Origin of the sequence: Haloarcula sp. Atlit-7R, assembly GCF_003666065.1 — an archaeon.
Lineage (GTDB): Archaea > Halobacteriota > Halobacteria > Halobacteriales > Haloarculaceae > Haloarcula > Haloarcula taiwanensis.
Genome location: NZ_QXIK01000009.1, coordinates 1 through 57,671 on the forward strand (window position 1 = coordinate 1; position 57,671 = coordinate 57,671).

Here is a 57,671-nt window from a genome sequence, read left to right on the forward strand (position 1 = left end):
ACATCCGTCAGCTACTGGCCTCGGCAGGCTCGTTCGTTGGAGTGAGAAAGTCCCATTCGCGGATGGCGAAGCCGACGATGTCGATGCGCCGCTGGAGGTGTTCCCACTCGCGGGCGATCTCACGGCGGCGGTCTTCGTCGTCGGCGTCGAGACCCTCCTCGGCGAGCGTTCCGCGAAGGTGGTTCGGTGACTCGACGTCGAATTCGTCCTCCCAGTCGCGGATCTGCGCTTTCATGTCGGCGAGACGGTCCGTGAGTTCCTCGACAGTGTGCCCGCTGTCGCGAAGCCGCATCGCTTCCTGCATCGCTTGGCGGCGGTAATCAGGGTAGTACGTCGTGTGAGTACCGCTCTCGTCACGGTGGAGGATCCCGTCGTCGACGAGTCGTTCGAGGACGCGCTTGGTCGGCTCGTGTGACCAGCCCGCTTCGGAGGCGATCCAGTTTGCCGTCCGCGGCTCCGACAACTGTCGGGCGGCCATCCTCACCCGGTCTTCGCCCGTGGTCTGGCGCTCCATCAGACCCTTGGAATTCGATTCGTCGTCGGTCATACCCTTCCGTTCGCGCTCTATCTTCATATAAGTTGAGTCCCTTCGTTCTATATCGAACTTGGGTATTCCGCCAAGTCTTCGACGTAGCTGAGTGGAGCTACAGCAAACTCACAGCCCGGTCTCGGGGGCTCTAACCTGGGGGAAGCGCCGTTCTGAGCCGATTGCAGCATTCGTGGTTCACCGACGGCGTCGGGGTACTTCAAAGTGGTCGTGATTACCGGCGTAATCATGACCAACTGGCTTAATTCTCATTCTCTTCTAATCACGCGTTTAGAAGCCCACAGCCGGAGAAATTCGGTAAGTAGCTATTCCGTAAATCATATACTGCTATACTATTTTTCGGCTGCTCCCGAGGCCAGTCTTAGAGACTAGCTGAGAGTCAGCCCTTGTGCAGTACAATCTGTAGTATCTGGTATGCAAACATTCATTCTCTCTAATAACCACTAGATATGCGGTAATCATACTATGAATCCCGAGAAATTCCTCCAATCTCTTCTAGACTCCCGGGTACAAGCCAATGCTAGCACATCACATCGGAGCCAGCATCCAACGCGTATCCGCGTCTTGCAAGCCCTCCAACGTGGAAGCCTCTGTATTCCCGATCTTGCAGAGATGACAGATGTTACTCGCCAGACGACGTATCGAGCGGTTGCCCCACTCGAAGAAGCCGGTCTCGTTCGAGAGCGGAACGAGCGGTACACGTTGACCTGCTCTGGAGCGAGACTGCTGCAGGCCTACTCCAATATCGATGCGAAGGTAACAATCGAATCGCTTGCCCGCCTCGCACGTTCATCACACCAACAGTGGCTACTCCGTGCTCTCAGTGAAGAGCCCATGAGAAAGAGCAATGTCATCGAGCGTGCCCGAGATGAGAGAGCAATCTCTCGAACGACGGTCCATCGGATCATCACCTGTCTGCAGAAAGATGGCTACGTCGAGCTCCGAGCAGGTGTCTATGAACTATCAGAGACAGGTGAGCTACTTCAGCAGGCATTCGAACAACTTCAGACCATAGCAGCAGGAGCTATTGAATACAAGAAGTTCATTCGGTGGCTACCCGCTGAGCTCGATTCATTCCCGCTCGAAGCCCTTGAAGAATCCACGCTTATACATAACACTCCTGACCAGCCCCACAACGTATTGAACGCGTTCGTGAGCGGTGCTAAAGTAGATTTAGAGCGACTACAGGGTATGAGTGCCATCCGGAGCCCTGCACTCGATCAGGCATATCGTCCCGTCATCGAACATACCCCCAATGTCACCGTTATATTCACTGACCAGGTTCTCTTCCAATTCCACGCCGCCGACCGATTTGTGGACTATGCCGCACAGGAAGATTATTCGCTCTACCTCGAAGAGGGCTCCATCAGGCCAGGAGTACGACTGCTGTTCGTCCCCGGACCGATACCGCTTCATCTCGCGATATACGACGATTCGCGGGTAATCATGGCACCTGCTCCCTCAACTGGAGTTACGGAAGCAGAGTCAACAGCTCTCGACTCATCCGACTCCTGTGTTATAGAATGGGTACAGGGCCTCTTCAACCAATACCTCGAAGGCGCTCGTCCGCCTATACGTGTATTTCAGGAGCATGTAGCAAGTGCCCTCAGAGATGAACAAAGTCGCGAACGTTCGGTTCAATCGTCAGTACCACAGACGGAGGTAACATGATTTGTTGGAAAGAAATGTTCCACAACTCGTTACACTGTCCTTGGAGTTGCCCTATTGACCGTTGCTCGCTTCTGAATCGTCATGGCCGAAAGACAAACTCAATCTAGTATGGCCACTAACCATGGTTCCCCGGTGGTTGAGAGTGAATCCCATCCAGAACCGACACCCCAGGATGAGAGTCACAGCGCTGCCACCGGTAATGAGTGGCAGAGCGTGACGTTCTCCGTGCCGTGGGTCGTCCGTGGAGCTGACACGGGACAAGATGCCATCAATATCGCGGTTAGCGAAGTCGGCAAGCGGATTAGTGCTGCCAGCGATCGCACAAGGAACCGTAATATCGAGGTTCAAAGCCTGGGTTGCAACGACTGTAACAGTAGGACAGAAGCCCTGCTGTTGGTTTCAAAGACTGCGCTCGTCGGTCTCTTTGTGACCCTTGATGTCCAGGCTAAGTCAGCAGAGGAGGCAGAGCGAAGGGCTCGAAGAGAGATTGGGCCACATCTGGAAGATACACCACTCACGTCGGTCGACGTATCGCGTGAGTAGTCAACACCGTACATTTCTAATGTTAATAGCGTTAGAAACACTGCCAATGTTAAAAACATAGAGAGTGTTTCTAACAGCATGGGGGGGGGAGTCGAAATCTCGCTCTTGCTAAAGTACCCGTCTTAGACCGATTAATGACGTTCTCAGCGTCAATGGTCTCTGATACGTAATCAGCGTTAGAAACATTATTAATATTAGAACCGTCAGACAAGTGGCTGACTAACGTTTTTAGCGTTAGAAACAGTCGAAATGAATAGAGCATTAGAAATGTCGGAAACCACCCAACCAGAGGTAATCGCAGTATCGTTCCAGAAAGGCGGAACAGGAAAGACCTTCACCGCACTCAACCTCGCGGGTGGACTCGCAGCACGCGGGTTCGATGTCCTCCTTATCGACCTCGATCCACAGGGGTCGCTAACGGCAAACCTCGGTAAGAGAGAAGTCTACGAGGACATCGACCAGCTGTCACTGGACAACGTTCTCCTGGATGTGAACAAGTGGTCGGAGATCAACGAGATCATCCTCAAGGATCACGAGGAGTTCGATCTGATTCCTTCGAACACGACGTTCAACGGGAACAAGACGCCACTCGATTCGGCTGATGCCGGTGAGAACCGACTCGGCAAGGTCATCGAACAAATCGACCAAGACTACCATTTCATCGTCTGTGACTGTCCGCCTGATCTTTCAGCGTATTCGAAGAATGCTGTCACGGCCGGCGAGAACGTCATCGTACCGATGCAGCCGCGCTCGGAGATGATACACTCGGCGAACCTGCTGTTTGACCACTACGAGACGCTGGCGATGATGCACAGCCTCGAAATCGAGTATCTTGCGTTCACTATGACCTACGATTCGACGAAGCTCACCAAAGAAAAGCGAAAGGTCATCGACTGGTTCGAGGACACATTCGACGAGAAAGGAGTCCTCGTCGACGACAGAGCTGCCTTCGACCGAGCAAAATGGAATCAGGCGTCGATCTACACACACAGTGAGGCTGTCGAGAACGACCAATTCCCTGTATTTGACCAAGTCGTGCAGCATGTCCTCGAGCAGACATCACCTCCAGATCACGATGTCGACCTCAAACACGCACGGAACATGAGTACCGAAGAACTCCGAGAGCGTATCAAGGAGGCCCCTGAAGCATGAGCGATCTCGAACAAGAAATGGAAGAGACGGCCGAGCGAGCAAAGGCACTGGGTGTGAGCGGTGATCAGCCGACAGACCCATCTGAGTTAGTTAAAGAGGACGAGGAGACAGTAGATGATGAGCACGACGGCGGTGAAACTGCGAGCGAAGAAGAGGAAACAACAGAAACGTCAGCAACATCAGAAACGTTAGAAACGCAAGAAACTGAAGAGAAAGGAGACGAAGGGGACCCTGAACCAGGCGGTCTTGACGATCACGTCTACCCGAACCCAGACAAGGACTTGGGGGCGCTGATCGATACATACGAAAATTTCAACGTGTACGTTCCTCCCGAAGTGAAAAAGGAGGTCAACGCGTTCTATAAGCAGGTAGACTACGAGTTCTCCCAAGAGTTCGGAGGTGAACTCGACAAGCACTGGGACTTCTACACGGCTCTCTTCAGAGCAGTGCTACAGAATCGAGAGATTGTCCGAGAAGAGTTGGGGATGTCTGAATCAGAATAAAACATTGTGGCTCAACAAATCCTGATGAACCGTAACGATCCATCTGTCATCTCGTACCAGAGCTGACTGACCACCGTGGTCTTTTTATCGAAAAATGGTGGAAGAATACACGTTGAGAGTTCTGTGATAGGCGGTATTACGCTTATTGGAGTAAACGTAAGCACTTGAGCTCAAGTCTGTGTTGTCCATATTCGGGGGTTTAAAGGCTCATACACACGGTTTTAGGACTAGTCGACACACCATATACTGTATGCCGCTATACTATTTTTAGCTCGTTGGAAGTTGATTACTTCGGAGTTCGGGAGTACAGAGCCAACGCTGTGGATCATCCCTGGATCTGCTTTCCGTGCAGAGAAAGTACCGCCTCAGCCGGTCGCAGACCCTTTGGTAACAATCGTGAGCTGCTCGCTAGTGATATCTGCAAGACTGAGACGGTTCATAAAATCGCTGCAGTTGAGCGATTAGAGGAGACATCGGAGACAATCGATAATACCGCTGGCGAACTCTCGGAAGAAACGACAGTGCTAGAGTTCGAAATTACACGAGAAACCGGACTGGTGTATCTTGAGTACCAGCCGTCGCCGTCAATGACGAGCATGTTCGACATCCTTGCCGCATACTCACTCATCGTCGTGCCACCGATAGAGTACACAGACGACTATGGCAAGCGTGGCATTCGACTCACAGTGGCTGGCACCGAGTCCGCGATTACTGCTATCTCTGCAGAGGTGCCCCACGGAATCGAATTGCATCCCGAACAAGTCGGGGAATACGTCCCTGAACGGCCTGGGCTATCGGGCCTGTTGACTGATCGGCAACAGACCGTGTTCGAGGTTGCCGTCGAGGTCGGGTATTACGAAGTCCCACGGGAAACGACGCACGAACAGATCGCTACCGAAGTCTATCGGTCCCCGGCGACGATCTCTGAACAGCTCCAGCGCATCGAATCAAAATTCCTGCTCCAGTATCTCGGTGACTAAGTAGATTTTATATATACTCCAAGAATACTCGGGATTAAAGCTACTAGCAACCATCCTAAATTGGGAGTATGACTGCTACCGGTGACGCGATTCTCGTTGTCGGCGGATACGGGACCATCGGCCGCACGGTCTGTAATGAATTGGCCAATAGCGTGTCAGAAGGGGTTATTGCGGCTGGCCGTTCCCCCGAAAAGGCACATCGCTTCGCCGACACTATTGCAGGAGTGAATGCTCGTACGCTCGACGTGAACGAGGAGTCATTCGATGAGTCCCTCGCTGGCGTCGGAACGGTCGTCATGTGTCTCGATGCAGCGGACGCCACGTTCGCCAGATCTTGTTTCGAGCGCGGTATCGACTACGTCGACATCTCACCGGACGATTCACTTCTCCGAGACATCGAAACAGCCGATGGCATCGCCCGTAAGAACGGATCTACAGCTGTCCTCAGCGTGGGTCTGTCCCCAGGAATGACAAACCTGTTTGTTTCCGATGCGGCTGCCGAACTCGATACCGTCGACAGGGCCGACATCACGTTGCTCCTCGGTCTCGGCGAAGCATTCGGCCCGGATACGATCAAATGGACCGTCGAAGACGCGTTCGGGCGCTTTTCAGTGCAGAATTCCGAGCAATCAATTTCTGTGACTGGTCTCACGGAGCCGCGAATGGTCAGGATTCCGGAGTGGGGGCGACGGCGGGCGTATCGAGCGAATCTCGCGGATCAACAGGTGCTCGCCCGGACTACGGACATCCCCACGGTGGAAAGCCGACTCTGTTACGACTCTCGTGTTGTCACCCGCTACCTGGCAGCGTTACGTCGGACTGGGCTGTTCCAGCCGGTCGTGTCGATGCTCGGCGTCAACATTATCGTGAAACTGGCCGACACCCTTCCGGTTGGTTCCGACGAATCGGTCATCAAGACGGCGGTTCGCGGCTCGAAGAACGGTCGCCTCAGCCGCATCGAACAATGGGTTCGTGGGCCAGACCAGGCCCGCGCGACGGCACTCGTTGCAGTTCAAGTTACATCGGAACTGGTGGGATCGTCACAACCAGCGGGCGTCTTGCACATTCAGGAACTGTTCGACAGTTCGCCGTTCGTCGAGACGCTACTGGAGGGAAATTACGAAGTTGGCCGTACACAGCAGCAGGGTCGAGTATCCTGAGGTCACGGTTGAGGTAGCCCCACCAGAACAGGTCCTCGACCTGATAATCGAATTCGGTGGCGAGCTTCAGGGCTAGTTCAAAACTCGGGTCTACCGGTCACGCTCTCACTGGGGCTTCAAACCAAACATATTGAGGCCCATCAGACCGAGTTTTAGTTTAGACTCATTCTAACTTTAGATGGGTCTAATTTATATGTTGGGCGAGGAATAAGCGCACATGGCTATGCTAAGGCTTGACCAGCGGAGGAGATCATGCCATCGATAGATTACAACAGCGCAGCGAAGGTCACAGAACGCCTCGAAGAGCGACTAGTCGAATCACTCACCGGTGAAACGAACGTCAGTCGCCGCACCGTCCTCGGCGGTCTCGGTGTTGCCGGGAGTGCAGCAGTTGGACTGGGGAGTTCCCGAGCAAGTGCCTCGTCCGGTCACGACGATGAAGACGAACACGGTAACTTCGGTGCGGTGGGCGAATATCGAGATTTGAATTTCGATCCGCATGAGTTTCTCACCGCGTTCAATACAGGAGAGAGTGGGCAGGATAACATTCCTCAACAGGTTTACGAAGAGGACAGCCGAACCGTACGGGAATTCGAGTTCACTGCCGTCGACACGAGGATAACTATCGCGCCGGGCGTCGAGTTTCAAGCGTGGGCGTACAACGGCCAAGTGCCGGGTCCGACGATCCGCGCCGTCGAGGGCGACCTGATTCGCGTGGAGTTTACGAATCTCGGACGACACGCGCACACGATTCATCCACACCTGAAGAACCTCAACCCGCGAATGGACGGGATTCCCCAGAACGGCCCCGGCGTCCTTGATACGGGTGAATCCTTCACCTATGAGTGGATCGCCCAGCCCGCCGGTACGCACTTCTATCACTGCCACTCGCTCCCCCTGAAAGAGCACATCCATCGCGGACTCTACGGCACGATCATCGTTGATCCGGACCCCGACCGCGTCAGGGAGAACCCACGCGATTACGTCAATTACCCCGGTCCGATTACCGACGACTTCCGGGCGCAGCTCGTCGAAGAGGCAAAGAGCCGGAATCACGAGTACGCCGAAAACGACGCCGTGAACGAGATGGTGATGGTGATGAACTCGTTCGATACCAACTTCGACGGCGGAAACGAGGTCTACGCGGCGAACACACGGGCGTTTGGATATGGAGTCGGTGACACCGACGGACAGGGCAACTGGACGGCGGGTGAGACGAAACGCCCCATCCAAATCGACAAGAACGAACGCCAGCGCGTGTACCTCTCCAATGCGACGGAGTTCGATCTCATCAATTCGTTCCACACGCACTCGCAGTTCTTCGACTACTACGACCACGGGACAACGCTGACGCCGACGAGCAAAACCGTGGACACGATTATGCAGTGCCAAGCACAGCGCGGCATCATCGAGATGGACTACTCCAACCACGAGCCAGGACTGTACATGTTCCACGCCCACCAGTCCGAGTTCGCCGAACTCGGCTGGATGAGTTTCTTCGAGGTGGTCTAATATGACGGACAAGACACGAGATTCGACGACGGACGGTGGTGTACCAGCCGAGAACGAGAGCATACAACCGCTCGGGCTTCCGCGATGGGTCAGCGCGTTACTCCCGATCGTGTTGCTCGTGCTCGTCCTGGGCTTATTCGCGTTCACATCACCGCTCGCCGGTGTTCAGAGCGGCACCCCGCTCCCAGACGTGACGGTCACGCATACGACGCTTCCGAGCGACGAAACGGTCGTACTGCACGTGACGAACAACGGGCCCGAATCCGTGACGATATCACAGGTCCTCGTCGACGAAGCCTACTGGGATTTCCGGGTTGAAGGAGCTGGTGGTGACCAAACGCTCGCCCCGATGGAAAGCGCACAGATCGTGATCCCCTATCACTGGAATCCGGGATGGGATCTCGAAGTCGCTCTCGTACTGTCTGACGGGGCGACGTTCCATAACACGATCGTCGCTCCGAGTCAGTCACCCGGGTTTAGTCTCAGTCTGCTCGGAACGCTGGCAGTCATCGGGCTGTTCGTCGGCGTAATCCCGGTCGCCTTGGGGATGCTCTGGTTCCCCTACATCAAGACGATGAGCGATCGGTGGCTGCACGCCGTGCTCATATTTGCGGCCGGCGTACTGGGCTTCTTGGCGTTTGACGCCGGGTTCGAGGCGTTCGAACTCGCCGAGCGGGTTCCAGGCGCGTACGAGGGTAACCTCCTGGTCGTCTTCGGAATCTTCGGCGCACTCCTCCTCGTCCAGGCGATCAGTGCGTGGCGTGAGGGCCGTGTCGCCGCTGGTGATAGTCGTGCTAGCAGCGGTCTCTGGATTGCGTATCTGGTCGCCGTAGGAATCGGCCTGCACAACCTCGCGGAAGGACTTGCTATCGGGAGTTCGTTCGCACTCGGTCGCGTGTCGCTCGGTGCATTCCTCGTGATCGGGTTTATGCTCCACAACGTGACGGAGGGGCCGGCTGTCATTGCGCCGGTCGCCCGCGGAAAACGTCCGTCGCTGAAGCACTTCGCCGCGCTGGGCGTCATCGCCGGCGCGCCCGTCATCCTCGGTGGCTGGATCGGCAGCCTCGCCTACTCACCGACGATCGGCGCCTTCTTCCTCGCTATCGGCGTTGGCGCTATCCTGCAGGTCAACTGGGAGATTGCGAGCATGGTTCGTGATGCAGGGGGTCGCGTGGCCAGTGCCACGAATCTGCTTGCATTTCTGCTCGGACTCGGCATTATGTACGTGACTGACCTCTTCGTGGCGCTCTAATAGGCACACCCCATCTCTGTTACAATGTCATTCGAAATCTACGATCGACGGACGGTGTTACGACTCGGCACTGCCACCATGGCGACGCTCAGCACGGCTGGGTGTTTGGGTGGACAATCCTCGTCGGCACAGACCGTCACGATGCCCGGTGATCTCACATTTGACCCGAAGACCGCGACGAGCAAACCTGGTGAGTCGGTTACGTGGACGAACGAGAGTGACATCGAGCACACGGTTACGGCGTATGAAGACGAGATTCCAGACGCGGCGGCGTACTTCGCAAGTGGTGGCTTCGAGTCAGAGCGTGCCGCGAGGAACCGGATCACCGAAGGGCTCATAGCTCCGGGAGAGAGCTACGAGCACACGTTCGATCAGCCGGGAACGTACGGGTACTTCTGTATCCCACATGAGGGGTCTGAGATGGTCGGGACAGTGCGAGTGAGGTAAGCGGACAACCGACATTCAATTCTCCAAGCCGTCGCCGTCCCTATTACACATATGGTTGAGGCTCTCACTCATGCTATACTTATCTTCCGTGACGACGTATAAATTGTATGTTCATCGGACATTTTCTGGCTGCGTTCGCCATAGCGGCGAGTGTCGCCGTATGGCGGGGGTGGCCAGAAGAGCGCGCGCTTGCGGTCGGGGCGGTGGCTGGCTCGTTCGCGACGCTCCCAGATATTGATATGCTGTACGCCGTAGTTGGGCTTGTCGGAAGCCTGGAAGGCGCCTTCGTAACCTTTGACGCGTTCTGGGCTATCGCAAACGAGATTCATCGCGGGGCCACCCACTCGCTGATCGTCGGTGTCTTCGCAGCAATCGGGTTTGCCGCTTGGCGCGCTCGCGATGGCTACAATTCTGGGGCCGGCACACTCGGTGGCCTCATCCTCGGCGGCCTGGTCCTCATCGTGACGGTCGTCGGTGGGATAGCTCCGGGCGCTGTGGTCGCCGCGTTCGTTCTTGCTGGAGTCGGGTTGGTTACATTTGCCGAGCGCGTCGGTCTCGGCCCGAGAGCCGTTCTCGGTGCTGGAGCCCTCGGGCTCTTATCGCACCCGTTCGGAGATGTATTAGCCGGCCCGTCGCCGGCGTTATTCTATCCACTTCTTACCGAATCCGGGTTATTGAACGGTCAGATTCTCCTCAACCCCGATCCGACACTACATCTTCTCAGCGCCTTCTTCATTGAGCTCACGATTATTTGGATGGGACTACTCGTCGTCGCACGGCTGCGAGGATGGCGCCTCAAGCGACACATCAATCGGCGTGCAGCGCTCGGGGTTACTTACGCAGGTGCGGTTTTCGCAATCCCCCTACCGACTGTTGAGACCGCGTCACCGTTCGTATTCACCGTCCTCACAGTCGGTTTTATTGGCACTCCGAGTCGTTCGGATTGGCGAGAAGATAGATCGATTCAGCTGATCGATGCTGTTGCGACTGCGCTTGCTGCCATTACGCTCGCGGCCGCCGCGTACACCGTGACATATCTAGTGCTCCTCGGGTAGTCATACAGTCCCTTGAGAGATGGTCAATCCTGGTCATGAGAAAATCAACGTGTTCTATTCATCTTCTAGTTCTGACAGTCGAAACCGTGCTATCCGGAGATCAATCAGAGCCGGAAATTGGAATTGTTAAGATTGTCGTCGCCAGACTATCTCTATCCCAGCCCACAGCAGGCAACTAGTGAGGAGGACCACGAGTTCGAGGACCTCCAGAAATCCCATCCAGACCGGTGTGATGTACATAAGACCATTCAAGTACTTCCCGGGGATGAGCTGTTTAGCAATGATAAGTAAACTATCACGCAAACTGCCTGTTCGTGAGTCAAGATTCGCTTGCGTCGCACTCGGCCCACCGGCACTCTCGTCTCCAGTCCCGAGACGTTCCGCCTCGTATGGGAAAGCGATATTGACGCTCCAAACCACCTCACCTTGTTTGTCAACTTCGAATACACGATTCCCGTTCGAATCTGTTATCAAAGTGTGACCGTTCGGGAGCCGGTCGGCGTCCCGTGGCCACTGCATCCGCGTGTCTCGCCACACCCACGACTGTTCCCAGCTGTCTCCCGTTCGTTGGTACTCAACGACACGGTTGTTCTCCGAATCTCCGACGAGGACTGCGGGACCGCCACGCTCAGTGGGGATGTAATCCGGATTGTGCTGTTCGTAGAGGATACTGTAGTTGTCCTCCTCGCCGAGCGTCCATCCTTCGATGAGACCACTCCGGTTGAGGAACACGACCCGGTCCTGGTTCCGGGCACTCACCATGAGCTGGCCATCCTCGAGCACTTCGATGTCATTGATATGTGTCCAATCCTCAGGGTATGGACCACCCGTTTCTCTGGGGAATGCGCTACTGGCGTTCCACGTCCACTCGGTCTGGTCGGAGGTGGAATTCACAACGAATACCCGGTCGAGGTAGATATCTGCGACGGCCAAGTGTGTCTCGTTGAGCCGGTCGGCATCGTGGTAGCGTGTTGCTTCCTTCCCGGGGGTGGTTTCGCTCCAGACGCGCGTTACCTCGCCGGTCGTCAAGTTGACGCGTTCGTATCCGTTGCGCGTGCAGGCGTCGGTCGAGCGAGCAGCCTCATATTCGTTCCAGACTTCCTCGTCAACCCGGCGCTGGGCAAAATTAGTTGTATTTGGACAGGCCGACGGCTCGAGGTGGTCTGCGAACATATACTCTACAGTGGTTCTCGTTTCAGGTACCGGATCGACGTCCCAGTACCGCGTATGTGAGTCATTGTAGTAGAGGATACTTCCGTCCGGGTTGAATGCGACAAGTTCTGCTCGGGCACGAGGCCCGCTACTCGCCTCACCTCGCCACGAATTTGAATCAGTCGCGACGACAGTAATATTGTCGCGAGGTTCGACGGCCTGTTGCTGTGGGTTCGCAACCCCCTGGTTCGTGAGATGGCTCTCGAAGGTATCGTTGGTTGCGCCAAGCGTATATCCGTAGGCTAAACCAATACTGGATAAACCGATTATGATGATGAAGAATATACGGAGAAAAGACTTGGATGCCACAATAGATTCTCTGACCAGGGACTAGTTGGTTATACGTGGGTTAAGATAGGTCTTAACTTTAGAGAATCGCACCGTAGAGCACTGCAAAGGCTGTGATTCCCTTTCTGGTCGATTCTCGGATACTGGAGTGGGGAAACCGGTGTCTGAATAGCACGGGTCGAAATTTCAGCACACCGAGCCATGTTCGATGAGTCAGCGTTCTCCCCACGTTTCACGCTCCAGTTCGCACACAAGTATATCGAGTGGCCAGTCTCAAATACAGGCCAAACCTCGTTTTGCGCCCCAGTGAATCGCCTCGGGATCTAGCCTCGGGGCATTCGCTTAACCGCTTGTAAATGTGCCTAGCGTGTCGATCCACGTCATTGTGAATCGGTTCGCTGCACGCCGCGACCTATTTGATAGGTGAAGGTGGACGTCAGGTGTCGTAGGACCGGTCGGGCTCGATCCGTGACAACCGCATCGCGTTCCCGGTGACGCCGAGGCTCATTCCCATGTCGCCGACGATGACCGCGACCGCGACGCTCACCAGTCCCAGTGGGACGCCGAGTGCAAGCAGGGCCTTCACGCCGAGGCTCGACCAGATGTTCTGACGGATCACGCCGTTCGCCGTGTGCGACAGCCCGTAGAGATACGGCAGCTTGCCGATGTCGTCGCCCATCAGCGCGATGTCGGCGGTCTCGATTGCGGTGTCCGTTCCGGCCGCGCCCATCGCGATGCCGACCTCAGCGGTCGCCAGCGCAGGCGCGTCGTTGATGCCGTCGCCGACCATCGCCACGTCGCCGTACTCCGCCTGTAACGCCTCCACGGCATCGACCTTCTCGTCGGGCAATAGTTCTGCGCGATACTCGTCGACGCCGACCTGTTCGGCGATCGCACGGGCCGTCCCCTCGTTGTCGCCGGTCAGCATCACGACATGCGCGACGCCGAGTTCGTGCAGCCGTGCGACCGCCCGTTCGGCGGCCGGCCGCACCTCGTCGGCAATGGCGATAATGCCGATCAATTCGGTATCCGTGCCGACGAGGACTACCGTCTTCCCCTCATTCTCGAACCGCGAGATCGCGCCGTCCTCGAGGTCGGTGCAGTCCTCGCGTTCGCACTGCTCGTGGGCCACTTCGGCGACTGCGCCGCCGTCGGCACGGAGGTGGGCGTGCGACAGGTCGAAACCCAACTCCTCGAAGAGGGCGGGCTTGCCTGCATAGTACGTCTCACCGTCGATGTCTGCGCTGATCCCCTTCCCGGTGATGCTCTCGAATTTCTCGATACTCGGCACGTCATCGCCGGCATCCTTCTCGGCGCGTTCGAGTATCGCCTCGGCGATTGGGTGTTCGCTTCGCTGCTCGAGTGCAGCCGCGTGCCGGAGTACCGTCTCGTCGTTCGTACCGCCAAGCGCTACGATGTCCGTGACCGCGAGTTCGCCCTTGGTGAGGGTACCAGTCTTGTCGAGGGCGATGGCGTCGACATCGCCCATCGCTTCGAGGTGGTTTCCGCCTTTGATGAGGACACCGTTCTTCGCGGCACTGGTGATCCCCGACACCACGGAGACTGGCGTCGAGATGACAAACGCACACGGGCAGGCGATCACCAGCAGAGTAAGCCCCCGAATGAACCACGCCTGCCAGTCGCCCGCGAAGGTGAACCCGTAACCGGCTAGGTCCACCGACACCGGGTCAGCGATAACCAGCGGCGGGATAGCGGCGGTCAGGATTGCCAGCACGACGACGAGGGGTGTGTAGTAGCCGGCGAACTGGTCGACGAACTGCTCGGACTCGGTCTTCTTCGCCTGTGCGCCCTGCACCATCTCGATGATCTGCGAGAGCGTCGAATCCGAGGCGGCCGAAGTGGCCTCGAACTCGAGGTATCCTTCCTCGTTGATGCTGCCCGCGTACACTTCGTCGCCGGCAGCCTTGTCGACGGGGACGCTCTCGCCCGTGATCGGCGACTGGTCGACTGCACTCTCGCCTTCGATGACCGTCCCGTCGAGCGGAATCTTGTCACCGGGGCGAACAACCACGGTCTCGCCCACCTCCACTTCGTCGGCGGGCACCGTGACTTCCTCACCATCGCGAAGGACGGTCGCCTCCTCTGGCGAAAGTTCCATCAACTCACGCAGGGAGTCTCGCGCCCTGTCCATCGCGTAGTCTTCGAGCAGTTCGGCGATACTGAACAAGACAGCCAGCGTCGCGGCCTCGACGAAATAGCCGATGCCGGTCGCTGCGATGATGGCCGTCCCCATTAGCAGGTCGATGTCCAGACTCCGGTTCTTCGCGGAGTAGTACCCGCTACGGACGACCGGGATGCCACTGGCCGCGACGGCGCCGAGGAACAGGACATCTGCGATGTGGAGCGGGTACTCGAGGACACTTGCGATGGCGATATTCTGTCCTGCGAGGAGGAACTCGAAGAGGAGCCCGGCGGTGAGGAACGCCGCGCCGAGCCACGTCTTATTCGCGCGAGGACTCGTCCAGACCTCCGATGGTGGTGCGATGTCGACGCCATCGGCCGCCTGGTTGTCCTCATCATCGCCCTCGGCGTCCGAGCCCCCGACGACCTCGTAGCCGGCGGACTCAATCGCGTTGACCACGTCGGCCTCACTGGTGCGATCTGGATTGTACGTGATGTTGGCCGTGCCGGTCGTTGGCTGGAGCGTGGCGTCGACGATGCCGTCGACGCGCTGGAGGCTCTTGTCGACCTTCTGGGCGCAGGACGGACAGTCCATCTCGGGAACGACGAGGCGAGCGGTCAGCTCCCGTCGATGGCCGTCCCCGCTCGCGTCCCCCGCTGTGTTCGGATTCTCTGTCATTACCTCACTGTAGGGGCGTCAGTTCGATAAGCCTTAGTTGGAATATTCCAAACCGAGAATCAGCGTGTTGCCGGGGTCTCTTCGGGCGACTGGTCGCCGGCGACGTGCTGCTTCGCCAAGTGTTCTTCCGCCCGACGGAGTCGGTAGGTGAGCGTCGACCGCGGCAGGTCGAGATGCTCGGCCAACGTGCCGACATCGACCTCTCGGGGCGACTCGTAGTACCCGTGTTCGACGGCTGCTTGGAGTGCAGCTTCCTGCTCCGGCGACAGGACGCCATGCTTCTCGTCGGCTCCCCCCATCGACGCCGTCGTCTCCGTGGTTCGGAGCATCTCCATCTGGGCGCAGTCTCCGACAGCGACTTCGAGCGCGTCGAAGAACGCGGCCATGTCGCCCTCTCCGGAGTGGATGAGCCGCCACGTGTAGTGGCGGCCCTCGTGACGAGTCTCGAACAGCACGCCGTCGCCGAGGTGATCGCGGGCGATGTGGGGGACGGACGCGCAGGTGGGGGTTCGCTCCCAGTCGGAGTAGAGAACGAGCGTGTCGTCCGTGCTATCGAGGACGCGGGTGGTCTGAGTTGCACTGCAATCCTCGGTAGCCAAACAGTCGGCGTAGTAGTCGCTAGTGAGAAAGGCATCCTCGATGGCGTCGAGTGCGTCCGGGCTGCCGCTGGCGTGGTCGACTCGCCAGAGCTGCTCGGCAGTGGCGTGCAGCGAGAGCGAGCGGACGCGGGCGTCGGGGTGGTCGGCGAGGGCGTCCGCTACCCTGTTACACCCCGGCTCGTATTCGAGGGCGAAGACGAGTTCGCGCATACTCACACGTAAAGGGTGGCTGGATATAACACGTCGGCTCGGAGTTGCCATCGTACTGGTTAGAGTCAGATCACGTCGTCGGGGTCGTGTACCTCCTGCATTCGTTGGGCCTCGGCGGCGTACTGCTCCTGCAGATCGGCATCGTTGACCGAACCGAGATTGTCCGGCTCGGTATCGACGGCAGCCGTCGTGTCGCGGACGTCGGTGAAGGAAGTGAGGGCCCGCTCCTTGCGGTAGTACTGTTCGCCGTCTGGGGTCGCATAGGTGAGGATGATAAGGTTCTGCTCGTCGTCGGAATACGTCCGCTCGACGAGCCAGACGCGGACACTGTTCGAATGGGAATCGTCGGGCATAGCTGCTTGTTCACTCTCGGGTCGGAAATGGGTAGTGTTAGAAGTGTAGCTAGAGTTGACTCGTTTACGGTGAATTCTATGATATCTGTCGAATCTGTGACTCATTCCTCCTGTTTCGAATACGAACCATTGGTCTATACTGACAGTTGTGAGGTGGCTATCAATGGAAACTTACGCCTGTCTTATTAATATTTCAGCACATGAGTGAGCTCTAGGACGTCTTCACCGGTGCTAGTCCGATCTTTGCACTTCGTCGGGTATCAGTGTTCGATATCCGGACTGGTCTGTCGGAGGCAAACGATTCGTTCGATCCGTCTCCGTACCGGTCTTGGTTGTCCTCGGGGTAGTGACCGCTCTGGGAATCACGATTCGCTAATGATTCAAATCAATCTATGACACGACTCTCGAAACAGTGGGTTCAGCACAATCAAGTCGGTATCTACGCCGTCGGTGTCATCCTCGCAATTGGTGTCGGCCTCGGACTTTCAAGCGCGAGCTCTCTCTTGGAACCGCTTATCAATCCCGTGTTGGCTGTCCTGTTGTACGTCACGTTCCTCGAGATACCGTTTGTCCAAATCCGGCAGGCCTTCCGGAACGCCCAGTTCATGACGGCTGCGCTCGGGATGAACTTCGTGGTCGTGCCGGTCGTCGTATTTGGTCTCACGCGGTTCCTGCCACAGGAGCCGGTGATTCTCGTTGGCGCGTTTATGGTGTTGTTGACGCCGTGTATCGACTACGTCATTACGTTCACCGAACTTGCCGGCGGTGACGCCGAACAGATTACTGCCGCGACGCCGGCGCTGATGCTCATCCAGCTGTTGTTGCTCCCGCTGTATCTCTGGCTGTTCATGGGCCAGCAGGTGGCCGAATTCATCGAGGCAGGGCCGTTCATCGAGGCGTTCGTCGTCATTATCGCGCTGCCGCTGACGCTCGCGTGGGCGACTGAATACTGGGCTGGCCGGTCCGAGCGCGGCGCTCAGTGGCAGAACACGATGGGCTGGTTTCCGGTTCCGATGATGGGGGCGACGCTGTTCGTCGTGATCGCCTCCCAACTGCCGCGCGTCCAGGATTCAATCGGACAGATCGTGTCGGTCGTCCCGATCTACGTTGCGTTTCTGGTCATTATGCCGTTGCTCGGTCGGTTAGTGGCTGGAGTGCTCGAGATGGGAGCTGGCGAGAGCCGGGCCCTCGTGTTCACCGCTGTCACACGGAACTCGCTTGTCATTCTTCCGCTGGCGCTCGCGCTGCCATCGGGCTATGGGCTCGCACCAGCGGTGGTCGTTACTCAGACGCTCGTCGAGCTGACGGGGATGGTGGTCCTCACGCGAGTCGTCCCGGCGTGGTTGGTACCGGAAACCCCCCAATCAGCCCCTTTAGTGTGATGTTGGATAATCGGTAGTGGTTGATGTATCAACTGCGAGGTCACTCGGGACGAACCACTTCCCTCGGCGTACTCATACATCCAGCCTCTGCTTGATCTCGCTGTCCCATTAGGTGGGAATCCGCCTGAGAGTTTTATTTGGTACCACTATATCTCCCGAGCATGTCCAAAGTCGGATGTAGCCAAGACAAATCCAACAGTACACAGGGAACTATCTAACGCGACACATGACGACCAAACTGTTGGGCCAAAGTACCGCTGTAAAAAATAATAGACTGCGTGAAACACTCGATCCTTTTTGCTGTGAGATATGCACGTTTCGATTGATGAGTCCCAGTAGAATATATCAACACCAATGATGAGAGAAAACCAGCAACGGATTACGCAACTAATTGTGAGCGTCCTGCTCTTAATTCTTGCAGCTGGGACCGTCTCTGCTCACGGAGCAAGTCTCTCAAGTGGCTCACGTGAACCCATTCGCGTTCCGACATGGCTGTTTCTGAGTACGGGCGGAGCAGCAGTCGGGGCATCTTTTCTGTTAGCCTCCTTTGTGACAGATAGACAATTTATCAGACAGCTCCATCAGTGGGGCTTCCCGATTCATGCTGAGAACAGTCATGTGGCTGTTACTGCGGGTCGTGTAATCGGGTTGGTGGGCTATGTTACTGTTCTGGTCATCGGATTCATCGGTCCCTCCACGCCACAAACCAATGTGGCGATACTTCTTGTGTGGGTTGGCTGGTGGGCGGGACTAGCGATGACAAGCTATCTGCTTGGGAACACTTGGCAGACTCTCAACCCACTTTCTACCATCGCACTGGTGCTGCCCTCACTAAATCGACGCTATCCCGACTCGTACGGGGCATGGCCTAGCGTAATTGGACTCTTGGCGTTAATCTGGATCGAGGTCATAAGTCCATTAGCTGCTGACCCACAATTACTCGCTACCGCTGTGGTCGCGTACAGCGTAGTGACCCTGTTTGGTGTCGTTATCTTTGGACGGGACACGTGGTTTGACAAGGCGGATCCCGTAGAGAGAGTATTCCGCTACTACGGTCGTGTGGCACCCATCGGAAATACTGGACGGAAAATTAAATTCCGATTGTTCGGTATGGACCTTTCCGTTCCCCGTTTGGTAGACGATTTCGATGAAGTCGCATTTATTATAGCGTTGCTCTGGGGGACAACCTTCGACGGGTTCGTTACGACACCTGGGTGGCGTGGCCTGACGGAACCACTTGTCGCAGCGGGGGTCCCTCCACAATTACTGTATCCGGTAGCGCTCCTCGCTGGCTTTGGCCTCTTCTTTGGAATCTACCTCATCGCGGTCGAGCTAAGTCGACGAACTGCAGAGACCTATCTCCAGTCACGCATGGTGGCAATTCAGTTTGCTCCACCATTGCTCGCAATTGCTGCTGGGTATCACTTCGCTCACTATCTAGGGTATTTTCTTGAACTCGCACCAGCTCTCTGGTTGGCATTCCTCTCACCGTTTTCAGATCCCGGCACAGTCCCAGTATATCAACCGCCAAGTTGGTTCGGTGGAGTTGGTATTGCGGCCGTGGTTATTGGCCATCTAGTTGCTATCTGGGTCGCACATGCGGCGGCCTATGACCTGTTCCCCAGTCGGATTCAGGCGATCAGGTCACAGTATCCGTTTATCGCGGTGATGGTGTTCTACACGATGACCAGTCTGTGGGTCATCACTCGCCCCGAGGTGGCACTTCCATACATATGAGCAATCACGAATATACAATCGGAGATGACCAATCGCCCCATCTGTGTGAGTACTGCGGTCGTCCTTTCAGCCAGCAGGAGTGGCTAGACTTACACCGGGGGCTAGAGCATCCTAACGAATTATCTGATGAGCATATTTCAGCGTTTCAGACAGCGTACGAGGCAGAGGAAGGAGAACTCGGACGATTCCGCCTCCGAGCTCTTGGTGTGCTTATACTGCTGTATTTTTGCTTGCTCATGATTTACGCGCTTGTCTGACCTGATACATACGACAAAATCCCTCTAAAACGGCAATACAATGAAACTGACTCGACGACGACTGATACAGACGGCCAGCGCCTCAATTACAGGACTGATCGCTGGATGTGCAAGTCGAACAACCGATACGCAACGCTCATTTAGTATCTCGAGTCCCGCCATGGAAAACGGGGGGACACTCCCAGCCCGGTACACGTGCGATGGGGCTGGAGAGTCACCCCCGTTCGAGATACAGAATCACCCGGATCCGACAGCGGCACTGGCGATTACCGGAGAGTACGACCGTGGGCCGATAAATGAGCCAGTGTTCTGGTCGATATGGAATATTCCTCCTGAGCGGACCACGATCCCCGCCGGTATACCGCGGACACCGACTGTAGAGACACTGGGTGGTGCTCCTCAGGGTCGACAGCGTGGCGGTGAAGTAGGATACAAAGCACCGTGTCCACCGCCCGGCCAACCGTACGAGCACCGATTCCAACTCTATGCACTCGGTGAGATATTGGATATCGAGGCGGGCACGAAACATGACGACGCCGTCGAAGCGATCGGTAGTTCTGTCCTTGCCAGTGCTCGACTAACTGTAACTTTGCAGCGGTCCGAGAGGACGTCTGAACGAACGACCCAACCGATGGAATAGCGACGGAGAACACGGAATCTCGAAAACAAGATCTTATCGATGGCCGTATTATTAACTTAGGCGCATATTGTTAATAGTATCTATTGTCATATGCGGCTTTTATAACAGCTAGTTTAATAAAATACGATTGTCTAGAATTCGCTAATGACCTCATCAGACGAGAACAGTGACGAGTCAGATGAGACAGACGACTCGCATGAACACGATCATTCACATGACCATTTTGATCGTGAACATTCAGAGAGAGATGAAGTATCGGATCCTTCGATAGCCCATGATGGAAGTGTGGCACAGCTCTCAGTACCCGATATGGACTGCCCGTCGTGTGCGGGGAAAGTTGAAAACAGTGTTAGCAAGGTCGAGGGAATCAAAGAAATCGAGCCACAGGTGACGACAGGAACTCTCACAGTCACATACGAGGCCGACATCACGTCGACGGAGGCAATCACCGAGCGCGTCGAGAAAGCTGGCTACACTGTCAAAAACAGCGACGAGGTCACGGAGAAGTTTTCTGTCCCAGAAATGGATTGTCCGTCCTGTGCGGAGAAGGTCACGAAGGCACTGGACAATCTCGACGGCATTGCAACGGCGGAACCCCACCCGACGACTGGGAAAATCACAGTCACATACGATTCTGCAACCGTGACGGGTTCAGACATCAGTGCCGCCATCGAGGGCGCAGGATACGAAGTTACAGATACGACCGCACAGCAGGGTAACAAAGATAATAGCGAATCTGGTGACAGTATCTGGCGAAGCCGCCGGGCTATCAAGACGTGGATTAGTGGTGTGTTCCTCGCCGGTGGACTCCTGCTGGAATTCTTCCTACCCGGGGAGAATATACAGGTCGCGAGCCTCCTCGGAAGCGACCTGGTGTTAGCTGACGCCCTCTTTCTTGTCGCGATTGCGCTCGGTGGCCACGAAATTCTCCGCAACGGGTATTACTCGTTGCGAAATAGGAACCTCGACATTGATCTGTTGATGTCCATTGCGATCTTGGGTGCCCTGGTGGCAAGTGTTGCATTCGGGGAGGGTCTCTATTTTGAAGCAGCGACGCTTGCGTTCCTCTTTAGCGTGGCCGAACTTCTCGAGCGCTACTCGATGGACCGTGCCCGCAACTCGCTGCAAGAGCTGATGGATCTGTCTCCGGATGAAGCGGTCGTCAAACGCAATGGGGGCGAAGAGACTGTCCCTGTTGCGGAAATAACGGTCGGTGACATCGTCGTCGTTCGGCCAGGAGAGAAGATTCCCATGGATGGCACGGTCGTAGACGGGGAGAGTGCGGTGAATCAGGCACCAATCACTGGCGAGAGTGTTCCAGTGGATAAGAGCGAGGGTGGAGAGGTGTACGCAGGGACAATCAACGAAGAAGGATATCTCGAAGTGGAAGTCACCGCTACGGCGAGCGATAATACCCTCTCGCGTATCGTCGAGATGGTTGAGGACGCCCAGTCGAACAAAACCGAGCGCGAACAGTTCGTCGAGCGATTCTCCGCGTACTACACACCTGCTGTCGTCGCTTTTGCTATCCTCGTCACGATTGGGAGCCCCTACCTTCTCGGCACGACGTGGCCAACAGCTATCGTCTACGGGCTTACATTGCTCGTACTCGCCTGCCCCTGTGCGTTCGTCATCTCGACGCCAGTCTCGGTCGTCTCGGGCATTACGAGCGCGGCGAAGAACGGCGTGCTGATTAAAGGCGGAAACCATCTCGAGGCAATGGGCGAAGTCGACGCCGTTGCATTCGATAAGACGGGGACACTTACGAAGGGGGAACTCACGGTAACTGATGTCATCCCCCTCAATGGAAACTCCGAGGACGACGTCCTTCGGTGTGCCCGTGGCCTTGAACAACGTAGCGAACACCCTATCGGAGAAGCAATAGTCGCGGAAGCAGACGGTGCAAGCGTCGCAGAGCGCGAAATCTCGGATTTCGAGAGTATCACCGGTAAGGGGGTTCGGGCAGAGCTTGACGGGACCGATCACTTTGCCGGGAAGCCCGGGCTGTTTGAAGAACTTGAGTTCGATCTGTCACACGTTCACGCGACCACCGAGGGAGGCGTGGTTACCGACACAGCCCAGTCACTATGTGACCGTCACAATTGCCTCGATTTGCTGGAAGAGACGGTCCCAGAACTCCAGAGTGAAGGGAAGACTGTGGTGCTTGTCGGGACAGACGAAGAACTAGAAGGGCTCATCGCCGTCGCCGACGAAGTCAGGCCAGCAGCGAAACAGACGATAGCCCGACTCCAAGACCTCGGCGTCAAACGAACAGTGATGCTAACGGGAGATAATGAGCGGACTGCACAGGCTATCGCCGAGCAGGTGGGTATCGATGAGTTTCACGCAGAACTCCTTCCGGAAGATAAGGTCACTGCGATCGAGAAACTCACCGATGAGCACGACGGTGTCGCGATGGTTGGAGATGGTGTAAACGATGCCCCTGCCCTTGCCACCGCTACCGTAGGCGTCGCTATGGGCGCCGCTGGGACGGACACGGCACTGGAGACGGCCGATATCGCACTAATGGGTGATGATCTGGGCAAGCTGCCGTATCTCTACGAACTGGCCAATGACGCTAACGGCGTTATCCAGCAGAACATCTGGGCCAGTCTCGGAGTCAAGGCCGCACTGGCATTGGCAGTACCGTTTGGTTACGCCCCAATTTGGTTGGCAGTGCTCGCCGGCGATGCAGGAATGACGACTGCCGTCACCGGGAATGCAATGCGCCTCTCCAGAATTCGTCCACCAGAAGACAGCGGGGCTGAAACGATTTCCAGCGGAGGTTCACACCGATGAGTAGCACATCCGAAGACACCGAACAGAGTCCCACTGCCGATGAACAATCTGGACTCCCCTACGGACCATTTCTTGTCCTGCTTAGTGCCACAGTCGTCGCTGGTTCGGGACTGCTAGTCTACACCATGGAGCAGGCGAATCTCCCTTTAGTGGCCGATTTTGTGTGGATACTCGGCTATGGTGTCGCAGTTTGCATTATATGGGTTGTCTGGCTCCGACCGGTAGAACTCGTTGGGCCGGCAGGTCGAGAGACGGGCGATAGTTCTAAAAACGAAGATACAACTGCCGACTCATCAGCTAAAGACGGCCCAGAATGGGAAATATCAGGATGGGGCGAGTTAGCAAAAGTACCGAGCGAAAAAGGAGGAGACACTCAAAATAACACCCCGGAAAGTGTAGATACTTCATCTTCAAAGGACATCGAATAATCCTGAACTACCACTCCTTGATTGTGTGTTCTCATCAAGTAGACCTCGCTAAGTAAGAGATGTAAAGAGTGTTATAGAACAGTTCCACACACTGTAGTGTTCGCATTGCGAATCGTTCGATACAGGGCGTTTACTCAACGCAACAACTCATCGTAGACGTATCCCGGCGGAATGCCTGACAGGCGTGTTTGAACGCTTCACTAAACGTCGGAAACGGGTGAATCGTATCGATGATATCGTCAATTGTAATGCCGAACTTCACCGCGAGTGTTGCTTCCGGGATCATATCAGCAGCACGTGGCCCGACCATATGCACACCGACAATCTCATCGGTCTCGTGGTGCTTGACGACCTGAAGCAGCCCCCGCGTGTCCTTCACGGCTTTGGCTTTCGGCACATCGGACATCTGTACTGTCCGGCACGTGCATGTCCCGTACTTGTCCATATATTCGAGTTCAGTCGTGCCTACCGAGGCAACCTCTGGACTCGTGAATACGACCGCAGGAACGGCGTTGTAATCGATTGTCTTTCCGTCGTTGCCGAAGGCATTTTTTACTGCGTGATTGCCTTCCTTGGCAGCGACTGTTTCCAGTTCGGGTTCCCCGATCACATCACCTGCTGCGTACACATCCGGATTCGCCGTCTGGAAGTGTTCATCAACGATTACTGCGCCACGGTCGTTCGTTTCGATGCCAACCGTATCGAGGCCGATGTTCCCGGTATTAGGTTTGACGCCGGTTGCAACGAACAGCTCTTCTGCGGCGAATTGCCGAGCGTCACCATCAACCGTAGTTTCGACAATGATCTTCGTTCGACGGGGTGTGCCATCGTCGTCCGCGTGTACAGACCGAACATGATCGAAGTCAGTTCCGGTGATAACCTCGATACCTTCATCACGGAAACATTGCTGAATTTCCCGACCGAGCTGGCCTTCCATTCGAGACAGGACGCGGTCTGACCGTTGCAGTATCGTAGTATCGACGCCAACACGGTGGAGAATCTGTCCCCATTCTAAAGCGATGTATCCCCCACCGATGATGACGATACTCTCGGGGAGTTCACGGCGTTCGAGGATCGTTTCACTCGTCTCGGAATCGATGTCTGCAAGTCCATCGATCGGTGCGGCCTGCGGGGAACTCCCGGTTGCTACGAGTACTTTCTTACCGGTGATACGAACGCCTTCGTCCGTGCCTTCGACGACTTCGATCGTCGTGTCATCGACGAGTCGGCCGTATCCCTCGTAGATGTCGGTCTCGAAGTGGTCAGCGACGGCGACGTAGTTCTCGTGACGGAGTTGTTCGACGAGCCGATCCTTCTCGTCGAGCGCTGCTGCCCAATCTATCGATGGTTCGTTGTCGCTGTACTCGACACCATCAAAGGGATTGTGTGCGGGTTCGGAAGCAGTCTCCGCCACCGCAAGCAAGTGTTTGCTCGGGACGCAGCCGACGTTGACACACGTTCCCCCAAGCGGCAGTCTTGTGTTGACAAGTGCGGTCGTGAGCCCCCGGGAACTGGCCTCAGTGATGGCGGCGAAAGCTGCGGCACCCCCACCGAGAATGACGAGATCGTACGATTGGTGTTGAGACATGAGATAACTTTGGTGAGTGAAGTGTTTATACTGTGGAGTCCGAAGCACTGGAGCAAGTTCGAGGCCACAAAGTAATGGCAGATTCAACTTCACAGCCCTCGCCAACGTGTGACGTTGACGGGACGTGTTATTGTCCGCTCACGGGGATCATCAATACGTTGAGCCAAAAGTACGCAATGCAACTCATCAGCATCATCGGTGCCCATGAGTCGCTGCGATTCGTCGAGATCGAAGCACACCTTTCAAAAGCTAGTACCTCAACGATCTCGAAGCGACTCAGCGAATTTGACGACGCCGGACTCGTGACACGGACACAGTACGACGAAATCCCGCCCCGGGTCGAATATGCACTTACTGAGGATGGGTATGCGGTTCGAAAGCGGCTTGAACCGCTATTGAAATGGGCGACCACTCAATCTGACTCAACCGTTCAATAAGCATGCTCGTTCTAATAGCTAGTTCACCTAATTGCGGATGCAAACAACACCTTGGGAATCGTTCTATAACATCATCGGGGATGAAACCTATTAAGCTCAATCCAGTCGCCGAGAAAATTCACTGCTGGATGTAGAGTGAATACATGATTACAGCAAGACCAGCAGCGACGAAGACACTATTTGCGAGCACGCCGACTGCAAGTGAGACGGCAAAGAACTGATTGGCGATACCCGAGAGAAACGCTCCGAAGGTAATAATTCCGAATCCGACACCGAGCACTCGTAACGAGGGGGAATTAGTATGCCGATAAGCCCTAAACGCAATATAGGTAATTGCGCCACCAAGGAGCAAAATCACCAACTTCACGGCCGCAATTGCGGTCAAAACAGCGTTCACAGCTCGTCACCCATCTTGGACCAGATATCTGCAAGCCGTTCGTCCGTCGTCCGCTGGTCTCTGTCAACAGCGACGGAGAACTCACCAGACTTGGTCATGGAAATGGTGATATCTTCGAAGTCCCGTTCATACTGCGTGACACGCCCACCACCAGGATTTATTTGATCCCGTTCTCGAACGAGAGATGCCGTGCTCAATAGGTCCAGTTTTCGGTACAACGTTGATTTAGGGATGTCACACGCTTCGGTAAGTTCTGTTGCAGTCATAGGGTCAACTGTTTCACGGAGGATAGCTTGACAATCTGGGTCATCTAACGCGTCAACAACAGCCTGAAAAGGGGGTGTGTCGACGGTAGAACCCGGATTGTCACCCATTTGCTGTCTGCCTCGTTTTTTTGCGAGAGAAGATGTGAGTTTTGTTATGGCGGTATTGAATGCTAATCGACCATCGGTGTATTCGATACAACTCGGTGTGTTCAGCCGCTGAAAGGATCTCGAACATGCAGGCACTGTTATTGATGTTCCGCGTATACTTCGAGGAGTTCTTGATAGCGACTCCGGATAGTCGTCTGGCAGATGTGACAGACGTTACTCACAGTCTCTTGTGTTAACTGCTCGTTCGTAAGGTGAGTAGAAGCATACAATGCCGCGGCCGCTAATCCGGCTGGACTCTTCCCACTTTGAATCGCGTTTTGAGTCGCTACTTCTAGAATGTCGCGAGCCACTCGCTGTGCTTCCTCACTCACATCGAGTGCAGAAGCGAACTGAGGCAAGTATTCCGTAGGATCCTCGGGTTCGAGTGTCAGTCCTAGCTCACGGGAGAGATATCGATAGGCCCGTTGGATCCGAATCTCTTCGACTCGACTGACATCAGCAAACGCTGAAAGGGGACGGGGCATTCCCTGTTGCCGCGCGGCTGCATACAACGCTGCTGTTGACATGCCCTCTATTGACCGCCCCGGGAGTAGATCCTCTTCGGCTGCCCGCCGGTATAGTACACCAGCAGTTTCACGAACAGATTCCGGGATACCTAGTGCGGATGCCATCCGGTCAATTTCTCCGAACGCCTGTTTGAGGTTCCGTTCAGTGGCGTCCTTGGCCCGAAATCGTTCGTCCCACGTTCGAAGACGCTGTAAGCGTGCCCGCTTCCGAGCAGCTATGGCTGCCCCATTGGCATCTTTGTCCTGCCAGCTGATTTTTGTACTCAGTCCCTTATCGTGCATCAACTCAGTTGTCGGAGCGCCTACACGACTCTTTTTGCTGTTGTCGCCAGCTTCGAAGGTTCGCCACTCTGGTCCTCGATCGACGAGAGCTTCCTCGAAAACTAACCCACAGCTCTCACAGGTCTGTTCACCGTGAGCCTCGTCTTCAATTATACCACCACCACACTCTGGGCAGGCTTCGATGGCAGAGCCATCGCGCTCTGGTTCCTGCTTCTGGGACTCATGTTCACGGTCACCGCTGGTCCGTGTAGTGATATCATCAGACATCGTTACGTCCCTCCAGAAGTCATGGTGGTCCTTATCACACAGAAGGTGCCCGTATCGTATGAACATGCGGCGGTGTCCCAGTTGGTAGGAATCCGAGGTGCCACTATACTACTGAACTGTGAATTCTTGACTGAATTTGTTGGCCCAAAAATCGTGCTATCGGCGCATTACAATGTCTCAGAAACAGGCTGACAGCAGAGTCACTGATGATTCTCGCCAGATGTATAACCATGGTAAAAATAAGCAGTTGCTAGATGGTGGGGTAGCATATTGAATAACACATCCGGGTTCGATACAGGAATCCGTTCTGTCGCAACTGCAATCGGACTAACCTTTGTCCCAATCGTTATCGGGTCCGTGGTAGTCCTTGGAGCCTCGTCAGTGCTGCTTGTGGTCGGAATCGATGTCTCATCACGGCCATCGCTACGGCTACTCCTGAGTACAGTTCTACTGCAGGGACTCACCTTTGGCGGCCTTGCACTCGTATATCTCAAAATTCGAGGGCTCGGATGCGGATTCGTCCCCGTTTCGGTACCTAATAAACGTGATATCGCAGTCACAGTCGTTGGGACAATCGCTCTTATCCTTCTTCTGTTGTCAGTCTCAGGAATAATCTCAATACTGGATATCGAATCAGCGCAGAACACCGTTGTTACCATCGGTCAACAGAACCCAGTCGTGTTTCTCATTCTCATCCCGCTCTCGTTTCTGTTAGTGGGCCCAGGTGAGGAACTGCTGTTCAGAGGACTCGTTCAGGGGACACTCGCAGAGTCACTCCACCCCACAAGAGCAGTGATATTGGCAAGCGCGCTGTTCGCATCAATCCACCTCTTCTCGTTGTCGGGTGAGGGGAAACTGGTCTACATTGCCATTGCCTTTATTTTGGCACTGGTCTTGGGCGGCGCATACGAGTACACCGGCAATCTCACGGTCCCAGCCCTGATGCACGGCGCGTACAACGCATTACAGTTCGCAGGTGCATATATTTCTTCGACTGGTGGATTCTGATACCACGTATGTGTCCCTTCTTCTACACGGCGAATCGACACAAGCTATCGGTCATACCGTACATCATCCGGTGAAGTCTTCATAAGATACCGAGCCCTGATTAACGATTGTTTGACTCTCTGGGACAGAACCGTCCGGTGGCATACTCCCCTGAGCCGGTCCACCAGGTTCACCGACCACAATGCGGCCAACCATTCCAATGGTTTTGTGTGGGATACAGAAATAATCGTATGTCCCTGCTGTTTCAAACGTATGCTCAAACGTGGCCCCTTGCGCGTTGAGAGTGCCACTATTGAAAGAGTCAGCACCCACAGGAATGCGCGTTACCGACGCCGAAGTAGCCTCCTCAGTGTACGCTGTCGCTGAATGACGGCCACCCCGGATTTCAAATGTGACAGTCTCACCAGGCTCGACGAATAATCCGATTGGGTCAAAATAGTACTCACCGCCCTCAGTAATCATCAGGACAGTGTTCGGCTCTCTAGTATTGGTCCGGTTGCTACCGTTATCTTCCGCTGAGCTGCATCCAGCGAGGCCAATGACTCCACCGGTCGTCAACAAGCCGGTAGTTTTGAGAAGTTGTCTGCGCTCCATACTGGTCAATATACAGTACCTGATTATGAGACAGGTGCGGCTTCCCACATCATAGGACATCGCCATGCGTTGATATACCCGAACCGCGAAAACCGATATAGAGAATAGTGCCCGAATGTTGGCAGTTTCAGTGCTGCTAGCCCCGATTTCGAGACATGAAGTGAATAGGACTTACCCAACTTTCAATGGATGAGCGCCTATTATGATTGAGCAGAGTGGCACAGACTATTCTGTGTTTAGAGAGTTCACTGCCATCGAAATCGTCGGAACGGTACTTCCGGTCCTTTTGCTGATTATCGTCAGTACGATTCTCTTCTCGTGGCCACCAACCGTACTGGCATGGTTCTCCTGTGGGGTTGGAGGACTCATACTGGTGATATGGACGGGCCGGGCACCCACAATTTCAGTCACTGTACTCGACTGGCCTCGTCCTGAGTCAGGAGCGGATATCGTCATAAACGCCATCGCATACAACGGTGTACTAGTTCTTGGAACAGTCATCGCAGAGATTGTGTGGCAAGTGTCAACGGCGGTGCTACTCGCTGCACTGGTCGGTGTATTCCTCCCGTTTTGGTTCCTCAAACACATTCAGTTCATCGCCTTCATGGATTCCGGATGAACATGAAACGCAAATACAAGCGTCTAGCATACAAGCATCGCAAGCAAAAGAGCGAATCGACAGAGTGGTTTCATAAATCCCGACGACGACAACGGAATTCGAAGGGTGTACCAGTGGATGCAAAACGATGGACCCAAATTCTATAGTACTATGAGTACGGGAACCCGGTCTCAGTGGCAGATACAACCTGGGTCAGCAAATACTCGCTCGACTGGCGTCGGGGTTCGGACAGGAACGGTGCTTGTCTCCTGTATTATTGCATTGACACAGGTCCCAACCGCGTCAGCACATAGCGTGACCGGAGCCGCTGGTCTCACAGAGATACACGGGGCCATGCTCACCCTCGTTGGGATTGCTATTGTCGGTGGAGCTGTCGGATTCAAACGACATAGTCGACTCACTCCCGAACAGGCCCTCACCGGTGTCTTTATCGGTATCGTAACAGCAGCGACGGGAGCTGTTCTGTTCGATGCACTCTCGATTGATGTCCAGTACTCGGCTGCGACTATGCCGTTTTCGCGGTCGTTGTACCCCTTGATAGCGTTCGCTGTCGGGCTTACTATCATGATTGGGAGTCTCTCAATCGGTTGGTTTAGATGGCGGACGCGCCCTCGATACACCGGACTTGGGTTCATTTTGGGGCTGTGGGTGACCTACCCATATCTCATCCCAGGACCAGCGAGTAACTCCCATCCCCTCGGATACTTGCTGGTATTGAGTCTCCCCATCGCTGTTGGGTATATCCTCAAAAAAGATGCAGCCCACGTTATTCGAGACGTCTTCCGTGACCCAGTGGCCCGACGTTTCGGCATTGGTGTGGCGGTCGTCGTTGGGCTGTTTTTCCTCTTCATTACAGGATATCTCTCCGTATTTCCCGAAGAAGGGCTACCACACGAGCCGAAACTGGTCGTCTTACCGGTCATTTATCAACTGGTTTCTTGGCCGACACTCGAAGTCGTCCGGCCGCACATTCCGTTCTTCCTCGCAATCTCTCCAGGGCTGGTGATAGTTGTTGGTCTCCTGAGTTCGCTCATCGGATTCAACGCAGGGATTATCGCTCGGTACTGGCGAATCGAGGAGAGTGCTGGACTTACAGAGGGGACTGCAGGCACAGCGACAGTTGTTGGCTCGTGTACCTGTGGGTGCTGTGGCCCGCTGGTAGCGAAAATTGCGATTCTCGCAGCGGGGCCATCGATTGCGGCGCCACTGTACTGGGTCTTCGTTGACCCAGCATCACCGCTAGGTGTACTCTTTATCGCCGGGAGTATTGCTTTGTTCACTGGGAGTCTAGTCTACTCGATAGAATCAGCAACACGCTCCAGCGAAATTGCCGATTTCAGCCCAGCAGACTGAGAATGTAGTGAAACCGAGAGAGTCCTACGACACGCCCAAAGGTTTGGTCAGCAAATCCCACCCGACAAACCGAGGGGTCCGCTCACGGAATGCTTCATACTCTTCGCCATAGTGTTCCCGCAGCCATGGCTCTTCAGCAAATGGGAAGAGGGCAGAGACGACAATCGTCAACGTTCCGTGTATCGCTACTTTCTGGGAATTCGTCGCGATGATAGCGCCGACGAGAAACGAATGAACCCCACACTCTGGGGATTACGCGTAACCTGAGAGGTTCTCATACTATCTCACCGTATTTGACCCAGCGAAGTGCTTCGTCGCGGTCATCGACATCGAAATACCGCATTTCCGTCGGTGCAACGGGCCAGAGAGGACGAATCACCTTCCACAATTCATAGAGAAGCCTCGCCCACACGTTGTCACCGACTGCGGCGTATCGCTTGATGGCGAACTCCGATCCATATCGTACGTCAGGGATCAGGCCAGTCAGGTGGGTTAGGAACGTCCACACAGTCCAGTCAGTGGTCTCCTCGTAGACATGGATCGCCCCGTATTTGCTGGTTTTCTCACTTAACAACTCGTAGAACTCCTGGTACCCTGATCGTGTTCCATTGTGCATCTGGAGCGCGATGACATTATTTTCGGTTGCCTCCAAGAGTTCATACATCGGGGTGCCAGTGTGGTCCTGGTGCGTGTCGTCGTGAGTCGTAGTTGGAATCATCGTCAGTGAGTGTGGGCGTCGAGGCGGTCGTCGTGCTCACTGTGCAGGAATTCGATTGTGGCGTGATTCACGCCAATATCGGCTAATGCCTCGTGGACCTCCCGGCGAATTCGGTCCGCAGCGGCGAGTGTCTCAACTGCCGTCCGCAGGTGTAACGTCGCGATTGTCAGTTCACTACAGATCTGCCACGTGTGGAGGTCTTCGATAGCTTCGACGCCGTCAATACGGAGGACAGCTGTCTCCACTTCCTCACCGGAGATGGGGCCTTTATGAAGGAAGATGATACCGCTGCCTCGCAAGAGTTTCCCAGCCGACCAGAGAACGATACCGGCGATGAGGATAGCGACAACGGGGTCGATGACTCGAAGGCCGGTGAGGTCAATCGCCACCACTGAAACAATAACAGCGACCGATCCGCCGGCATCACCGAGCAGATGATAAAACGCGCCGCGTTCGTTGAGATTCATCTCACCACCCTGGACGACATAGACCGACACGAGATTGATTACGAGGCCAGCCACTGCGATTGCGAGTGTTGGGCCTGTTCCAATATCAATCGGGTTCAGAAACCGCTGATACGACTCGTAGACGATGTAGATTACCATTGGAATCAACAGCGCACCGTTCAGAAACGCGGCGAGCGGTTCGAGTCGGTGCAGCCCATAGGACCACTCCGGCGACCTATCGTACCGGTCAGCGACGGCCGCAGCTGCAAAGGCCATCACGTACGCCAGCGCGTCAAACAGCATATGCAGCGCGTCACTCAGTAATGCGACGGAACCAAACAAGAGCCCACCAGCTAATTCAGCGACGAATCCGACCAGATTGATACCTGCTACGGCACCGAGTTTACGGATGCTATCGCCGCCGCTAACACTGTGCTCGTGACCATTCTCAGTAGCATGATCATGTTCCATTGCAATCGTCTCGTCTCTCATCCTGGACAGCCCAGAATTATTAAACTGGCTGTTAATATATGCCCATTTAGACACTATTTCTAATAATTATTCAAAGATAAGTTAATAACAATATTATTATTGTTTCTGGAATGCGGAGAGTCATGGCCACTACGAGCCCATCATAGAAGCTTTCTCATAGCTTAAGCTTTTCACAACCAGGGTTGCTGTCCGCTTAAGATTGGTAAACTGGATCTTGTGGAAGGGTATCAGCTGGGCTGTCTGTTTCTCTACAGGCGTAGCAGGGCGAGCGCCCTGGGGTCGTACGGAAGACTTCGTCTTCCGGATGACGAGATGCTTCGCGTCTCGAACCACTTGACTTAGAGGCGGTTCACCGGCAATCAGGGCGATTCGACAAGAGCAAGGATATCTGGCGCTTTGTATACTCTGTTGCGCTTTTTGTCAGTCACTTCTACTATGATTCCTTCGGCGCAAGGTTTCTCGATCGCGTCGTAGACTGCCTGTCGTGAGCGCCCGGTCACGTCGATGGCCCGTGGAGCCTTCAGATACGGCTCTTCGAACAGGTGCTCAAGGACATCTCGGACTGCTGGACTGTTCGGAAAACGCCTCGGTAGTCCGCACGGAGCGCCACAAGTTCGATACCACATTGGTAGGCATCGATAGCCTGTTCGGCAATCGCGTTGAGGACGAACGTGATCCACGACTCCCAGTCACCGTGCTGGCTCACGGCGAAAAGGCGGTCGAAGTACTCCGTCCGATAGTGGTTGAAGTACGCCGACAAGGTCACAAAGAAGTTCTCGATCAATCTGTCTGCCATCATCCAGGGCATTGAAGCCTGTCCGGATCGCCTCGGCGTAATTATACGCTTCTCGGATGTCCCGAAGGTTGGTTGCTGAGTGCTCTGGATCGTCGTCGAGATTGTGAAGAACGATATCTGAGACAGTGACGTCAGTCCCTTCGATTTGCGAGCTCATCGCCGCTTCTCGGACGACAAACGACACGATAAGAAGGTTCTCGTTCTCGATATCGTCGTAGAGTGTCGAGAGCTGTTCGAGGGCATAGCGCGCATCCCCGTAGGCACGGAGGATATCATCGCTGTGTGTGAGCTCTGGCGGGAGTCCGGCAGGCTGGTAGCACGGAATGTTCTCGTAAGGATCGATTCATCCCGCCCCTCCTTGAAATCGGCATGATCCATTTGAGTAAGAAACTATGTCTGACGCAGCTTAATCTGTGGAAAAGCATTAAATCAGACTAGTGAGTGGAAAACATTTATTTTTTCAACCAAATGCATTAGATATTAACTAAAACTGCACAGGTCACGGTCAGTAGTCAATCCCGATGTGACGATTCTTGCAAGCTAGCGTACCAGCCGAGAAGACGATTGTCGCTACTGCTGATGGCGGCAGATTTCATCGCGAACGATAGTCCTGATTTCTTGTTCGGGGAAACTTCTATCAGCGGGAGCATCTGGTATGTCTAGTGGTTCAAGTTCTTCTGCGGCCGCTTGGAGTCGCTCGTCTCCAGCTTCGGCGTAAAAATAGAGATCACGACGTTCCTCGTAGAACGTGCCCAGCACTGATTTGCCGACAGGCGTTCCTCAGCCGCTTCAGCGTAGGTGTAACCTTGCACGACGCGTTCGAGCGTGCGTTGAATAGTCAATAATTCGTCAACGTTGACCTACAGATCCGTCCTCGACCCGATCCAACAGATGGGCGAGCAGTCCATCACCTGCTCTCATTAGCAACGCCAATACCGAACTGAATCCGGCGAATCTTCTACTTGTGCTCTACACGGAGATGCCGCCCATCACACCGGACCACGGTCGTTCGCTACTCGCTGACTTCGGTTTTTACGACCGTTGCGGGCCGTGTCGTCAATCGGAGAACGCGGTCAGTGACACTCCCAAGTAGAGCACGATATTCTTCGGGCCGCCGTTTGGTGCCAAGTACGAGCAAGTCCGCGTCGTGATCATCGGCGTACGCAACGATGGTCTCTGCGGGGCGACCGTGGTGAATTGCCGTTTCGATGTCGATGCCGGCTTCCGACGCTCGAGTACGGAGCTCTGAAAGCGTATCTTCGCCGTGTTCTTCGAGGCCGTGTTCTGGGCCTTCAGCTTCGTCGACGTACTCGTCGCCGCTGTACGCAGTCACGACATCCTCGTCAACGACGTAGAGCACATGGAGGGTCGCGTCGTGCGTGGCTGCGAGGTCGAGTGCATGCGCTGCAGCCTGTTCAGACGCGACGGTACCGTCGGTCGAGAGGAGAATTCGGTTGTACATTCATTCGGATTTCAAACGCGGCTATAATAAATTCCGGTTCTGATTCCCAGCGCTCTTGAGGGATACCGCGGTGAAAGCGGTGGTTGACGGCAGCAGCACCTGTTGTGTCAGCTGTAATCCGACTAACGCCAGTGTCTCCATTGACCAGCTGTTGGTTATTCGAATGGGGAACCCAAGGCCCAGCTATCGCAGTATCAGTTGAGGTTGCGGCCCGTTACCTTTTGTCGATAGGACTACCTAACAAAATGACAACTGAGTTATTTAGATTCAGAAGAAGGATCAAGACTCTGGGCGAGGTTACGGTGCGACCTTCACCATCTGAAGTCTATAGGTTGTATTCTGGTAGGCCACGTACCCTGTGGTCTCTCGTGCAACACGCCAAGCTTCCGATGGAATTCGACTCTCTGGGCTAGGAGGGAGGCGATCAGTAGCCGCGACGAGCAGTCGAAGGTTTCTGGGAGGTGTTTCGTTGCTCAGCCCGCTCCAGGGTTCAGTTTGACCAGCTTCGATTACCATACTAACTTGCTCCCGTTGGTAATTTGTGAGGTTGGCCGTGGACAGTGAAAGAATCTCTGCACTCATGTCCGGTTCCTCGTTAACTGGGTTTGCACTCACGTAGAGCGTCACAGAATACGGATCACTGTGGATGTTCTGCGCCTCTGTGGGGGTTTCTGTGGACGATATGGGTGTTTCCGTAGACGATGTGGGGGTTGAATCGGCTGGGGCTGTAGGTGGCGAACCAGGATTTGCTGGCGGCGATGCGGGCGGTGAGGCGGGAGTTCCTCCACAGCCTGCAAGCAGGACAGTGAGACAAACCACCAGTGCACAACAGGGGAATGATCCACGGACACTGGACATAGATTACGGTGATTACTAACTGACAAGTGTCTTGTGCTATCCGAGTTATTTCGTAGATAGCGATATTGCGCCTCTGAAAAATCAGTAGCTATCACAGCAACTCCACCTAACATAACAAAGATCGATAGAAGACTGAGGTAATACGCTTGAAATTCTGTTATTAGACTAGTTTGACTCCTGGCGACTAAGTTTCGTACGGCGCTCTTCGAATTCCTCTTCGGAGAGGTCACCGCGAGCATATGCCATCCGGAGTTCCCGGAGTGCAGGGTCAGTGGTCCCGGACGTTCCAGCGCGACCGGCGAAACCACGATACAAGAGGTACCCAATCCCACCGAGAACAAGTACCCAGACGAGCATCATCCCGACGCCCCACAGTGGCGAGAGACCACCGGCCATCCCCCCGTTCCACCACCAGCCCATCATCCCCATCATCGGCATCGCAAGCACCATCATCAACACTGGCAACAAGACGATGACCGCGAGGACGAGCAAGACGGCCCGGAGCAGACCATCGGACGTCTGGTCGATGGACATGCGACTATCGAGTTCCGTTGCCGACTGTCGATAACATCCGTTCGAATCGGTCGGTAACGTCTGTTGCAATCGAGTCGAGTGCATCGTTGTCCGCGATGCCGACAAGTCGTTGCGGGTCGACAGCGCTCACGGTGACATCGCCATCGTCAGTCTCGTAGACGATGACGTTACACGGGAGGAGTGCGCCGAGGTCGCGCTCCGCAGTCAGCCCCTCATGTGCGAGCGCTGGGGTGCAGGCGCCGAGGATGCGATACTGTCGGAACTCCTCCCCGAGTTTCTCCTCAAACGTGCTCCGAACGTCGATGTCACAGAGGACACCGAACCCCTCGTCTTCGAGCGCGTCGACGGTACGTTCGACCACTTTGTCGAAGGCACCAGTCGCTGACGTTTCCATCGTGTAGCTCATACGCCATGGTACAATTGTTGCATATTTAACATTAGTGTCCAGATGAAGCACGCGCGGGTACTGTGTCTGCCATATCGGTCCGAGACCCGTTTCAGAGGGACCGCTCCAGCTGTTCTCGCCGGCGTTCGAACTCTTCATCCGAGAGATCACCACGCGCGTAACGTTCTCGGAGGACCGCCATCGAGCGCTCGCCCCGCTCGTCGTCTCGACGACCCCAGACCCTCCAGACGAGGTACAGCGGGAGCGCGACCAGCAGCCCCATCCAGAGGAGCCCCCAAAGTCCCATCGCTCCGCCGAGAAGTCCCCAGCCGCCCCCCATCGTTGATCCCCCCATCATGCCACCTCCGTAACCCCCGCCCCCGTGGGCAGCAGCGGTGCCAGTCATCACGACCAGCCCGAAGGCGACGGATAACGTGAGTCGATAAGCGGTGCGTCCAATCTGCGTAGTGTGTTGGGTCATGATTCTGTATTGGCGGGTCGCGGTGGTCGGTCGGTGCATTCGAATTGGGCAGGGTCCTCAGCAGTGGCCCTGTCCGTGCGTTCCGCGGTGGTCGTCAGTCTGACCCTGTCCGTAGGGTCTGTGATAGTCGCTAGCGTGGTCCTGTCCGTTCGTCCCCTGGTGGTTGTCGTGGTCCTGGGCCATTTCGCCGACGGTCACACCCATGTGGTCTTCCATCCACTCGACGGCGCCGGGACCCATGTGATCGGTCACGTGGTCTTCCATCCACGTCGGCCAGTCGTCAGCGGTTTCATCATACGGATGGGCGTCATCTGCCGTCGTATCGTTGCCGTGTGCGCTCCCCAGCCCCGGGGCCAGCGCGAGGCCGACGATTGCGAGCGCTACGAGCAGCCAGCGGCCAATAGTGAAATTGGTCATTGTCTTTCTCCTCAGGTAGTCGTAGGCCCGCTTTGGAGTTATCACGATAGGTGTGAACTGGCATAGGAGAGCGTTCGAGAACGTATATAGAGCGTTCTAATCGTTTTTCAGAAACAGGACCGTTCATAGCAGCCGAATTCGACAGGGTGGAGAACTCCGTTGTCTCAGAAGCATGCAGAAGCGTGCGTCCGAATGTGAATCTTCAGTGAATCACGATTCGCGTCCGATAGCCAAGAGAGTCGATTAGCTAAGTACTGGTGAGGTAGCCGTCATACTCAGAAGAACCGTTTTCAGTAGCGCGCCACTTCGCAAACGTATGTCAACGACTGTCGAGACACCTGACGCAGACGAAACATGTGCGTACTGTGGGTCACGTATCTTCGATCACGAGCCAATCTGTGTCCGAGACTGCACCGATGACTGTGGGTCACCCAACTACTTCTGTAACCACGCCTGCCTATCAGCCTATATCGACGACAACGATCTCGTGACGGGCGATGCGTGTGAGTGGAACCCCGACGAAAGCAACTGCAGCTAACTCCGACCGTCAGGAGAGATAGGACCTACCCGAGGCATCTCAGTTCGAGAGGCTATCGTTTCGACGACGGGAACGGAAGCCATACCAGATGGCTGGCACGCCCAGTGGTAGCGAAAGGACGCCGAATAGGACCGCGAACAGCCAATGCGACTGCCACTCTCGGCGGGACGCGGCCCATGCAATCAGTCCCATCCCAGCCGTGCCGAGAGCGAGGTTACTCCAGAGACCAATACCGGTCGCACAGTATGCCCAACACAGAGCGGTTGCGGCGGGACCCAGCGGCGTCGGCGTGACATTCGGAACGTATATAACTCGGCAGTACAGCGACAGCACGAGCATGTACACTGCTGGTATAGCCAAGAGCCACCGGTGACTCGCTGTCTTCGAGTCAGCCCACCGGTCGTACGCCCCCAACAGTGCCAGCGGGAACGTAAACTCGAGAAGCCACATGCCAATCATGTAGCTCGCAACCGAATGGCCCCATCGCGGCTGGGACACGGGCAGCGTTACCGGTAGACCCCACCCTAGCAGGTCCTGGGTCGGCGATGGGTTCGTCAGGAAAGCCACTACCACCAGTCCAACGGCGACAATGGTCAATCTCTCGCCGACGGTGGCAATTCGATTCAGCGGTTCCGGGAGTCGATGCGCGCTGAGCGAACGGTTGCCAAGGTGCATGTGTGAGTCTATACGGTACCATATTTTTCCTCGATTTCGGCTTTACCCTATAATGTGTTTAGAGAGTTTCCTGCGAAAGATTTCGACCGATGAGGTCATCAAATCAGTCGGGTATTTTCGAACCCCTACGTGACTATCTCCGAATGTTATGCGCCAAAACCACACTGCACATAAAGACCCCTGCGTCTGTCATCAGCTGGTCTGGTTGTGCTCCAGGTCATCACTCGGATAGATACGATACGTTCGGCCCTGCCGTTCGCGGTACAGCAGGCCGCGCTTCTCGAGGGAGCTGACCGTCTGGCTCACCTTGCTCTTCGAAAAGTCAGAGCGGTCTCGCAGTTCGATTTGCGTGAGGCCGGGTGAGGACAGCACCGGTTCGAGGATTCGGCGCTCGTCTTCTGGCAGGAGATCTAACACACGGGCCTGTGGTTGCGATTCCGGAGTAGTCTCTCCAGCTGGTTGTTCCGCCGGTGACGCCGTACTCTTAGGACCATCCGCACTCGTTGCCGAGGCCTGCGAACGGGTCTCTGCATCTGGGCCAGCGAACTCATCTCGAACCAAGAGATACCCGCCACCCACGACAGCGGAGACGAAGAGCGTCCCGAAGACGTACCAGAGTGGACTCGTTCCGTGCGCAGCGCCCATCGACGACCCCATCCCCATCATCGACCCCATCTGTTCGAACGCCTGCTGTCGCTGGTATGCTTGCCAGCTGAGCACTCCGCCAAAGAGAAAGATAGCCGCGACGAGGAGGCCGGCAGCCGTATCTGCTCGCCGGCTATTCATGTCACCCACCTCGCTCTAGTGTGTCGCGTGATCATATGTAATCATCAGTGAGACGGCGGTGTACCAGTTTTGATTACCATTCAAACGTGTCTCATACTGACTGACGTTTTACGGGCACATCGTGTGGCTGTCGCCGCTGCCTGAACGTCGTAGCCCGACAGTGGATGCCAATTTGGTCAGTGGTCATGGCTGCCGGCTCCACCTCCTTCAGAAACGTGTGGGTGTTGGTCTGAGAACTCGGTCGGGTGTTCTTCAAAGGACTGCTTGCACCGTTTCGAGCAGAAGTAGTACGTCTCATCATCGTGAGTAAGACTCGGTCCACTATCGTCAGTCCGCATCCCACAGACTGGGTCACGATACTTGCCGGGCGCACCGAGCCCTCGACGGTAGACGTAGAGCAGGAACCCCGAGAGCGCAAACGCGATGAGGTTGAGGTAGAACGTGTAGTTGATTTCGAAGTACGTCTGTTCGGTCGCAGTCTGTCCGCCAGCGAGGTCTGGCACGAGACCGAGCACGTCAAACAGTTCTTCCATGAGAAAGCCCGTGAAGGCCATCGTCACGAAAAACACGCCGAGGATGTACAGCATCACCTTCCAGCCGTAGTACTTCCGGTAGACGTTCAGGACGGGAATCGTGATGAGGTCGGCATAGACGAACGCGATGACGCCGGCGAAGCTGATACCCCCGCCCCAGAGCGCGACGGCGAATGGGACGTTCCCCATGCTCCCGACGAAGCTGATGACGGCGATAGCGACGCCCATGATGGCGTTCTCTGCGCTGACGAGCACACCCTCGCCCTGGATGAACAGCGTGTTCCACACCGACTGTGGAACGAACACGATGACGAACCCCGAGATGAGAAAACCGGCCACGACATCCTTCCAGATCATCGACCACTCCTTTCGGTACTGATTACCGACCTTGTACCAGCCACCCCACGACAAGAGTTCATCGCGCCACCCGCCGCTGCTGGCGGCTTCCTGCTCGTAGGTCTCCATACAGCCTTCCGAGCAGAACTTCAGCGTCTCGCCGCCATCGGTCACCAGCGAGTACTCGTCTTTGCCTTCCATCCCGCAGGTCGGGTCCTCCGTAATCCCGTGGTCGTGGTCACGGTCGTTGAGCGCCTGTCTGACTTCGTCGAAGAGATTCTCAGGGAGCGTCAGATGGACAAGGACTGCCATCACCGCGATGAGAATGACACCACCGAGCAGTTCTGCGACGAGGAACTCCCAGCCCAGCAGTATGAGAATCATCAGTCCCAGCTCGACGATGAGATTCGTCGAGGCGAACATGAAGGCGAGGACGTTCACCACGTGTGCCCCCTTCTTGAACAGCCCTTTCCCGATAGCAATCGCACCGAAGCTACACCCGCTACTTGCAGCGCCAAACAATGTCGCTTTCGTGACGCCACCCACAGTCTCCTCGCCCAGGACTTGAGCCATCCGTTCTTTCGAGACGTAGACCTGCACGAGACTCGTGATGACGAGGCCCATGATGATTGCCCATGCTGCTGTCCAAAGGAATCCGAACCCGATCCGTAAGGATTCGAAAATCCCGTCGACGATGGCGGCTTGCATATCTAGTACATCGCGGGGCTGATTTTTTGCCGTTGTTCTTAACAAACCAAGCTCGGAGCGGCGAGATTCCGAATATACGAAAGCAAGACTGAGTTTCGGGATGTCGGTTTCCTCGAAGCCACTGTCCGGTTACAGTAGCGAGGTTGGAATCAATGAGGCCAGATTCAGTCGGTCTATCGGAACCAGCCCAGCAGTTTGTAGTCGTGGTCGGGGGTGTATCGGCGGAACATCAGGCTGTTCGACAGCACCGACACGCTGGAGAAGGCCATCGCGCCGGCGGCGAGGACGGGCTGGAGCAGGCCGAGCGAGGCCAGCGGAATCATTGCCGTGTTGTAGCCCAGCGCCCACACGAGGTTCTGCTTGATCTTCACGAGCGTCGCATCCGAGATGCGGATTGCCTTCACGACATCCACCGGATCGTCACGCATCAGCGTAACGTCCGCCGCTTCGATGGCGACGTCCGTCCCGCTGCCGATAGCCGTGCCAACGTACGCAACCGCGAGTGCCGGGGCATCGTTGACGCCGTCACCGACCATCATCGCCTTGCGCCCATCGTCTTGAATCGCCTCGACGGCATCGGACTTGTCTTCCGGGAGAACCCCAGCACGGACGTTTTCGGGGTCAATGCCGACCTGTTCGGCGACAGCGCGGGCGGTGCGCTCGTTGTCGCCGGTGATCATCATCACGTCGACGCTACGCTCCTGCAGTTGGCTCACGGCGTCCTTCGCACTCTCTTTGACGGTGTCGGCATCGGCGACCACGCCGACGATTTTGCCCTCGTATGCGACTAGCATCGCCGTTTTGCCCTCGTTTTCAAGGCGCTCCATCGTGTCCTCGGCCGGCGAAGGGTCGATTCCGTTGTCACGGAGGAGTTTTCGATTACCGACCAGCACCTCGCTGTTGCTCACGGTCGCTTTGATACCGTGTCCAGGAACGTTCTCGAAGTCGTCGGGGACAGTCACATCGATACCGCGATCTTCGGCTCCATCGACAATCGCACGGGCAAGCGGGTGTTCGCTCCCGCTCTCAGCGGTGGCTGCGAGTCGCAACACGTCATCCTCGCTGAGTTGATCGTGCGTGGTTAGCTGGCCACCGTCTACGGCAGGATCTCCACCATCGGCGACGGGCTGGTCCTCGCCATCAAAGACCACCACATCGGTCAGTTCCATCTGGCCTTTGGTGAGCGTTCCAGTCTTGTCGAAGACGACGGTGTCGACGTCCTTCGCGCGTTCGAGGATGTCGCCACCTTTGAACAGGACGCCGTGCTGTGCACCGATGGTCGTCCCGACCATGGTAGCCGCGGGCGTCGCCAGCCCCAGCGCACATGGACAGGCGATCAGTACGGACGAGGCGAACACGATTATCGCAAACTCGAAGATTGAGACACCGCCAGCGGCGACGGGACCACCCGCGACGAGACCCCATAGCGGCAGCGCATCAACGAAGCCCGCAAGGACCTCGGGGAACAGGTACCAGACGATTCCCCAGAGAACTGCGTTCGCGATGACTGCAGGCACGAAGTACGCAGAGATGCGGTCGGCAAGATTCTGAATGTCCGGCTGGCGCGACTGCGCCTCCTTGACAGTCTGGACGATCTGCTGGAGGGCGGTGTCCTTTCCGACCTTCGTCGCTTCCACGACGAGCACGCCGTTCTCGTTGATCGTCGAGCCGACCACCTCGTCTCCTTCGCCTTTCTCGACAGGGACTGACTCACCAGTCACCATCGACTCGTCGACGGCACTCTGCCCATCGACGACGACTCCGTCGGTGGGGATCTGCTCACCGGGGCGAACCTTCATCCGGTCTCCGACCTCGACGTCTTCGAGCGGAATTTCCTCCTCGTTTCCGTCCTCATCAACGACAGTGGCGGTGTCAGCCTCCATTTCCAGCAACTTGCGGAGTGCCTCGCCGGCCTGTCCCTTCGAGCGGGCTTCGAGGTAGTTTCCAAGCGTGATGAAGACGAGGATGAACGCCGCGGTGTCGAAGTACAGTCCGCCGGCAATTACCTCAAGCAGAACCGCCACGGAGTAGACGTACGCAGTCGTCGAGCCCAGCGCAATCAGGACGTCCATGTTGGCACGCCCGTTCTTGACGAGCGCCTTGTAGGAGTTCTCGTAGAACGGCTTGCCGAGCACTAGCTGGACGGGCGTCGCCAGGACAAACGCTATCCATCCGGACGGAAAGCCAAAGAGCTCGTCGCCGACGAGCCCGAGCCCCAGCAGGTGGTCAGCCATGAACACCAGCAAGGGCAAGGATAGTACGGCGCCGAACAGCGTCAGTCGGAGTTGCCGACGGATTTCTTCTTGTCGGGCAGCCTCTCGTGCATCCCCGTCAGAACCGTCAGTAGTATCATCACCTTCACGGACGGGTGAGTAGCCAGCATCCTCGATAGCATCGTATAGATCCGAGCGACTCGCTTCAGCCGGGTTGTACGTGACCTGTGCCTCGTCAGTCGCGAAATTGACATCGGCCGCAACGACACCCGGCGTCTGCCGGAGTGCATTTTCTACTGTCTCCGAACAGTTGGCACACGTCATATCGGTGATACCGATCGTCACCGAATCCGTAATTGGCGTGTACCCGGCCTCCTCTATAGCATCGAAGACTCGTTCGAGCGATACCTCGTCGGGGTCGTATTCGACGCTTCCCTCGTCGGTCGCGAAATTAACGTTCGCGTCCGAGACGCCGTCAACCGAGGTGACTGCATCGGTGATTGTCTGTGCGCAGTTCGCACAACTCATCCCCTGGATATCGACGTGGCTTTTTCGCTTACTCATCACTCATACATACACACTCTATATTCAATCGATTTGTGCCTTTGTCTATTCAGCAAATCGCCACCTGAGCTTTTGATTGTAAACCTACCCGTCGATCAGTGTCGACTCAATCAGCCCCCTGCTGAAGCTGTTCGTACTTCTCGGTAAACCGGGTTTCACACGACTGACAACAGAACTGATACAACTTCCCGTCGATGCGAACCGCAGTCCCCTCGCTGTCGACCGTATTCTCACACTGGGCGCAGGTGAGCGCGAACTCTGCCCCGCCAAGGTCTGGGGACCAATCAGCCGCCGCAAGAAGCGTCACCTCGACATCAGCGATTGCATCTTCGGCCACGGTTTCAGCGAGCCAGCTCGAAACATCGTTATCAGGTACCCGAGCGTACACTATCAGTTCACCGTCGGCCGAGGTGAACACGTGTTCCACTGCCCCATCATCAAGCAAGGTACTCCGAAGCGCGGAAACGTCTGGACCCTCCCGAGCTACCTCGATAGTCAGTAACACCGGGATGCCTTTCTGGAGTTGTGACCGGTCGATATCGAGCGTGAAACGATTGATGACGCCCATATCTTGCATCTTTGCCACCCGATCCGAAACGGCAGGTGCTGAGAGGCCGACTACCTCTGCGATGTCACTGTAGGCCCGGCGGGCGTTCGATTGCAGTAACTGAAGGATTTCGAGGTCAGTTTCGTCAAGTTCGCGCATACTTCGAGTACGGCTATGAATGACTAAAGCTCTCCGACAATTCTGGATTTGATTCCAAAGTAAGATGGGTATCGTATCCCCCATAGCGAAAGGGAAATCAGAATAAAAGAGGGGTACGTAGAGAGTAGTGTATGTCCACCACCATCACCGTCGAAGGGATGACCTGCGGACACTGTGAACAGACAGTCGAAGAAGCGGTCGAGGAAGTCTCTGGCGTCACAGGTGCCGCCGCCGACCGAGACGCCGAACAGGTTACTGTCGAGGGGGACACCGACGTATCGAGTCTCGTGGAAACCGTCGAAGATGCGGGATACACCGCGCAAGCCTGAACCGGCAACGTACTGAAAATCATCCCGTCGTTCTCATTCGAGTCCTTCCGCCGGCCGTACGCGATAGTGTCGGCGTGTAGCTAGTACAATGGGTGACGGTACCAATAAACAATACATGACCAACCACCCAGACGACGACCCGCCGGACGAACAGCCGCCAGACCGCCCCGCTACTCCGCAGTCAGACGACGATTGCGCCTGTTGCCGCATCTGTGAACTCGAATCTGCTGGCGATGGAACTGATAAACCCGGTAACGAGCACCAACACAACCATCCACAACAAAGCGGTCCCGGGACCCATACCGATTCTAGCGTCGAACAGGAACTGCTCGAAGACGAGGCCGAGCGGGCTGCCGAAGCCGAACGGGAGTTACACGACCGAGCAGAACACGGCGAGCACGCAGGCCACGATCAAGACGGTGACCACGCGGATCACGACGGTCACGGTGGGATGCACGCCGGTCACGAACAGATGTTTCGCCGTCGGTTCTTCGTCTCAACGGCGCTGTCGATACCCGTACTCCTGTATAGCCCGTTCATACAAGGGGCACTCGGATTCTCCGCGCCGGCGTTTCCCGGAAGCAGTTGGATAACACCCGTCTTCGCGGTAGTCGTGTTCGCTTACGGTGGCGTTCCGTTCCTCAAGATGGCGGTTCCTGAACTGAAAGACCGGTCGCCGGGGATGATGACGCTCATCTCGATGGCGATCGTCGTAGCATTTCTATATTCCGTCGCCAGCCTATTCATTCCCGGTACGACTCCGTTCTTCTGGGAGCTGGTCACGCTGATAGATATCATGCTGCTCGGTCACTGGATCGAAATGCGGTCGGTCCGGGCGGCCTCCGGTGCGCTCGACGAACTGGCCAAACTCATGCCCGATACGGCCGAGCGAGTCACCGAGAGTGGCGAGACCGAGGGGGTACCCGTCTCGGAACTTCAGGACGGAGACGTCCTACTCGTCCGACCTGGAGCGAGTGTTCCAGCCGACGGCGAAGTCGTCGAGGGGGCGTCCTCGGTCGACGAGTCGATGATAACGGGGGAATCGCGACCCGTGGACAAGGAGGAAGGTTCTGATGTCGTCGCTGGGACGGTTAACCAAGATGGGAGTCTCCGGGTCCGCGTGACGAAGACGGGCGACGAGACAGCACTGGCAGGCATCATGCGACTCGTCGAGGATGCCCAGCAGTCGAAGTCAAAGACACAGCTGCTCGCCGACCGAGCGTCCGGTTGGCTGTTCTACGCCGCGTTGGGTGTGGCGGCTATCACGGCTGTGGCATGGGTCATTGCGGTGGGGCTGAACATCGCCGTACTGGAACGCGTCGTCACGGTGCTCGTCATCGCCTGTCCACATGCACTCGGTCTGGCCGTCCCGCTCGTCGTCGCAATCAACACGTCGACGGCCGCCCGAAACGGGATGCTCATCCGCGACCGTATCGCCATGGAGGAAGCTCGGAACCTGGACACGGTGATGTTCGATAAGACCGGGACGCTCACCAAGGGCGAGCAAGGTGTCGTCGGTGTCGAGACGGCAGCTGGTTGGTCCGAAGAAGAAGCGTTCGAGGTCGCTGCTGGCGTGGAAGGCGACTCTGAGCACATGATCGCTCGCGCGATTCGGACCGCCGCCGACGAACGTGGCGTCCAGCGAGCGAGTGTCTCGAACTTCGAGAACCTCCGTGGGCTCGGGGTCAAAGCAACCGTGGGCGGCGAGCTAGTCCATCTTGGCGGTCCCAACCTAATCGAGAAGCTCGGCATCGACAGACCATCGTCTATCGCTTCATTCGCCGATGAGGCCGGCTCAAACGCCCAGACAGTTATCTACCTCATCCAAGACGAATCCGAGGTCGTCGCTGCGTTCGCGCTGGCAGACGTCATCCGGGAGGAAAGCCGGCAGGCCATCGACGCACTACACGCGATGGACATCGAGGTGGCGATGCTAACCGGGGACTCCGAAGACGTCGCGAAGGCCGTCTCCGAAGAACTCGGTATCGACCAGTACTTTGCTGAAGTGCTCCCCGAGGAGAAAGACACGAAAGTCGAACAGCTCCAGTCCGAGGGGAAGCTGGTCGCGATGGTCGGCGACGGCGTCAATGACGCCCCGGCACTAACTAGAGCGGATGTCGGTATCGCCATCGGCTCGGGGACAGACGTGGCAATCGAGTCGGGAGATATCATTCTCGTCGAGAACAACCCCCGCGACGTCGTTCGACTCATCAAACTCTCGAAGGCGAGCTACCGGAAGATGCAGGAGAACCTCGTGTGGGCGACCGGTTACAACGTATTCGCGTTGCCCCTCGCAGCCGGCGTCCTCGCACCCGTCGGGATTCTCCTGTCGCCGGCCATCGGCGCGGTGTTCATGTCGCTGTCGACGGTCATCGTCGCTATCAATGCCCGCAGACTCCGTGGAGTCGATCTTTCGTGATTGACGCGTTTCGCCAGTGGGCCTTCGCCCGTCGCGACCACACGCACAGCCAGCGCGTGTACGACTGGTGGAGCCGGCACGACCGGGTGTACGCTGCTTTCGTCACGGGCTTCCTGTTCGGTCGAACAGGCGAATTTCGCGACCGGACGGTCGCCGCCCTCTCGTTGGACGACGGTGATACCGTCCTCGATGTCGGCTGTGGGCCTGGTCCGAACTTCGACCGACTTGCCGACGCCGTTGGCCCGAGTGGAACTATCGTCGGCGTCGACGCCAGCCCCGGTATGGTCAAGCGCGCGAGGGAACGCGGCGAACAGTTGAACTGTGAAGTCGAAGTACTTCGAGCGGACGCAAGGAGGCTGCCACTGGCGAGTGACCGTTTCGATGGGGTTTGCGCAACACTGTCGTTGAGCGCAATGGGCGATGTCGAGGCGGTCGTGGCCGAGATGTCCGACGTATTGCGTCATGGAGGACACACTGCAATTCTCGACGCTCGGTCGTTCCAGATGGCACCGCTTCGCTGGCTCAACCCACTCATCGAAGGCGTCTCGGCTTACATTACCAACTGGTATCCCGAGGCCCCAATCGTCCAATCAGTCGAAGAGACGTTCGCATCGGTTTCCAGCGAGACGTTTCACGGAGGGACGGTCTACGTGGTGACGGGAACAAAGGGAGCTTAAAATAGTTCCACCAAGGCACAGATTCGTCATTAGCCGACTACTCGGCGGGCCACGCCAGTGGCCTGGTCCCAAAGGAACTCGATATCGATATCGCGTCTCGTGGTGAGCGACGGCGTCTCGTGTACATACCCCTCAGTCTCGATCACCCATAAAAGGAACTCGGCAACATCGGCACGAGGGATTGGACCAGCGGTCACGTGGGTGTCTACACCGTGGACGTATTCACCGGTTCCTGGTTCGTCCGTCAGGCCACCTGGCCGAACGATAGTCCAATCGAGGTCGCTCTGCATGACCCGTTCTTCTTGCCGAGCTTTGTCTGCCATGAGGTCGGCCAGAACCGTTGCGTTCGCTAATCTGACGTACCAAGGAACAGCAGACGTGCTGCTACCGAGTCCCATCGACGTCAGAACCACCAGTCGCTCGACCCCGTGGCGCTCCATCGCAGCGATGATACGTGCCGTTCCCCGTGAGACGATATCGTCCGGGTTGTTCGGTGTGCGACCGAGGAGACAACACACAGCATCAACCCCTTCAATTGTTGCCGAGACAGCATCCGGATCGAGGACGTTCCCTTCGACAGTGGTGAGAGCACTCCCAGTCGAAATCGTTGCCGGTGACCGCGTGAGGACCCGGATATCATGCCCGCGATTGCTTGCCTGTGCAGTCAGTTCACGACCGGTCCCACCTGTCGCACCGAAGACGGCCAGTTCCATGTTGCTGTATCACTGTTTTGGGGACCATCATTCACCTCAGTTATTGTTACAAACCGAAAGACCGGGTAACTGGGACCAACGGGACGTATATCGGGAATGAGGGAACGATAGCTGCATAAACGATAAGAAATGACAAGAACTGTTGGTTGTTAAGTTTGGTATCCTAAGCTCGACGGTGATTGAGGTCGAACTGATGTAAGCAAACGTCTAATATCTGGACACTTCTCCAGCCACTAGATAGGACTGCTTTTCAGAGCTATTTTTGCGGTCTCTTACGAGCTGGAAACGGACTCACCGTATTGAGGGGCTCCGAGGCAGCCATCACGACTATTGCACGCCCTGACTTCGGATAGCTATTGCTGGTGGCGCCGTATCTCATCGCGAACGATAGTCCGAATTTCCCGTTCGGGGAGATTTGAATCTGCAGGAATGTCCGGTTTCTCGAGTGGTTCAAGTTCTTGAGCGGCAGCTTTGAGTCTCTCATCTTCAGCTTCGGCATAGAAATACAGGTCACGACGGTCGTCGTAGAGAGCTCGCAACGTTGACTCGGCGACAGGCGTTCCGTCAGCTGCTTCTGCGTAAGTATATCCCTGCTCTACGCGTTCGAGTGCACGTCGAATAGTCAGGAACTCGTCGGCATTGACCTGGAGATAGCCGTCTTCAACGCCGAAACCGGCTGGCGGCCGTCCAGTCCATCGGCCAGCATCTTTCGCAGCATCGATTCCGGACTGAATTCGGCGGAGCTTCTGTTTGTGCTCTACGCGGGCTAGGTCACCCATCACACCAGCGATAAGCTGACTCACCGCTCTGTCGACGAGGTCATCCTCGAGGCTGATTTCGAGACCGACCTCAATATCCTGAACGCCAGTTTCGTGACTAAGACAGAACTCTAGAAACTCGTGGATTTCGCCGGCACCGAGTCGAGACAGACGTGAGAGTTCGTGGACAACGACGACATCCAGTTTACCGTCTTCAATATCTGCACGGAGTCGCTGGTACTCTCCACCGCGGCCAGTTTCGGTCCCGCTGATGAGATCAGCGTAGGCATGAATCTCTGGGTCGTCATACGTGTCTTCGGCAAACTCCCGAAGTTCGTCGAGTTGTCGTTGTGGGTCTTGGTCTGTTGTCGAGACACGGGCGTAGAAGCCGATTTCAGGCATACTTCCTGCGGTGTCGGTCGACTGTATAAGTTATCAGCCTTCTAACGGCCCCGTCGAAAGTACTAGGTTTGTACTGAAACCAGCGAGTGCATATTCCTTATATACTATCTGGCAATCGGAGAAGATGCAGATTATCTTTGTATCGACAGAGAGCGACAGGTATGGTTGCAACACGAGAAAGAGCTCTTAGCGAGCGTGAGTTCGAGCTGTTATTGGAAGGAGCGGGCCGAATAACGGATACACAACGGCGTCTTGAAACACGAGCGGCTATTCTCCTCGGCGGACGTCTTGGATTTCGACCCGGAGAGACCACGCATCTGACGACCTCTTGGATTGACCTAGAGCGGCAGATGATCCAAATTCCCCCACAGGAAGATTGTACAAAGGGACGTGACGGCGGTATCTGTGGATACTGCCGTCAGGCAGTGAAGCAACGAATGAATCACAACCCCGAGACTGAATTTCAGAGTTTTGCAGATCGCTACTGGCTCCCAAAAACAGAAGCTGCATCTCGGACAGTACCGTACCATTTCTCGTACCGGGTCCGAATTGCCATCGAATTACTACTTGACGAACATGGAGGTTGGCCATATTCGTTCTCAACCTTACAGCGACGTCTAGAAACAGCTCTTGAACTGTCTCCAGAACTCGCCGACGACGCAACCTCCTTACACGGACTACGTGCCACAGCTGCCTCATACCATGCGGGAAGAGGCTTGGACCTTCCTGCACTCAGAGCAATGTTCGGTTGGGAAGACATCAAGACTGCACGACAATATTTGAATGTCGATGGAGCTATGACCCGGCGAGCGCTGGACAGTATTCATCAGTAAAGCTGAACCCACTGATGTTTAGGAACAAGGTGTAGCGCTAATTCAGTAGTTATTCCATCGGCCCTACGTCTCCAAGGTGAGTGTATTTTTCAGCGACCTTCTCGAAATACGCTTCTGTCATAATTCGGGGATTCGACACTCGGTGGAAGTCATCAAGAACGAACTGCATATCCTCCTCATCTAGCTCGTAAGCGTGGAATACAGCTGCATCTACTTCGGCTTGTAATTCACGCCGAGTGTCCATATCTGTCGCTGGCTCGATCCCACCGAGTCGCTCTCGCATCTCAGCAAACTCCTCACCGTAGCAGCTAAGTTTCGACGCACGATCGGCAATGTAGTGGAACCAGTTGTCGCCGTCAGTAAGTCTAGGTGCCTGTGACTCCTCAAACTTGTACTTCGAGGCGTGTGAATCAACCTTCGTCCGCATCAAGAAATCGAACGGGATACTATTGATCAGCCCAAGCGCGACGAAAAGCTCCATATCGGTGAAAACACGGTCGTAAGCACTGTGCATCGGGAATTGCGAAAGATCGTTCTTACTAGGGTTCGCCTCAAATGGCCGGACCGTGTAAAGCGTATGGACGACGACTCCGCCCGGAGGAATTACAGCCGCAATGAGCGTCCGTTCGTCAGTTGCACGAGCGACCTCACGGAGCACAATTCGGTACTCAGAACTATGAAGACGGATGTCCTCCAGAGAAAGTTCGGGGCGGTCAAATTCCTCCGTCAGCAACCGATTGACGAAACGCTTCTGTGAACTTGAAGGTAGGTGGCTGAACTCAGGATCATCAGCGAACTTGTTGTAGATAGCCTTCTTGAGACTAATAGCAGAGTCCCGGGCACGGAAGTTCTTTTCTCGAACGCGACGCTTAGCACTCAAATCCTCGTTATCCTCATCGACACTCCAGAAAGAGATGGGTTCAAGATCGTCGACGTATGTCGGATCATAACAGAATTGATGGATGTTCTTTCCTTGATAAACCGGATAGTCACCTTTGGATTCGTCTTCGATGAATCTATCCCGATCTCGTCCCCGATCCAATTCCTTGTACAAGACAGTACGCCAAGCAGCTTCAATTTCAGTCGCCAATGGTGGTGTCTGGAGGATTTTATCCAGTACTGAGACCTCCTGTTGTTCCTCGATATTTGGGAATATTCGAGCACCAGGGGAATACTCCTTGAGGATGCGCGCCGGTATATCTAAAGCTACATCATCAATCGACCGGAGGACATCAACAGTGGTCTGATGGAATATACCATGAACAGTATGAGTGCTTCCCCCTGTCCGGAGAGTAACGATACCGAAATTATATCTAGTGTCTATGTCAGAGAAGATTCCTCTGTTTTCAAAACCGATGATACTCTGTATCTCAGATTCTTCCAAAGCATGAACCCGCAAATCCTTCCCAGCGGCGGCATTAAAGAATGGGCCAGGAAGCAGCTGTGAAATGTAACCTCCATTTCTGACAATATCATAGACTCGCTCGAAGAACAGGAGGGACAAATCGTTCGTCCTTGCAACCTGTTGACCTTCGACGCTTGGCGTCTGGTACTCGTATTCTCCACTCTGGTTGATATAGGTCGCTTGCCGTTCTTTATCTCGCTGGAACTTCTCCCATTCAGCAGCGATGTCGGAGTTCTCTAAGAGTTCCTCTACCTTTTTGTCCTTCTCACTTGGTGAGCGGCTACGGAACTCAGTATCATGCTTTGGGAAAAAGTCCGTACGGTACGGTTTTAGCTCATCCCACGGCGGGTTACCAATGATGACATCAAACCCACCTTCGCGGTAGACAGTAGCAAACTCCAGCACCCAATGAAACGGTGAGAACTCCTCCAATTCCTTAAGAGAAATATCCTCATCAACGAGTTCGTTGAACTGGTCGCGAATCTTCTCATTAAGCTCCTGGCTGTGTGTGTCGATTTTCCGCTCAGCCATTTTACGAGCGTTCTGTGCTTCGCGGGCTGAATCCGCAGCTCGATGGCGGTCTTGCTCTCGAATGACATCCTCATACAGGTCTTTGACCGCAGTTCCAACACCCCAATTCGATAGTGACGCATCGCCGGCCTCCTCTCGTGCAACTTCATGAAGTTCGGTAAATCCAATCAGCGAGTTTCCCTGACGGATGTTGAAGTCAATATTCGGGAGCGGTTCTACTTCGTTCGGCTCGTCTTCGATATCAGCTACCATCGACAACCACAAGCGTAGTTTGCAAATTTCGACTGCTCCGTCCTCAATATCCACTCCGTAGAGGTTGTTCAGAATGATAGATCGTTTTGCAAAGAGTGATATCCCACCATGCCCCTCTCCGATACTCTCCAATTCTTCACGAGTACGGCTCTCCAGCTCCCATCCTTTCCCCTCTGCTTCGAGCCGCTGGAAATACTCAATGCACTGCATGTATAGGTCCATCAGCACCTCCTGTGCAGCGAGCAGGAAGGCACCACTTCCAACCGCGGGATCAAGAATGTGCGCCTCCTTCAGAATGTCGTGGTAGAGAGTCTCCACGTGACTAGTCTGAACGTTTTCTGTTGGAACTTGCTGAGTTATCGTTCCGCCATCGGCAACGGCTTCTGCACCACTATCTGTCTCGGGCACGGGGAATCCGAACACATAGTCGATCTCGTCGTAGTCTGCGTCTACAGCCTCATTGAGTTGATCGAGTAGATACGGATGGATCGTTCGACGAGCCATGAAACCAGTGATCTCTTCCGGGGTGTAGTACGCCCCCATCTCTTTCTGATTGACCGTTTGCTCGAAGATGTGACCCAAAATTGCAGGGGAGAGATTCTTGGGGTCAACGATGTCGAGTCGCTCGTCTACGTTCCAATTCCAGTCGGAGAGAAAATCAAGAATATCGTCGAAGAGCCCGTTCGTTTCTTCGGTAGAGCCACCTAACTTCGCATCTTCAAACTCCTCTTCGACAGGATTCCGTGCAAACAAGCCACCGTTCAAGTATGGAAGACTACCGAAATCAGGGTTCTGCTTGTCCTCTGCAAGGTATTCGAAGAAGAGGGGTTCATAGAAATCTGTATAGTGGTCACCGCCCTCGTCAACGACTTCATTCGGCTGTTCGTGAAGGTAGTTCGGGTTCCGATCAAGGAGGCGCTTTTCTTGAATGAAGTATAGGAAGATCATTCGATCGAGGATTACTTGCACATATCGTTGCTTCGCATCACCACGATCTTCAGGAATACCAGTGACCTCTTGAATGAGGTCAGTCCGGAGTTCCTCAAACTGTTCATAGAACTCCTTGACGACCTGTTGCGTGTCGTATAGAGTATCGTAAATCGCAGCGGAGGAACCATACTCGATTGAGTTCAATTTCTGGAGAATAGTGTTCTTCTCTCCGCTGTCCCGCGTGAACTGCTCTTTCGAGAACGAAATCTTTTGATGCTTAATTCGACCGTGCTGCTGACCCTCCCAGCTTCGGACTCGAGTAATGAAGGTGAAGCTCTCGAAGTCGTTGGTAGCAACGAGGTTGGTGTGACGTGAGCGGTTTTCCGGTTTGAAGTCTGTAGCTGTCTCACCTGGACCAGCGTTAACGATGACAATGAATTCGTCATCATCGAGTTGCAACACGAGCTCGTTGTCCTCACCCAGCTTTGGGCGTGGTTTGAGCCCACGTTTTTCTAGGGAATTCGCAATGTCAGGTAGAGAGTCCCAGCCTGCGATATCGGAGGCAGTAATCTGTTGTAAAGTCATACCACCTGAAAGTATCTAATCACACATCAAATTTGATGTGTATATCTACCATTTACCCCTCCATTGTTCAATGAGGATTTAAACTGAACTTCGATTGGAGACTTGACATACTAGCTCATCGCCCAGTGAGTCAGAACTCCACCAAAACTCTACAAACAATTGATGCAGTGCATTGAGTATTTCCAGCAGCTCGAAGCAGAGGGGAAAGGGTGGGAGCTAGAGTCCAGAACAAGAGAAGAGATAGAGGATATCGAGTCTGGGAAAAGTTCTGCATCACTGTATGCAAAGCGGACGGCCATCCTCCACAATTTGTACGGGGTCGATATCGACGAAGGTGCTGTTGAGATTTGCAAGCTCAGACTCTGGTTGTCGATGGTTGCCGACATTGAAGATGAGCCGAGCGAGGTGGAACCGCTTCCGAATATCGATTTCAATGTCCGGCAGGGGAACAGCCTGATCGGGGAGCTTGATACGGCCATAGAGAGTAACGAAGACGGTGATAGTGACCTTGATTCGTGGGAGGTGAAAACTCGGTTTGAAGATGTTAAGAAAGCAATCAAGCAGCATAAAAAGGCAGAGACCAGTGTCGAAGCGCAAAAATGGCGGAAAGAGGCGGAAGACAGAATAGAGAAACACCGCGACAAATTTGACGCAGTTCTTCAGCGAGAATTCCAAGACGCTGGCTTTGACGACATCACGATCGAAGAAATACGGGAGTGGTCCCCCTTCCACTGGCCGTTGGAGTTCGCCGACGTCTTCGAGAAGGGCGGATTCGACGTGTTTATCGGGAATCCACCATGGGACATGCTCTACGCGAACCGCGACGACTTCTTTATTCGATACGATGAGCAGTTCCGTACCTATCCGTCGGAGGAAAAAGACGGTGTGATGGAAGACCTCCTCTCAAACCCTCAGGTTGCGTGGGAATGGGAAGAATACAAGAACTCTATGGAGACTCAAGCAAACTTCTTCACACAGGGAGAGGTCTACAAGCTTCAATCGCCGGTGGTGGGCGGACGGACGATGCCGACAAAGAATGAACTGTCCGCTCTTTTCCTAGAGCGGGTCTTCAGACTCTCCAGAGACGGCGTGAGGGTGAGTCTGCTCCTCCCCGGCACTATTTTCGGGGGAGTGATGGGGAAAGACCTCCGAACGCATCTACTGGACCACACAGACATAGAGAACCTAATCGGTTTCGAGAATAAGGGAATCTTTGAGCAGATACATCGGCAATACCGGTTTGCAATTCTGACATTTGAGTATGGTGGAAAGACCAGTCGGCTCCGAGGCATTTTCAACCAACGAAGTATGGACGTAGTCTACAATATCGAGGATTTGGCCGCAGAAATCCCACGTCAAGTACTTCTCAATTATTCTCCGGAGGGTAGAATTTTCCCCTCGATCACGTCGCAAGTCGAAGCCGACGTCCTCAGCAAGGTAGTCACTCAACCACCTCTAAATGAGAGTATCGAAGGTACCTGGTCAGTGGATATGTTGACTAAGGAGTTCGTCGAATCCACCGATAAAGACCGGTTGCAAGATTCTCCAGATAATGCTGATTATCCAGTATACGGGGGAGCAAACATACACCAATTTGAACACGATAATACCCAAACACAGAGTTTGGACAACCCTCGGTATTGGAGCCGAGGCATGTACGATCCGCCGAATAGTGCTCAGTACCGTGTCCGTGAAAAGAAATTCAACCGAGGCAATCTCAAGCGGGCAATCTACGACGCCTTTGGAGGCCCAGAGACGAGCAAGTCTCAAGTTCAATTCGTAGATGAATTACTCGGAGAACATCGTGGCCACGGACTTGAGGAAGAGGATATACTACTCGATTGCACTGAGTACCGAATTGGCATTCGAGACGTTTCCCGATCCCGAGACGAGCGGACAATAATAGCTACCGTACTTCCGAAAGACGTCATATGTCTTCACACCATTAACACGTTCAAACCGTTCTCCATTGAGCCCGAAGAGGAACACCTCTCAGAGTCACCTCTTCGATCACCCTACGTCCGCCGATTCACGGATCAGGAACTTTTCGTGGCAACTGGACTCCTGAACAGCATTGCGTTCGATTTCCTGATGCGGACCAAAGTCGAGACGCACATCGTCAAACGAGAGCTACTAGAATCCCAGCTCCCACGCCTAACCGACGGAGATGACTGGTTCCACTATATCGCTGAACGAGCTGCTCGATTGAATTGTTACGGTGAAGAATTCGAAGAGATGCGCGAACGGATTGGAAGAATCGAACCGGCGACAGAAGATCAAGAACGGAGAGAATTACAAGCTGAAATAGACGCGGCCGTGTTCCACGCGTATGGCCTAGAACGTCGTGACGTGAAGTTTGTTCTCGACGACTTCCATCGCGTTGAGAATCCGAAACTGATGGACGAGATGTACTTCGATTTGGTCTTGGAGAAATACGATTTGTTGGACCAGAAGGGCCCCCTACCGTAGCTCCCGAATCACTGTCCGACAACCCCCCAGCATACGAGCTGCGCTTTCACTTCACTCTCCCCCATCAGTTTAGTCTGGTATTCGGTGGAGGCTTCGACATTCTCTTCCAAGAATTCCTCAAGTTGGCTGAGGAACTCTACGGGCGGCCACTCCGGGAAGGAGTCATACTGTTCGTTCTCACGAAAGATCTCTCGTATAATTCGGTCTTCATCCGTGTTCGCCAGCTTTACGTCCTGCAACCGCTCTTCGAGGTCGTTGGCCCATTCTTCCAGTGTTTCGAAGCCTTCGACAGGAGCCGTCTCATCGCCGTGATTCGGCTGTACGTAGTGGTTGATGAAATCGAGAATCGTTTCCTGTTCCTTCGAGAAGGCCTCTCCATGTTTGAAAGCTCCCTCAACCTGACCTTCTCGAATTACCTCGAGACGTTCGTCAAGGACTGTTTGAATATCACCGCGGTTCGACAACACCGTATCTGGATTTCTGGTGATCGGTTTGCCGTCAACTGAAGGATCGATATTGAGCGTGCTCACGGGTCGTTCTTTGACCTCGTCAGCGAAGGGCTTATAGTAGAAAGCACGACGGACGCGTCCAAGCGGGGACTCATGGTCATCATCATCGAACCAGAGGTGAGCAAGGGCGAACACGCCCGGACGGGGACCGGCATCGTGGTCAGTTACATTCGTATAG

52 protein-coding genes (1 of these 52 running past the window's edge) are annotated in these 57,671 nt (G+C 55.2%); 25 read left to right on the forward strand and 27 right to left on the reverse strand.

All coding sequences use genetic code 11. The features are described from left to right. Nucleotides 1-7: 7 nt before the first annotated feature. The gene (locus tag D3D01_RS16215) at nucleotides 8-547 is read right to left on the reverse strand and encodes a hypothetical protein (RefSeq protein ID WP_121513028.1); all 540 of its coding nucleotides are present in this window, start codon (nucleotides 545-547) and stop codon (nucleotides 8-10) included. Between the two features lie 465 nt (nucleotides 548-1,012). Between D3D01_RS16215 and D3D01_RS16225 the strand changes: the two genes are divergently transcribed. From D3D01_RS16225 to D3D01_RS16270, 10 genes are all read left to right on the forward strand, one after another. Then, nucleotides 1,013-2,218: a winged helix-turn-helix transcriptional regulator gene (locus D3D01_RS16225; protein WP_121512940.1), complete on the forward strand. Its 1,206-nt coding sequence runs from the start codon at nucleotides 1,013-1,015 to the stop codon at nucleotides 2,216-2,218. 108 nt (nucleotides 2,219-2,326) lie between these two features. Further along, nucleotides 2,327-2,761 carry a DUF555 domain-containing protein gene (locus D3D01_RS16230; RefSeq protein WP_158600487.1) on the forward strand — a complete coding sequence of 145 codons (435 nt, stop codon included), beginning with the start codon at nucleotides 2,327-2,329 and terminating at the stop codon, nucleotides 2,759-2,761. A gap of 267 nt (nucleotides 2,762-3,028) precedes the next feature. After that, a complete protein-coding gene (locus tag D3D01_RS16235; RefSeq protein WP_121512942.1) occupies nucleotides 3,029-3,913 on the forward strand; it encodes a ParA family protein in 885 nt (294 codons plus the stop codon). Beyond that, on the forward strand, nucleotides 3,910-4,416 hold the full coding sequence (locus D3D01_RS16240) for a hypothetical protein (protein ID WP_121512943.1): 507 nt from the start codon (nucleotides 3,910-3,912) through the stop codon (nucleotides 4,414-4,416). The genes D3D01_RS16235 and D3D01_RS16240 overlap by 4 nt, the downstream gene beginning before the upstream one ends. 521 nt (nucleotides 4,417-4,937) lie before the next feature. Further along, nucleotides 4,938-5,396, forward strand: coding sequence for a helix-turn-helix domain-containing protein (locus D3D01_RS16245; RefSeq protein WP_199725411.1), 459 nt, complete (start codon nucleotides 4,938-4,940; stop codon nucleotides 5,394-5,396). Nucleotides 5,397-5,464: 68 nt separating this feature from the next. After that, nucleotides 5,465-6,556 (forward strand): saccharopine dehydrogenase family protein, encoded by a 1,092-nt coding sequence (locus tag D3D01_RS16250; protein WP_121512944.1) that lies wholly within the window; start codon nucleotides 5,465-5,467, stop codon nucleotides 6,554-6,556. A 252-nt stretch (nucleotides 6,557-6,808) separates the two neighbouring features. Next, nucleotides 6,809-8,068 (forward strand): multicopper oxidase domain-containing protein, encoded by a 1,260-nt coding sequence (locus D3D01_RS16255; protein WP_121512945.1) that lies wholly within the window; start codon nucleotides 6,809-6,811, stop codon nucleotides 8,066-8,068. Nucleotide 8,069: 1 nt separating this feature from the next. Further along, complete coding sequence (locus tag D3D01_RS16260; protein WP_121512946.1) at nucleotides 8,070-9,320, forward strand: ZIP family metal transporter; 1,251 nt, start codon at nucleotides 8,070-8,072, stop codon at nucleotides 9,318-9,320. A gap of 24 nt (nucleotides 9,321-9,344) precedes the next feature. Beyond that, entirely contained in the window at nucleotides 9,345-9,767 is a 423-nt protein-coding gene (locus D3D01_RS16265; RefSeq protein ID WP_121512947.1) for a plastocyanin/azurin family copper-binding protein, read from the forward strand. Between the two features lie 107 nt (nucleotides 9,768-9,874). Then, nucleotides 9,875-10,822 (forward strand): metal-dependent hydrolase, encoded by a 948-nt coding sequence (locus D3D01_RS16270; RefSeq protein WP_121512948.1) that lies wholly within the window; start codon nucleotides 9,875-9,877, stop codon nucleotides 10,820-10,822. 126 nt (nucleotides 10,823-10,948) lie between these two features. Here D3D01_RS16270 and D3D01_RS16275 read toward each other — a convergent pair whose 3' ends face one another. The 4 genes from D3D01_RS16275 to D3D01_RS16290 form a co-directional block, all read right to left on the reverse strand. Beyond that, nucleotides 10,949-11,995, reverse strand: coding sequence for an arylsulfotransferase family protein (locus D3D01_RS16275; protein ID WP_233563428.1), 1,047 nt, complete (start codon nucleotides 11,993-11,995; stop codon nucleotides 10,949-10,951). Nucleotides 11,996-12,758: 763 nt separating this feature from the next. Then, nucleotides 12,759-15,143 (reverse strand): cation-translocating P-type ATPase, encoded by a 2,385-nt coding sequence (locus D3D01_RS16280; RefSeq protein WP_121512950.1) that lies wholly within the window; start codon nucleotides 15,141-15,143, stop codon nucleotides 12,759-12,761. A gap of 59 nt (nucleotides 15,144-15,202) precedes the next feature. After that, a complete protein-coding gene (locus tag D3D01_RS16285; protein WP_121512951.1) occupies nucleotides 15,203-15,952 on the reverse strand; it encodes a helix-turn-helix domain-containing protein in 750 nt (249 codons plus the stop codon). A 65-nt stretch (nucleotides 15,953-16,017) separates the two neighbouring features. Beyond that, a complete protein-coding gene (locus tag D3D01_RS16290) occupies nucleotides 16,018-16,305 on the reverse strand; it encodes a hypothetical protein (RefSeq protein WP_121512952.1) in 288 nt (95 codons plus the stop codon). 392 nt (nucleotides 16,306-16,697) lie between these two features. Here D3D01_RS16290 and D3D01_RS16295 point away from each other — a divergent pair, with 392 nt between their 5' ends. The 5 genes from D3D01_RS16295 (at nucleotide 16,698) to D3D01_RS23480 (ending at nucleotide 23,548) form a co-directional block, all read left to right on the forward strand. Continuing rightward, entirely contained in the window at nucleotides 16,698-17,687 is a 990-nt protein-coding gene (locus tag D3D01_RS16295; RefSeq protein WP_121512953.1) for an arsenic resistance protein, read from the forward strand. Nucleotides 17,688-18,077: 390 nt separating this feature from the next. Next, entirely contained in the window at nucleotides 18,078-19,424 is a 1,347-nt protein-coding gene (locus D3D01_RS16300) for a hypothetical protein (protein WP_394343403.1), read from the forward strand. Nucleotides 19,425-19,841: 417 nt separating this feature from the next. After that, on the forward strand, nucleotides 19,842-20,321 hold the full coding sequence (locus D3D01_RS16310) for a YbhB/YbcL family Raf kinase inhibitor-like protein (RefSeq protein ID WP_233563430.1): 480 nt from the start codon (nucleotides 19,842-19,844) through the stop codon (nucleotides 20,319-20,321). 144 nt (nucleotides 20,322-20,465) lie between these two features. Continuing rightward, nucleotides 20,466-23,120, forward strand: coding sequence for a heavy metal translocating P-type ATPase (locus D3D01_RS16315; RefSeq protein WP_121512956.1), 2,655 nt, complete (start codon nucleotides 20,466-20,468; stop codon nucleotides 23,118-23,120). Continuing rightward, nucleotides 23,117-23,548, forward strand: a complete 432-nt coding sequence (locus D3D01_RS23480) for a hypothetical protein (protein WP_147439938.1) — start codon at nucleotides 23,117-23,119, stop codon at nucleotides 23,546-23,548. Before D3D01_RS16315 ends, D3D01_RS23480 begins: the two co-directional genes overlap by 4 nt. Nucleotides 23,549-23,678: 130 nt before the next feature. Here the strand turns inward: D3D01_RS23480 and merA are convergent, their stop codons facing one another. Then, a complete protein-coding gene (merA, locus tag D3D01_RS16320; protein WP_121512957.1) occupies nucleotides 23,679-25,136 on the reverse strand; it encodes a mercury(II) reductase in 1,458 nt (485 codons plus the stop codon). A 74-nt stretch (nucleotides 25,137-25,210) separates the two neighbouring features. Here merA and D3D01_RS16325 point away from each other — a divergent pair, with 74 nt between their 5' ends. Then, nucleotides 25,211-25,573: a helix-turn-helix domain-containing protein gene (locus D3D01_RS16325; protein ID WP_121513031.1), complete on the forward strand. Its 363-nt coding sequence runs from the start codon at nucleotides 25,211-25,213 to the stop codon at nucleotides 25,571-25,573. A gap of 118 nt (nucleotides 25,574-25,691) precedes the next feature. Here D3D01_RS16325 and D3D01_RS16330 read toward each other — a convergent pair whose 3' ends face one another. The 3 genes from D3D01_RS16330 to D3D01_RS16340 form a co-directional block, all read right to left on the reverse strand. Next, a complete protein-coding gene (locus D3D01_RS16330; protein ID WP_121512958.1) occupies nucleotides 25,692-25,970 on the reverse strand; it encodes a hypothetical protein in 279 nt (92 codons plus the stop codon). After that, a complete protein-coding gene (locus D3D01_RS16335) occupies nucleotides 25,967-26,344 on the reverse strand; it encodes a helix-turn-helix domain-containing protein (protein WP_121512959.1) in 378 nt (125 codons plus the stop codon). The genes D3D01_RS16330 and D3D01_RS16335 overlap by 4 nt, the downstream gene beginning before the upstream one ends. Nucleotides 26,345-26,481: 137 nt before the next feature. After that, on the reverse strand, nucleotides 26,482-27,459 hold the full coding sequence (locus tag D3D01_RS16340) for a transcription initiation factor IIB family protein (RefSeq protein WP_121513032.1): 978 nt from the start codon (nucleotides 27,457-27,459) through the stop codon (nucleotides 26,482-26,484). 270 nt (nucleotides 27,460-27,729) lie between these two features. Here D3D01_RS16340 and D3D01_RS16345 point away from each other — a divergent pair, with 270 nt between their 5' ends. Beyond that, nucleotides 27,730-28,467, forward strand: a complete 738-nt coding sequence (locus D3D01_RS16345) for a CPBP family intramembrane glutamic endopeptidase (protein WP_121512960.1) — start codon at nucleotides 27,730-27,732, stop codon at nucleotides 28,465-28,467. A 63-nt stretch (nucleotides 28,468-28,530) separates the two neighbouring features. Here the strand turns inward: D3D01_RS16345 and D3D01_RS16350 are convergent, their stop codons facing one another. After that, the gene (locus D3D01_RS16350; RefSeq protein ID WP_328763293.1) at nucleotides 28,531-29,127 is read right to left on the reverse strand and encodes a plastocyanin/azurin family copper-binding protein; all 597 of its coding nucleotides are present in this window, start codon (nucleotides 29,125-29,127) and stop codon (nucleotides 28,531-28,533) included. A 136-nt stretch (nucleotides 29,128-29,263) separates the two neighbouring features. Between D3D01_RS16350 and D3D01_RS16355 the strand changes: the two genes are divergently transcribed. After that, nucleotides 29,264-29,680, forward strand: a complete 417-nt coding sequence (locus D3D01_RS16355) for a hypothetical protein (protein ID WP_121512961.1) — start codon at nucleotides 29,264-29,266, stop codon at nucleotides 29,678-29,680. A 294-nt stretch (nucleotides 29,681-29,974) separates the two neighbouring features. Next, the gene (locus D3D01_RS16360) at nucleotides 29,975-31,033 is read left to right on the forward strand and encodes a hypothetical protein (protein WP_147439939.1); all 1,059 of its coding nucleotides are present in this window, start codon (nucleotides 29,975-29,977) and stop codon (nucleotides 31,031-31,033) included. Nucleotides 31,034-31,307: 274 nt separating this feature from the next. Here the strand turns inward: D3D01_RS16360 and D3D01_RS16365 are convergent, their stop codons facing one another. From D3D01_RS16365 to D3D01_RS16400, 9 genes are all read right to left on the reverse strand, one after another. Next, complete coding sequence (locus D3D01_RS16365; RefSeq protein ID WP_121513034.1) at nucleotides 31,308-31,697, reverse strand: STAS/SEC14 domain-containing protein; 390 nt, start codon at nucleotides 31,695-31,697, stop codon at nucleotides 31,308-31,310. A gap of 56 nt (nucleotides 31,698-31,753) precedes the next feature. Next, entirely contained in the window at nucleotides 31,754-32,668 is a 915-nt protein-coding gene (locus D3D01_RS16370) for a cation diffusion facilitator family transporter (RefSeq protein ID WP_233563434.1), read from the reverse strand. A gap of 541 nt (nucleotides 32,669-33,209) precedes the next feature. After that, nucleotides 33,210-33,497, reverse strand: coding sequence for a hypothetical protein (locus D3D01_RS24160; protein WP_199725412.1), 288 nt, complete (start codon nucleotides 33,495-33,497; stop codon nucleotides 33,210-33,212). Next, on the reverse strand, nucleotides 33,379-33,828 hold the full coding sequence (locus tag D3D01_RS25045; protein ID WP_115862232.1) for a Fic/DOC family N-terminal domain-containing protein: 450 nt from the start codon (nucleotides 33,826-33,828) through the stop codon (nucleotides 33,379-33,381). The genes D3D01_RS24160 and D3D01_RS25045 overlap by 119 nt, the downstream gene beginning before the upstream one ends. A 669-nt stretch (nucleotides 33,829-34,497) precedes the next feature. Further along, on the reverse strand, nucleotides 34,498-34,947 hold the full coding sequence (locus D3D01_RS16380; protein ID WP_121512964.1) for a universal stress protein: 450 nt from the start codon (nucleotides 34,945-34,947) through the stop codon (nucleotides 34,498-34,500). 1,023 nt (nucleotides 34,948-35,970) lie between these two features. Then, the gene (locus D3D01_RS16385) at nucleotides 35,971-36,339 is read right to left on the reverse strand and encodes an SHOCT domain-containing protein (RefSeq protein WP_121512965.1); all 369 of its coding nucleotides are present in this window, start codon (nucleotides 36,337-36,339) and stop codon (nucleotides 35,971-35,973) included. Between the two features lie 4 nt (nucleotides 36,340-36,343). Beyond that, nucleotides 36,344-36,745 carry a DUF302 domain-containing protein gene (locus D3D01_RS16390; RefSeq protein ID WP_121512966.1) on the reverse strand — a complete coding sequence of 134 codons (402 nt, stop codon included), beginning with the start codon at nucleotides 36,743-36,745 and terminating at the stop codon, nucleotides 36,344-36,346. A gap of 91 nt (nucleotides 36,746-36,836) precedes the next feature. Continuing rightward, entirely contained in the window at nucleotides 36,837-37,079 is a 243-nt protein-coding gene (locus tag D3D01_RS16395) for an SHOCT domain-containing protein (protein WP_233563436.1), read from the reverse strand. Nucleotides 37,080-37,262: 183 nt separating this feature from the next. Beyond that, nucleotides 37,263-37,622 (reverse strand): hypothetical protein, encoded by a 360-nt coding sequence (locus tag D3D01_RS16400; RefSeq protein ID WP_121512967.1) that lies wholly within the window; start codon nucleotides 37,620-37,622, stop codon nucleotides 37,263-37,265. Between the two features lie 316 nt (nucleotides 37,623-37,938). On the opposite strand from D3D01_RS16400, the gene D3D01_RS16405 reads away from it, so the two are divergent. Continuing rightward, complete coding sequence (locus D3D01_RS16405; protein ID WP_121512968.1) at nucleotides 37,939-38,160, forward strand: hypothetical protein; 222 nt, start codon at nucleotides 37,939-37,941, stop codon at nucleotides 38,158-38,160. Nucleotides 38,161-39,027: 867 nt separating this feature from the next. Here the strand turns inward: D3D01_RS16405 and D3D01_RS16415 are convergent. The 4 genes from D3D01_RS16415 to D3D01_RS16430 all read right to left on the reverse strand — a co-directional run bounded on the left by D3D01_RS16415 (nucleotide 39,028) and on the right by D3D01_RS16430 (nucleotide 44,681). Then, nucleotides 39,028-39,621: a MarR family transcriptional regulator gene (locus D3D01_RS16415; RefSeq protein WP_121513036.1), complete on the reverse strand. Its 594-nt coding sequence runs from the start codon at nucleotides 39,619-39,621 to the stop codon at nucleotides 39,028-39,030. Between the two features lie 176 nt (nucleotides 39,622-39,797). Beyond that, a complete protein-coding gene (locus D3D01_RS16420) occupies nucleotides 39,798-41,198 on the reverse strand; it encodes a permease (RefSeq protein WP_121512970.1) in 1,401 nt (466 codons plus the stop codon). Nucleotides 41,199-41,371: 173 nt separating this feature from the next. Beyond that, nucleotides 41,372-43,975, reverse strand: coding sequence for a heavy metal translocating P-type ATPase (locus D3D01_RS16425; protein ID WP_121512971.1), 2,604 nt, complete (start codon nucleotides 43,973-43,975; stop codon nucleotides 41,372-41,374). 106 nt (nucleotides 43,976-44,081) lie between these two features. Beyond that, on the reverse strand, nucleotides 44,082-44,681 hold the full coding sequence (locus D3D01_RS16430) for an AsnC family transcriptional regulator (RefSeq protein ID WP_121512972.1): 600 nt from the start codon (nucleotides 44,679-44,681) through the stop codon (nucleotides 44,082-44,084). A gap of 131 nt (nucleotides 44,682-44,812) precedes the next feature. Between D3D01_RS16430 and D3D01_RS16435 the strand changes: the two genes are divergently transcribed. The 3 genes from D3D01_RS16435 (at nucleotide 44,813) to D3D01_RS16445 (ending at nucleotide 48,106) form a co-directional block, all read left to right on the forward strand. Further along, on the forward strand, nucleotides 44,813-45,010 hold the full coding sequence (locus D3D01_RS16435) for a heavy-metal-associated domain-containing protein (RefSeq protein ID WP_121512973.1): 198 nt from the start codon (nucleotides 44,813-44,815) through the stop codon (nucleotides 45,008-45,010). Between the two features lie 472 nt (nucleotides 45,011-45,482). Continuing rightward, on the forward strand, nucleotides 45,483-47,429 hold the full coding sequence (locus D3D01_RS16440) for a copper-translocating P-type ATPase (RefSeq protein ID WP_121513037.1): 1,947 nt from the start codon (nucleotides 45,483-45,485) through the stop codon (nucleotides 47,427-47,429). After that, the gene (locus tag D3D01_RS16445) at nucleotides 47,426-48,106 is read left to right on the forward strand and encodes a class I SAM-dependent methyltransferase (RefSeq protein ID WP_121512974.1); all 681 of its coding nucleotides are present in this window, start codon (nucleotides 47,426-47,428) and stop codon (nucleotides 48,104-48,106) included. Before D3D01_RS16440 ends, D3D01_RS16445 begins: the two co-directional genes overlap by 4 nt. 29 nt (nucleotides 48,107-48,135) lie before the next feature. Here D3D01_RS16445 and D3D01_RS16450 read toward each other — a convergent pair whose 3' ends face one another. Both D3D01_RS16450 and D3D01_RS16455 read right to left on the reverse strand, forming a co-directional pair. Then, entirely contained in the window at nucleotides 48,136-48,819 is a 684-nt protein-coding gene (locus D3D01_RS16450; protein WP_121512975.1) for an NAD(P)-dependent oxidoreductase, read from the reverse strand. Between the two features lie 353 nt (nucleotides 48,820-49,172). Next, nucleotides 49,173-49,979, reverse strand: coding sequence for a recombinase family protein (locus tag D3D01_RS16455; protein WP_121512976.1), 807 nt, complete (start codon nucleotides 49,977-49,979; stop codon nucleotides 49,173-49,175). Nucleotides 49,980-50,140: 161 nt separating this feature from the next. Here D3D01_RS16455 and D3D01_RS16460 point away from each other — a divergent pair, with 161 nt between their 5' ends. Beyond that, the gene (locus D3D01_RS16460; protein WP_121512977.1) at nucleotides 50,141-50,812 is read left to right on the forward strand and encodes a site-specific integrase; all 672 of its coding nucleotides are present in this window, start codon (nucleotides 50,141-50,143) and stop codon (nucleotides 50,810-50,812) included. A 49-nt stretch (nucleotides 50,813-50,861) separates the two neighbouring features. Here the strand turns inward: D3D01_RS16460 and D3D01_RS24585 are convergent, their stop codons facing one another. Next, nucleotides 50,862-54,515 (reverse strand): Eco57I restriction-modification methylase domain-containing protein, encoded by a 3,654-nt coding sequence (locus tag D3D01_RS24585; protein ID WP_233563438.1) that lies wholly within the window; start codon nucleotides 54,513-54,515, stop codon nucleotides 50,862-50,864. 162 nt (nucleotides 54,516-54,677) lie between these two features. On the opposite strand from D3D01_RS24585, the gene D3D01_RS16470 reads away from it, so the two are divergent. After that, on the forward strand, nucleotides 54,678-56,984 hold the full coding sequence (locus tag D3D01_RS16470) for an Eco57I restriction-modification methylase domain-containing protein (protein WP_121512978.1): 2,307 nt from the start codon (nucleotides 54,678-54,680) through the stop codon (nucleotides 56,982-56,984). Nucleotides 56,985-56,992: 8 nt separating this feature from the next. On the opposite strand, the gene D3D01_RS16475 is transcribed toward D3D01_RS16470, so the two are convergent. Continuing rightward, a protein-coding gene (locus D3D01_RS16475; protein WP_121512979.1) for a helicase-related protein crosses the window boundary here: on the reverse strand, nucleotides 56,993-57,671 show its final stretch. The gene runs 3,125 nt beyond the window's last position; only the last 679 of its 3,804 coding nucleotides appear in the window; its start codon lies off the right edge, out of view; its stop codon occupies nucleotides 56,993-56,995.

Coding starts and splice junctions, on each gene's coding strand:
- D3D01_RS16215 (WP_121513028.1), bottom strand. CDS start 547: ATGACCGACGACGAATCGAATTCCAAGGGTCTGATGGAGCGCCAGACC.
- D3D01_RS16225 (WP_121512940.1), top strand. CDS start 1,013: ATGAATCCCGAGAAATTCCTCCAATCTCTTCTAGACTCCCGGGTACAA.
- D3D01_RS16230 (WP_158600487.1), top strand. CDS start 2,327: ATGGCCACTAACCATGGTTCCCCGGTGGTTGAGAGTGAATCCCATCCA.
- D3D01_RS16235 (WP_121512942.1), top strand. CDS start 3,029: ATGTCGGAAACCACCCAACCAGAGGTAATCGCAGTATCGTTCCAGAAA.
- D3D01_RS16240 (WP_121512943.1), top strand. CDS start 3,910: ATGAGCGATCTCGAACAAGAAATGGAAGAGACGGCCGAGCGAGCAAAG.
- D3D01_RS16250 (WP_121512944.1), top strand. CDS start 5,465: ATGACTGCTACCGGTGACGCGATTCTCGTTGTCGGCGGATACGGGACC.
- D3D01_RS16255 (WP_121512945.1), top strand. CDS start 6,809: ATGCCATCGATAGATTACAACAGCGCAGCGAAGGTCACAGAACGCCTC.
- D3D01_RS16260 (WP_121512946.1), top strand. CDS start 8,070: ATGACGGACAAGACACGAGATTCGACGACGGACGGTGGTGTACCAGCC.
- D3D01_RS16265 (WP_121512947.1), top strand. CDS start 9,345: ATGTCATTCGAAATCTACGATCGACGGACGGTGTTACGACTCGGCACT.
- D3D01_RS16270 (WP_121512948.1), top strand. CDS start 9,875: ATGTTCATCGGACATTTTCTGGCTGCGTTCGCCATAGCGGCGAGTGTC.
- D3D01_RS16275 (WP_233563428.1), bottom strand. CDS start 11,995: ATGTTCGCAGACCACCTCGAGCCGTCGGCCTGTCCAAATACAACTAAT.
- D3D01_RS16280 (WP_121512950.1), bottom strand. CDS start 15,143: ATGACAGAGAATCCGAACACAGCGGGGGACGCGAGCGGGGACGGCCAT.
- D3D01_RS16285 (WP_121512951.1), bottom strand. CDS start 15,952: ATGCGCGAACTCGTCTTCGCCCTCGAATACGAGCCGGGGTGTAACAGG.
- D3D01_RS16290 (WP_121512952.1), bottom strand. CDS start 16,305: ATGCCCGACGATTCCCATTCGAACAGTGTCCGCGTCTGGCTCGTCGAG.
- D3D01_RS16295 (WP_121512953.1), top strand. CDS start 16,698: ATGACACGACTCTCGAAACAGTGGGTTCAGCACAATCAAGTCGGTATC.
- D3D01_RS16310 (WP_233563430.1), top strand. CDS start 19,842: ATGGAAAACGGGGGGACACTCCCAGCCCGGTACACGTGCGATGGGGCT.
- D3D01_RS16315 (WP_121512956.1), top strand. CDS start 20,466: ATGACCTCATCAGACGAGAACAGTGACGAGTCAGATGAGACAGACGAC.
- D3D01_RS23480 (WP_147439938.1), top strand. CDS start 23,117: ATGAGTAGCACATCCGAAGACACCGAACAGAGTCCCACTGCCGATGAA.
- merA (WP_121512957.1), bottom strand. CDS start 25,136: ATGTCTCAACACCAATCGTACGATCTCGTCATTCTCGGTGGGGGTGCC.
- D3D01_RS16325 (WP_121513031.1), top strand. CDS start 25,211: ATGGCAGATTCAACTTCACAGCCCTCGCCAACGTGTGACGTTGACGGG.
- D3D01_RS16335 (WP_121512959.1), bottom strand. CDS start 26,344: ATGGGTGACAATCCGGGTTCTACCGTCGACACACCCCCTTTTCAGGCT.
- D3D01_RS16340 (WP_121513032.1), bottom strand. CDS start 27,459: ATGTCTGATGATATCACTACACGGACCAGCGGTGACCGTGAACATGAG.
- D3D01_RS16350 (WP_328763293.1), bottom strand. CDS start 29,127: ATGGCGATGTCCTATGATGTGGGAAGCCGCACCTGTCTCATAATCAGG.
- D3D01_RS16355 (WP_121512961.1), top strand. CDS start 29,264: ATGATTGAGCAGAGTGGCACAGACTATTCTGTGTTTAGAGAGTTCACT.
- D3D01_RS16365 (WP_121513034.1), bottom strand. CDS start 31,697: ATGTATGAACTCTTGGAGGCAACCGAAAATAATGTCATCGCGCTCCAG.
- D3D01_RS16370 (WP_233563434.1), bottom strand. CDS start 32,668: ATGGAACATGATCATGCTACTGAGAATGGTCACGAGCACAGTGTTAGC.
- D3D01_RS24160 (WP_199725412.1), bottom strand. CDS start 33,497: ATGCCCTGGATGATGGCAGACAGATTGATCGAGAACTTCTTTGTGACC.
- D3D01_RS16380 (WP_121512964.1), bottom strand. CDS start 34,947: ATGTACAACCGAATTCTCCTCTCGACCGACGGTACCGTCGCGTCTGAA.
- D3D01_RS16385 (WP_121512965.1), bottom strand. CDS start 36,339: ATGTCCATCGACCAGACGTCCGATGGTCTGCTCCGGGCCGTCTTGCTC.
- D3D01_RS16390 (WP_121512966.1), bottom strand. CDS start 36,745: ATGAGCTACACGATGGAAACGTCAGCGACTGGTGCCTTCGACAAAGTG.
- D3D01_RS16395 (WP_233563436.1), bottom strand. CDS start 37,079: ATGGGGGGATCAACGATGGGGGGCGGCTGGGGACTTCTCGGCGGAGCG.
- D3D01_RS16400 (WP_121512967.1), bottom strand. CDS start 37,622: ATGACCAATTTCACTATTGGCCGCTGGCTGCTCGTAGCGCTCGCAATC.
- D3D01_RS16405 (WP_121512968.1), top strand. CDS start 37,939: ATGTCAACGACTGTCGAGACACCTGACGCAGACGAAACATGTGCGTAC.
- D3D01_RS16415 (WP_121513036.1), bottom strand. CDS start 39,621: ATGAATAGCCGGCGAGCAGATACGGCTGCCGGCCTCCTCGTCGCGGCT.
- D3D01_RS16420 (WP_121512970.1), bottom strand. CDS start 41,198: ATGCAAGCCGCCATCGTCGACGGGATTTTCGAATCCTTACGGATCGGG.
- D3D01_RS16425 (WP_121512971.1), bottom strand. CDS start 43,975: ATGAGTAAGCGAAAAAGCCACGTCGATATCCAGGGGATGAGTTGTGCG.
- D3D01_RS16430 (WP_121512972.1), bottom strand. CDS start 44,681: ATGCGCGAACTTGACGAAACTGACCTCGAAATCCTTCAGTTACTGCAA.
- D3D01_RS16435 (WP_121512973.1), top strand. CDS start 44,813: ATGTCCACCACCATCACCGTCGAAGGGATGACCTGCGGACACTGTGAA.
- D3D01_RS16440 (WP_121513037.1), top strand. CDS start 45,483: ATGTTTCGCCGTCGGTTCTTCGTCTCAACGGCGCTGTCGATACCCGTA.
- D3D01_RS16450 (WP_121512975.1), bottom strand. CDS start 48,819: ATGGAACTGGCCGTCTTCGGTGCGACAGGTGGGACCGGTCGTGAACTG.
- D3D01_RS16455 (WP_121512976.1), bottom strand. CDS start 49,979: ATGCCTGAAATCGGCTTCTACGCCCGTGTCTCGACAACAGACCAAGAC.
- D3D01_RS16460 (WP_121512977.1), top strand. CDS start 50,141: ATGGTTGCAACACGAGAAAGAGCTCTTAGCGAGCGTGAGTTCGAGCTG.
- D3D01_RS24585 (WP_233563438.1), bottom strand. CDS start 54,515: ATGACTTTACAACAGATTACTGCCTCCGATATCGCAGGCTGGGACTCT.
- D3D01_RS16470 (WP_121512978.1), top strand. CDS start 54,678: ATGCAGTGCATTGAGTATTTCCAGCAGCTCGAAGCAGAGGGGAAAGGG.